At 72.2% G+C, this 55,442-nt stretch carries 53 protein-coding genes and 1 tRNA gene (2 of these 54 running past the window's edge); 27 read left to right on the top strand and 27 right to left on the bottom strand.

Features of this window, described 5'->3' with window-relative positions:
• On the top strand, positions 1-23 hold the final stretch of the coding sequence (locus ACFYT4_RS20855) for a cobalt-precorrin-6A reductase (protein WP_389270792.1). It extends 742 nt beyond the left edge of the window; only the last 23 of its 765 coding nucleotides appear in the window; the start codon falls outside the window, past its left edge; it ends in the stop codon at positions 21-23.
• Here the strand turns inward: ACFYT4_RS20855 and cobF are convergent.
• Positions 1-747 carry the 5' portion of a precorrin-6A synthase (deacetylating) gene (gene cobF, locus ACFYT4_RS20850; RefSeq protein WP_389270789.1) on the bottom strand. Its footprint begins 9 nt before the window's first position, so only the first 747 of its 756 coding nucleotides appear in the window; the start codon lies at positions 745-747; its stop codon lies beyond the left edge, outside the window. The two genes, ACFYT4_RS20855 and cobF, sit on opposite strands and share 32 nt — an antisense overlap.
• Before the next feature lie 71 nt (positions 748-818).
• On the opposite strand from cobF, the gene ACFYT4_RS20845 reads away from it, so the two are divergent.
• From ACFYT4_RS20845 to ACFYT4_RS20835, 3 genes are read left to right on the top strand one after another with little or no spacing between them, the layout of a single operon-like run.
• Positions 819-1,553, top strand: coding sequence for a (Fe-S)-binding protein (locus ACFYT4_RS20845; protein WP_389270787.1), 735 nt, complete (start codon positions 819-821; stop codon positions 1,551-1,553).
• Positions 1,550-2,968: a lactate utilization protein B gene (locus ACFYT4_RS20840; protein WP_389270784.1), complete on the top strand. Its 1,419-nt coding sequence runs from the start codon at positions 1,550-1,552 to the stop codon at positions 2,966-2,968. Before ACFYT4_RS20845 ends, ACFYT4_RS20840 begins: the two co-directional genes overlap by 4 nt.
• The gene (locus ACFYT4_RS20835; RefSeq protein ID WP_389270781.1) at positions 2,965-3,615 is read left to right on the top strand and encodes a lactate utilization protein C; all 651 of its coding nucleotides are present in this window, start codon (positions 2,965-2,967) and stop codon (positions 3,613-3,615) included. The genes ACFYT4_RS20840 and ACFYT4_RS20835 overlap by 4 nt, the downstream gene beginning before the upstream one ends.
• Here the strand turns inward: ACFYT4_RS20835 and ACFYT4_RS20830 are convergent.
• Positions 3,601-4,083 (bottom strand): DUF309 domain-containing protein, encoded by a 483-nt coding sequence (locus tag ACFYT4_RS20830; RefSeq protein ID WP_389270778.1) that lies wholly within the window; start codon positions 4,081-4,083, stop codon positions 3,601-3,603. The two genes, ACFYT4_RS20835 and ACFYT4_RS20830, sit on opposite strands and share 15 nt — an antisense overlap.
• Positions 4,084-4,196: 113 nt before the next feature.
• Here ACFYT4_RS20830 and ACFYT4_RS20825 point away from each other — a divergent pair.
• Positions 4,197-4,273: transfer RNA gene (locus tag ACFYT4_RS20825), tRNA-Pro, on the top strand.
• Positions 4,274-4,735: 462 nt separating this feature from the next.
• On the opposite strand, the gene ACFYT4_RS20820 is transcribed toward ACFYT4_RS20825, so the two are convergent.
• A complete protein-coding gene (locus ACFYT4_RS20820; protein ID WP_389270775.1) occupies positions 4,736-5,431 on the bottom strand; it encodes a TetR/AcrR family transcriptional regulator in 696 nt (231 codons plus the stop codon).
• 197 nt (positions 5,432-5,628) lie between these two features.
• Between ACFYT4_RS20820 and ACFYT4_RS20815 the strand changes: the two genes are divergently transcribed.
• Entirely contained in the window at positions 5,629-6,420 is a 792-nt protein-coding gene (locus ACFYT4_RS20815; RefSeq protein ID WP_389270772.1) for an alpha/beta fold hydrolase, read from the top strand.
• Positions 6,421-6,563: 143 nt separating this feature from the next.
• On the opposite strand, the gene ACFYT4_RS20810 is transcribed toward ACFYT4_RS20815, so the two are convergent.
• The 4 genes from ACFYT4_RS20810 to ACFYT4_RS20795 form a co-directional block, all read right to left on the bottom strand.
• Positions 6,564-7,040, bottom strand: a complete 477-nt coding sequence (locus tag ACFYT4_RS20810) for a nuclear transport factor 2 family protein (protein WP_389270769.1) — start codon at positions 7,038-7,040, stop codon at positions 6,564-6,566.
• Positions 7,041-7,467: 427 nt separating this feature from the next.
• A complete protein-coding gene (locus ACFYT4_RS20805; protein WP_389270767.1) occupies positions 7,468-8,607 on the bottom strand; it encodes a hypothetical protein in 1,140 nt (379 codons plus the stop codon).
• A gap of 85 nt (positions 8,608-8,692) precedes the next feature.
• The gene (locus tag ACFYT4_RS20800) at positions 8,693-12,658 is read right to left on the bottom strand and encodes a hypothetical protein (RefSeq protein ID WP_389270764.1); all 3,966 of its coding nucleotides are present in this window, start codon (positions 12,656-12,658) and stop codon (positions 8,693-8,695) included.
• Between the two features lie 146 nt (positions 12,659-12,804).
• Positions 12,805-15,876: a hypothetical protein gene (locus ACFYT4_RS20795; RefSeq protein ID WP_389270761.1), complete on the bottom strand. Its 3,072-nt coding sequence runs from the start codon at positions 15,874-15,876 to the stop codon at positions 12,805-12,807.
• A 210-nt stretch (positions 15,877-16,086) separates the two neighbouring features.
• Between ACFYT4_RS20795 and ACFYT4_RS20790 the strand changes: the two genes are divergently transcribed.
• Positions 16,087-16,755, top strand: coding sequence for a class I SAM-dependent methyltransferase (locus ACFYT4_RS20790; RefSeq protein WP_389270758.1), 669 nt, complete (start codon positions 16,087-16,089; stop codon positions 16,753-16,755).
• A 310-nt stretch (positions 16,756-17,065) separates the two neighbouring features.
• Here ACFYT4_RS20790 and ACFYT4_RS20785 read toward each other — a convergent pair whose 3' ends face one another.
• From ACFYT4_RS20785 to ACFYT4_RS20740, 10 genes are all read right to left on the bottom strand, one after another.
• Positions 17,066-17,197 (bottom strand): hypothetical protein, encoded by a 132-nt coding sequence (locus ACFYT4_RS20785; RefSeq protein ID WP_389270755.1) that lies wholly within the window; start codon positions 17,195-17,197, stop codon positions 17,066-17,068.
• A 4-nt stretch (positions 17,198-17,201) separates the two neighbouring features.
• Positions 17,202-18,023, bottom strand: coding sequence for a hydrogenase maturation protease (locus ACFYT4_RS20780; RefSeq protein ID WP_389270752.1), 822 nt, complete (start codon positions 18,021-18,023; stop codon positions 17,202-17,204).
• A complete protein-coding gene (locus tag ACFYT4_RS20775) occupies positions 18,020-19,087 on the bottom strand; it encodes a hypothetical protein (protein WP_389270749.1) in 1,068 nt (355 codons plus the stop codon). The genes ACFYT4_RS20780 and ACFYT4_RS20775 overlap by 4 nt, the downstream gene beginning before the upstream one ends.
• Positions 19,084-19,764 (bottom strand): DUF6084 family protein, encoded by a 681-nt coding sequence (locus ACFYT4_RS20770; protein WP_389270746.1) that lies wholly within the window; start codon positions 19,762-19,764, stop codon positions 19,084-19,086. The genes ACFYT4_RS20775 and ACFYT4_RS20770 overlap by 4 nt, the downstream gene beginning before the upstream one ends.
• Positions 19,761-19,967 carry a hypothetical protein gene (locus ACFYT4_RS20765; RefSeq protein ID WP_389270743.1) on the bottom strand — a complete coding sequence of 69 codons (207 nt, stop codon included), beginning with the start codon at positions 19,965-19,967 and terminating at the stop codon, positions 19,761-19,763. Before ACFYT4_RS20765 ends, ACFYT4_RS20770 begins: the two co-directional genes overlap by 4 nt.
• Positions 19,952-20,716 (bottom strand): DUF5947 family protein, encoded by a 765-nt coding sequence (locus tag ACFYT4_RS20760; RefSeq protein WP_389270740.1) that lies wholly within the window; start codon positions 20,714-20,716, stop codon positions 19,952-19,954. Before ACFYT4_RS20760 ends, ACFYT4_RS20765 begins: the two co-directional genes overlap by 16 nt.
• Complete coding sequence (locus tag ACFYT4_RS20755) at positions 20,713-21,273, bottom strand: NifU family protein (RefSeq protein ID WP_389270737.1); 561 nt, start codon at positions 21,271-21,273, stop codon at positions 20,713-20,715. The genes ACFYT4_RS20760 and ACFYT4_RS20755 overlap by 4 nt, the downstream gene beginning before the upstream one ends.
• 10 nt (positions 21,274-21,283) lie before the next feature.
• On the bottom strand, positions 21,284-23,068 hold the full coding sequence (locus ACFYT4_RS20750; protein ID WP_389270734.1) for a nickel-dependent hydrogenase large subunit: 1,785 nt from the start codon (positions 23,066-23,068) through the stop codon (positions 21,284-21,286).
• Between the two features lie 36 nt (positions 23,069-23,104).
• Complete coding sequence (locus ACFYT4_RS20745; RefSeq protein WP_389270731.1) at positions 23,105-24,157, bottom strand: hydrogenase expression protein HypE; 1,053 nt, start codon at positions 24,155-24,157, stop codon at positions 23,105-23,107.
• 83 nt (positions 24,158-24,240) lie between these two features.
• Entirely contained in the window at positions 24,241-25,908 is a 1,668-nt protein-coding gene (locus ACFYT4_RS20740; RefSeq protein ID WP_389270728.1) for an enoyl-CoA hydratase-related protein, read from the bottom strand.
• A 178-nt stretch (positions 25,909-26,086) separates the two neighbouring features.
• Here ACFYT4_RS20740 and hypA point away from each other — a divergent pair, with 178 nt between their 5' ends.
• The 6 genes from hypA to hypE all read left to right on the top strand — a co-directional run bounded on the left by hypA (position 26,087) and on the right by hypE (position 32,175).
• Positions 26,087-26,500, top strand: a complete 414-nt coding sequence (hypA, locus tag ACFYT4_RS20735) for a hydrogenase maturation nickel metallochaperone HypA (protein WP_389270725.1) — start codon at positions 26,087-26,089, stop codon at positions 26,498-26,500.
• Positions 26,484-27,257 (top strand): hydrogenase nickel incorporation protein HypB, encoded by a 774-nt coding sequence (hypB, locus tag ACFYT4_RS20730; RefSeq protein WP_389270722.1) that lies wholly within the window; start codon positions 26,484-26,486, stop codon positions 27,255-27,257. The genes hypA and hypB overlap by 17 nt, the downstream gene beginning before the upstream one ends.
• The gene (gene hypF / locus ACFYT4_RS20725) at positions 27,254-29,692 is read left to right on the top strand and encodes a carbamoyltransferase HypF (protein WP_389270719.1); all 2,439 of its coding nucleotides are present in this window, start codon (positions 27,254-27,256) and stop codon (positions 29,690-29,692) included. Before hypB ends, hypF begins: the two co-directional genes overlap by 4 nt.
• The gene (locus ACFYT4_RS20720; RefSeq protein WP_389270716.1) at positions 29,662-29,958 is read left to right on the top strand and encodes a HypC/HybG/HupF family hydrogenase formation chaperone; all 297 of its coding nucleotides are present in this window, start codon (positions 29,662-29,664) and stop codon (positions 29,956-29,958) included. Before hypF ends, ACFYT4_RS20720 begins: the two co-directional genes overlap by 31 nt.
• Positions 29,955-31,097 (top strand): hydrogenase formation protein HypD, encoded by a 1,143-nt coding sequence (hypD, locus tag ACFYT4_RS20715; RefSeq protein WP_389270713.1) that lies wholly within the window; start codon positions 29,955-29,957, stop codon positions 31,095-31,097. The genes ACFYT4_RS20720 and hypD overlap by 4 nt, the downstream gene beginning before the upstream one ends.
• A gap of 88 nt (positions 31,098-31,185) precedes the next feature.
• On the top strand, positions 31,186-32,175 hold the full coding sequence (gene hypE / locus ACFYT4_RS20710; RefSeq protein WP_389270906.1) for a hydrogenase expression/formation protein HypE: 990 nt from the start codon (positions 31,186-31,188) through the stop codon (positions 32,173-32,175).
• 172 nt (positions 32,176-32,347) lie between these two features.
• Here the strand turns inward: hypE and ACFYT4_RS20705 are convergent, their stop codons facing one another.
• From ACFYT4_RS20705 to ACFYT4_RS20695, 3 genes are all read right to left on the bottom strand, one after another.
• Positions 32,348-32,581, bottom strand: a complete 234-nt coding sequence (locus ACFYT4_RS20705) for a hypothetical protein (protein ID WP_389270710.1) — start codon at positions 32,579-32,581, stop codon at positions 32,348-32,350.
• Between the two features lie 111 nt (positions 32,582-32,692).
• Positions 32,693-34,228, bottom strand: coding sequence for an amino acid permease (locus tag ACFYT4_RS20700; protein ID WP_389270707.1), 1,536 nt, complete (start codon positions 34,226-34,228; stop codon positions 32,693-32,695).
• Between the two features lie 141 nt (positions 34,229-34,369).
• Positions 34,370-35,365, bottom strand: a complete 996-nt coding sequence (locus ACFYT4_RS20695) for a hypothetical protein (RefSeq protein WP_389270704.1) — start codon at positions 35,363-35,365, stop codon at positions 34,370-34,372.
• A 590-nt stretch (positions 35,366-35,955) separates the two neighbouring features.
• On the opposite strand from ACFYT4_RS20695, the gene ACFYT4_RS20690 reads away from it, so the two are divergent.
• From ACFYT4_RS20690 to ACFYT4_RS20665, 6 genes are all read left to right on the top strand, one after another.
• Positions 35,956-37,431: an AlkA N-terminal domain-containing protein gene (locus ACFYT4_RS20690; protein ID WP_389270700.1), complete on the top strand. Its 1,476-nt coding sequence runs from the start codon at positions 35,956-35,958 to the stop codon at positions 37,429-37,431.
• 141 nt (positions 37,432-37,572) lie between these two features.
• A complete protein-coding gene (locus ACFYT4_RS20685) occupies positions 37,573-38,283 on the top strand; it encodes a 2OG-Fe(II) oxygenase (RefSeq protein ID WP_389270697.1) in 711 nt (236 codons plus the stop codon).
• Between the two features lie 112 nt (positions 38,284-38,395).
• Positions 38,396-38,824 (top strand): hypothetical protein, encoded by a 429-nt coding sequence (locus ACFYT4_RS20680; RefSeq protein WP_389270694.1) that lies wholly within the window; start codon positions 38,396-38,398, stop codon positions 38,822-38,824.
• 29 nt (positions 38,825-38,853) lie between these two features.
• Complete coding sequence (locus ACFYT4_RS20675) at positions 38,854-39,057, top strand: helix-turn-helix transcriptional regulator (protein ID WP_389270903.1); 204 nt, start codon at positions 38,854-38,856, stop codon at positions 39,055-39,057.
• Positions 39,054-40,025: an NAD(P)-dependent alcohol dehydrogenase gene (locus tag ACFYT4_RS20670; protein ID WP_389270691.1), complete on the top strand. Its 972-nt coding sequence runs from the start codon at positions 39,054-39,056 to the stop codon at positions 40,023-40,025. The genes ACFYT4_RS20675 and ACFYT4_RS20670 overlap by 4 nt, the downstream gene beginning before the upstream one ends.
• Before the next feature lie 64 nt (positions 40,026-40,089).
• A complete protein-coding gene (locus ACFYT4_RS20665; protein ID WP_389270688.1) occupies positions 40,090-40,311 on the top strand; it encodes a hypothetical protein in 222 nt (73 codons plus the stop codon).
• A 623-nt stretch (positions 40,312-40,934) separates the two neighbouring features.
• Here the strand turns inward: ACFYT4_RS20665 and ACFYT4_RS20660 are convergent.
• Positions 40,935-41,630: a DUF6492 family protein gene (locus tag ACFYT4_RS20660; RefSeq protein WP_389270685.1), complete on the bottom strand. Its 696-nt coding sequence runs from the start codon at positions 41,628-41,630 to the stop codon at positions 40,935-40,937.
• A 63-nt stretch (positions 41,631-41,693) separates the two neighbouring features.
• Here ACFYT4_RS20660 and ACFYT4_RS20655 point away from each other — a divergent pair, with 63 nt between their 5' ends.
• Both ACFYT4_RS20655 and ACFYT4_RS20650 read left to right on the top strand, forming a co-directional pair.
• Positions 41,694-42,458 (top strand): polysaccharide pyruvyl transferase family protein, encoded by a 765-nt coding sequence (locus tag ACFYT4_RS20655; RefSeq protein WP_389270681.1) that lies wholly within the window; start codon positions 41,694-41,696, stop codon positions 42,456-42,458.
• Entirely contained in the window at positions 42,455-43,261 is an 807-nt protein-coding gene (locus tag ACFYT4_RS20650; protein ID WP_389270678.1) for an aspartyl/asparaginyl beta-hydroxylase domain-containing protein, read from the top strand. The genes ACFYT4_RS20655 and ACFYT4_RS20650 overlap by 4 nt, the downstream gene beginning before the upstream one ends.
• Positions 43,262-43,266: 5 nt before the next feature.
• On the opposite strand, the gene ACFYT4_RS20645 is transcribed toward ACFYT4_RS20650, so the two are convergent.
• Positions 43,267-45,426 (bottom strand): sulfotransferase, encoded by a 2,160-nt coding sequence (locus tag ACFYT4_RS20645; RefSeq protein WP_389270675.1) that lies wholly within the window; start codon positions 45,424-45,426, stop codon positions 43,267-43,269.
• Positions 45,427-45,509: 83 nt separating this feature from the next.
• A complete protein-coding gene (locus ACFYT4_RS20640) occupies positions 45,510-46,871 on the bottom strand; it encodes a 2OG-Fe(II) oxygenase (protein WP_389270671.1) in 1,362 nt (453 codons plus the stop codon).
• 64 nt (positions 46,872-46,935) lie between these two features.
• On the opposite strand from ACFYT4_RS20640, the gene ACFYT4_RS20635 reads away from it, so the two are divergent.
• Positions 46,936-47,865, top strand: a complete 930-nt coding sequence (locus ACFYT4_RS20635; protein WP_389270668.1) for a hypothetical protein — start codon at positions 46,936-46,938, stop codon at positions 47,863-47,865.
• On the opposite strand, the gene ACFYT4_RS20630 is transcribed toward ACFYT4_RS20635, so the two are convergent.
• Complete coding sequence (locus ACFYT4_RS20630) at positions 47,816-48,697, bottom strand: hypothetical protein (RefSeq protein WP_389270665.1); 882 nt, start codon at positions 48,695-48,697, stop codon at positions 47,816-47,818. The two genes, ACFYT4_RS20635 and ACFYT4_RS20630, sit on opposite strands and share 50 nt — an antisense overlap.
• A gap of 322 nt (positions 48,698-49,019) precedes the next feature.
• Between ACFYT4_RS20630 and ACFYT4_RS20625 the strand changes: the two genes are divergently transcribed.
• Entirely contained in the window at positions 49,020-49,364 is a 345-nt protein-coding gene (locus ACFYT4_RS20625; RefSeq protein WP_389270662.1) for a DUF3040 domain-containing protein, read from the top strand.
• A 272-nt stretch (positions 49,365-49,636) separates the two neighbouring features.
• Complete coding sequence (locus ACFYT4_RS20620; RefSeq protein ID WP_389270659.1) at positions 49,637-49,873, top strand: DUF5133 domain-containing protein; 237 nt, start codon at positions 49,637-49,639, stop codon at positions 49,871-49,873.
• A gap of 420 nt (positions 49,874-50,293) precedes the next feature.
• Here ACFYT4_RS20620 and ACFYT4_RS20615 read toward each other — a convergent pair whose 3' ends face one another.
• Complete coding sequence (locus tag ACFYT4_RS20615) at positions 50,294-50,776, bottom strand: RrF2 family transcriptional regulator (RefSeq protein ID WP_389270656.1); 483 nt, start codon at positions 50,774-50,776, stop codon at positions 50,294-50,296.
• 149 nt (positions 50,777-50,925) lie between these two features.
• On the opposite strand from ACFYT4_RS20615, the gene ACFYT4_RS20610 reads away from it, so the two are divergent.
• A complete protein-coding gene (locus ACFYT4_RS20610; RefSeq protein ID WP_389270653.1) occupies positions 50,926-51,657 on the top strand; it encodes an SDR family oxidoreductase in 732 nt (243 codons plus the stop codon).
• Between the two features lie 60 nt (positions 51,658-51,717).
• Here ACFYT4_RS20610 and ACFYT4_RS20605 read toward each other — a convergent pair whose 3' ends face one another.
• Complete coding sequence (locus ACFYT4_RS20605; RefSeq protein WP_389270650.1) at positions 51,718-52,500, bottom strand: aminoglycoside adenylyltransferase family protein; 783 nt, start codon at positions 52,498-52,500, stop codon at positions 51,718-51,720.
• 229 nt (positions 52,501-52,729) lie between these two features.
• Entirely contained in the window at positions 52,730-53,650 is a 921-nt protein-coding gene (locus tag ACFYT4_RS20600; protein WP_389270647.1) for a LysR family transcriptional regulator, read from the bottom strand.
• 144 nt (positions 53,651-53,794) lie between these two features.
• Here ACFYT4_RS20600 and ACFYT4_RS20595 point away from each other — a divergent pair, with 144 nt between their 5' ends.
• The gene (locus ACFYT4_RS20595) at positions 53,795-54,331 is read left to right on the top strand and encodes a dihydrofolate reductase family protein (protein WP_389270644.1); all 537 of its coding nucleotides are present in this window, start codon (positions 53,795-53,797) and stop codon (positions 54,329-54,331) included.
• 259 nt (positions 54,332-54,590) lie between these two features.
• A complete protein-coding gene (locus ACFYT4_RS20590; RefSeq protein ID WP_389270642.1) occupies positions 54,591-55,244 on the top strand; it encodes a dihydrofolate reductase family protein in 654 nt (217 codons plus the stop codon).
• The last annotated feature ends 198 nt before the right edge of the window (positions 55,245-55,442 follow it).

The raw sequence follows: 55,442 nt of genomic DNA, 5'->3' as shown, positions 1-55,442 counted from the left end.
CCGCAGCAGATAGGTGTCCATGATCCAGCCCTTGCGGGCCCGTGCCTCGGCGCGCAGCTCCTCGATCCGGTCCGACACCTCCGCCAGCCGGCCCGACACCAGGATCTCGTCCTTCGTGCCGACGTAGGCGCCCCAGTAGATGAACAGCTCCCGGTCCAGATGGCGGGTGAACGCCTGGCGCGCGTCCAGCATCACCACCACGTCGTCCACCTCCCCCGGCCAGCCCTCCGCGAGCCGGCGCCCCGTGGTGATCTGCACCGGGCTCGCCACCCGGTTCAGGCCCGTACGGTGCCGGGCCAGCAGCGCCGAGACACTGCTGATCCCCGGGACCACCTCGTGGTCGAAGGCGACCGAACCCCGCTCCAGGACCTCCTCCAGGACGCCGAGCGTCGAGTCGTACAGCGACGGATCGCCCCAGACCAGAAACGCCCCGCACTCGTCCTCGCCCAGCTCCCGCGCGATGAACTCCTCGTACAGATCGGCGCGGCGGCGGCGCCAGTCGTCGACGGCGGGGGAGTACTCCGGTGCCCGGCGGTCCCGCTCGGGGTCGGCGGCCCGGACCAGACGGTAGGGACGGTCCGTCGCGTGCGCGTCGAGAATGTCCTGCCGCAGCCGGGTCAGATCCGCCTTCTCCTCCCCCTTGTCCAGGATGAAGAACGCGTCCGCCTTGTTCAGCGCCTTGACCGCCTGAAGCGTCAGATGGCCGGGGTCGCCCGCCCCGATGCCGATCACATAGATCTTCCTCACCCGGGGAGTCTCCCGCACCCGTGTCCTCGTGGCGGCTACCGGGGTCCCCGGTGGCCGCCTATCCTCCGGTCATGCGGGTCGCCCTCTTCCTCACCTGCGTCAACGACGCGCTGTTCCCGGCCACGGGCATCGCGACCGTACGGCTCCTGGAACGGCTCGGGGTCGAGGTCGACTTCCCCCCGGAGCAGACCTGCTGCGGACAGCCGCAGTTCACCACCGGTTACCGCCGGGAGGCCCGGCCCCTCGTGCGCCGTACGGCACGCGCCTTCGAGGGGTACGAGTACGTCGTCACCCCCTCCGGATCCTGCGCGGCGATGGTGCGCGGGCACTACCCGGGGTTCGGTGAGACATCGCTGCCGCCGAGGACGTACGAACTGACCGAGTTCCTCGTGGACGTCCTCGGCGTCACCGACGTCGGCGCGTACTTCCCGCACACGGTCACCTACCACCCCTCCTGCCACGGGCTGCGCTCGCTCCGCCTCGGCGACCGGCCCCGCAGACTCCTCGAAGCCGTCAGGGGCCTCGAACTGCGCACCCTCCCCGGAGCCGACGAGTGCTGCGGCTTCGGCGGCACCTTCGCCGTCAAGAACCCCGATGTCTCCGCCGCCATGGGCCGCGACAAGGTCCGCAACGCCGTCGCCACCCGGGCGACCGTGCTCTGCGGCGGTGACAACTCCTGTCTGATGCACCTCGGAGGCATCATCCGCCGCCACCACGAACCCCTGCGCCCGCTGCACATCGCGGAGATCCTGGGCTCCACCGGGGAACACCCCTACCGGGACACCGCCCGGGAGCCCCTCGCATGAGCGTCACCCACCTCGGCATGCCCTCCTTCCCCAGGGCCGCGAAAGACGCCGTCCGGGACACGACCCTGCGCGCCAATCTGCGCCACGCCACCCACACCATCCGCGACAAACGCGCCGGGGCGGTCCGGGAACTGGCGGACTGGGACGAGCTGCGCGAGGCCGGGAAACGCATCAAGGACCAGACCCTCCGCCATCTCGACCGCCACCTCGAACAGCTGGAGCGCTCCGTCACCGCCGCCGGGGGCACCGTGCACTGGGCTGCCGACGCCGACGAGGCCAACCGGATCGTCACCGGCCTGGTCCGGGCCACCGGCGAGCGGGAGGCCGTCAAGGTCAAGTCCATGGCCACCCAGGAGACCGGCCTCAACGAGGCACTGGAGGCCGAGGGGATCGCCGTGTACGAGACCGACCTCGCCGAACTCATCGTGCAGCTCGGCCACGACCGCCCCTCGCACATCCTGGTCCCCGCCATCCACCGCAACCGCGGCGAGATCCGTGACATCTTCGCCCGCGAGATGGGCCGCTGGGGACGCGCGGCCCCGGACGGACTCGGCGACAGCCCCGCCGAACTCGCCGAAGCGGCCCGCCTCCACCTCCGGGAGAAGTTCCTGCGCGCGACGGTCGGCATCTCGGGCGCCAACTTCATGGTCGCCGAGACCGGCACCCTCGTCGTCGTCGAGTCCGAGGGCAACGGCCGGATGTGCCTCACGCTCCCCGAGACCCTGATCTCCGTCGTCGGCATCGAGAAGGTGGTCCCGGCCTGGCGGGACCTGGAGGTCTTCCTCCAGACCCTGCCCCGCTCCTCGACCGCCGAGCGCATGAACCCCTACACCTCGATGTGGACCGGCACCACCGACGCCGACGGCCCCCGCGTCTTCCACCTCGTCCTGCTCGACAACGGCCGCACGGCCGCCCTCGCCGACGACACCGGCCGCCAGGCGCTGCGGTGCATCCGCTGCTCCGCGTGCCTCAACGTGTGCCCGGTGTACGAACGGGCCGGAGGCCATGCGTACGGCTCGGTCTACCCGGGTCCGATCGGCGCGATCCTCACCCCCCAACTGCGCGGCATCGCGAGCGGGATCGACGCGTCCCTGCCGTACGCCTCCACCCTCTGCGGCGCCTGCTACGAGGTGTGCCCGGTCGCCATCGACATCCCCGAGGTCCTCGTCCATCTGCGCGAGCGGGTGGCCGCGCGCGGCGGCCGGGGCCACCGCGCCGAGAAGGCGGCGATCAAGACGGCGGGCCGGCTCCTCCGCCATCCGGCGGTGCTGGCCGCCGGTGAGCGGCTCCTCTCGCGGACCCGCCGGTTCCATCCCGGCCGGCCGCCGGGGACGGGCGCCTGGACCGACAGCCGTGAGCTGCCCGAACCACCCGCCGGGCCCTTCCGCGACTGGTGGAAGAAGAACCGCCCGTGACCGGGCCGGGGGCGGGCACCTCCCGCGACCGCATCCTCGCCCGGATCAGGGCCGCCGTCGACGGCGCGCCCGAGCCGCCGCCCGTGGCACGCGACTACCTCACCGCGCACACACCCGCAGACGACCCCGCCGCCCTCACCGACCTGCTGGAGCACCACCTCACCGACTACCGGGCGAACGTCCACCGGACGACCCCCTCCCAGCTGCCCGCCCTCGTCCGTGACATCCTCGCCCGCCACCGGGCCCGGTCGGTGGCCGTCCCGGGCGGCCTGCCCGCCGCCTGGCTCGGAGCCACCGACGCCGGACAGCGCCGCGACGATCCGCCCCTGACCCCGTACGAACTGGACTCCACCGACGCCGTCGTCACCGGCTGCGCCCTCGCGATCGCCGAGACCGGCACGATCGTCCTGGACGCGGGACCCGGCCAGGGCCGCCGGGCGCTCACCCTCGTCCCCGATCTGCATCTGTGCGTGGTACGGGCACCCGGGCAGATCGTCGCCTCCGTCCCCCGGGCGCTGCCGCTGCTGGACCCCACCCGCCCGCTGACCTGGATCTCGGGCCCGTCGGCGACCAGCGACATCGAACTGAACCGCGTCGAGGGCGTCCACGGCCCGCGCACCCTGGAGGTCGTCCTACTTCAGGGTTAGCCGCGGCGCCTCGGCCCGGGCGTCCACCGCGGAGCCACTCCCGCCTTCGAGCCGCTCCGCGAGATCGCGCGCCCACGCGGTCAGGCCGGACACATCGACGTCGTACGGATCCCCGAACCCGGCTATCCGGTCCGCGCCCCGCACCAGCAGCCGCGCCCCGCCCGCCGCGTTGCCGCGCGCGGCATGGGTGAGACCCACGGCCAGCTGGGCGAGCCCCCGCCACAGATCCCGCTCCGGCTCCGGCCGTGACTTCCAGGCGTCCTCGAACACCTCGTGGGCGTGGAACGGCTTCCCCGTGTCCAGGAGCCGCTGGGCCTCCACCAGCGTCCGCCGCGGGGTCCGCACCACCCCCTCGGGCTGCCGCTCCACCCCCGCCACCCCGTACGGAAGCGGTCTGCCGAGTCCGTCCCGGGGCCGCGCGCTGCGGGCGCGTCCTTCGTCGTCCCGGTCTCTCGATAGCTGTCCCACGCTCCGATTCTCCCCGACGGCCCCCCGCCGCCGCAGCCGGGCTGACCGAGAAGGGCCCCGAGTGCGGTAATGTTTCCCCTGCGCGCCAGGCCCTCACCGGCACAGGCGCGCACCGGGACGTGGCGCAGCTTGGTAGCGCACTTGACTGGGGGTCAAGGGGTCGCAGGTTCAAATCCTGTCGTCCCGACCAGCGTTTTCGCAGGTCGGAGGCGGTATCGGAGAAATCCGGTACCGCCTTTCCGTCGTTCTTGGGGACCAGTTGGGGACCGCGCGGTCCAGCGGCGCCTTCCGGGGACAGTCTGGACGGCGAGGCCGAGGGGCGCGCGGGCGGGGGTGAGGTCGTGGCGGAGCCGAACACGCCAAGCGCTCAAGAAGCCTCTGTGGACGAGATGCGGGCTCGGGCCTGGTCGGCGGTGAGGGTGGTCTGGAGGTTGGATTCGTGGAGGTCGCCGAAGACCTCCCCCGGTCGTCGATGGCGATCGGGTCGGAAGGGTCGACGACGATCTTCCCTGCCAGGCGTTCGTCCCACTGGGCGAGCAACTGCGTGATGACGTCGAACCAAGCGTCGGTGCGTGCCGGCAGTGGTCGAACGTCCAGCCGTCGCGGTCCGACCGAGACGGAAGCACGGGGCACCTCGCGTCCCGGCCGGCGTTCAGGGGCGTTCGGCGGCGGGCCACGCCAGCATGGCGGACCTCGCCACCGCCTCCAGCGTCGCCCGGGAGGCTCCGTCACACGCCTGCTGGTTCATGCCCTGCACGACCGCCGCGTAGAAGGTCGCGAGGGCTTCTGGGTCCGTGTCGGGGGGCAGGCGCCCCCCGTCGACGTCTTCGCGGACGCGGGCCGCCAAGGACGCCTTCGTGGCCTCCCGCAGCTCGCGCAGCCGCGCCTTCACCTCTTGGGAACCGGGGCCGCAGTTGGTCGCCGCCGTGATGATCAGGCAGCCCGGCGGATGGCGCGGGTCCGTGTAGTCCGCCGCCAGATGCTCCAGCAGCGCCGCGATCGCGGTGCGGGCGTCCGGCCCTTCCAGGGGCGCCACGCGGGTGCTCCGATACAGCTCGACCGCCTCGTGGAACAGCCGCTGCTTGTCGCCGAAGGCCGCGTACAGACTGGGCGGGTTTATTCCCATGGCCTTGGTGAGCGAGGCGATGGACGTCGTCTCGTACCCGTACGTCCAGAACTCCTCCAGCGCGATGGCCAGGGCCTTGTCCCGGTCGAAGCCGCGGCGGGTCCGCGGCCCGGCGGCACGCTCGCCGCCCCGCCGGGCCGGGGCGGCGCCCTGTCCGGCGGCGGGGCTCGCATCGCTCCGGCCGCGGTTCCCGGGCCGCTTCTCACTGCTGCTCAGGGTCACCCCGGCAGTCTACTTCCTGCCATAGCGATCGCTACAGACGGTTGATAGGGTCGAGGGCAGATCAAGTTTAGCGATCGCTACAGAAGTGGGGTCGCCGGTCGCACCCGCGGCTCGCGTCAGTCACCGCGCGTCCGCGCCCGCGGGCGTATCGCCCCAGCGCAGAGATCATTGCCACACCCAGTTGAGGAGCCCTCGTCATGACAGATGCAGCGCCCATCACCTACGCCCGCACCGTCAAAGGTTCCGGGCCCGGCCTGGTCGTCGCCCATGGGGCCGGTGGCGGCGTCGAAGCCAACTACGGGCCGATCATGGAAGGACTCGCCGCCCGGCACACCGTCGTCGGCGTCGACTATCCGGGCTCCGGCGACACCCCGGCCGCCGGGACCCCGCTGGACCTCGACGAACTGGGGGATCAGCTCGTCGCGGCGGCGGACGCGGAAGGGCTCGACACATTCGCCCTCTCCGGATACTCCCTCGGCGGGCCGGTGGCGATCCGGCTGGCCGCCAGGCATCCCGAGCGGGTCACCTCCCTCATGCTGAGCGCCACCTTCGCGCACCTGGACACCCGCACCGACCTGGCCATCGCCCTGTGGCGGCGGCTCCTCCTGGCGGGAGATCCCACCCTGGCCGCCCAGTACACGACACTGATGGCCACCGGCGCCCCCGCGCTGAACTCCCTCACACCCGCCCAGGTCGATGCCGCGGTCGCGGAGACGGCGTCCACCATCACCCCCGCCGTCGCACCGCAGGTCGTCCTGGCCCGGAGCATCGACGTGCGCGAGGACCTCGCCGCCCTCACCCTTCCGACCCTCGTCGTCGTCACCACCGCCGATGCGATGGTCCCCCCTGCCCTCCAGCGGCAGCTGGCCGCCGCGATCCCCGGCGCGACGACCGCCGAAATCGCCACCGGCCACATGCCGTTCATGGAGCAGCCCGCGCAGTGGCTGGAGCTGATCACCGACTTCCTCGGGCGTCACTCACGCACCTGACAGCACTGTGTCGGGGGTCCCGGGACTCTCGTGACGCCGGGCATGATCGTGTGCCGAGGCGGGACGGAGGGGCGCGCAGTGAGCTGTGCTGCCTGCGTCGAACCCAGCGCGAGGCCGCTGCCGGCATCCTTCTGCGAGGTCCTTCAGACCTCGATGCGTTCATCGGTGCCGGGATCGGCCTCGATCGTCCAGGTGCCGCCGCTGCGGAAGGTGAGTGCGGTGGCGAAAGTGTCCTCCATGTACTGCATGTAGGTGATCCGGCCGTCGTGGACTCGGGAGACGACTGCGAAGGGGGAGGTGGCGGCCTTCCCCAGTCTCACCGATCGAAGGGTGAACGTGCCGAACACGGCTGCTCCCCTGTCGTCACCGAACTTATCGGTGTACTCGAAGTCCTCAAGGTTCCAGCGACTCATGACGTTGGTGAAGGTGTACACGAAGGCTTGCCGACCCTTGCTGGCGCCGGCCCAGGGCATGATGCGGCGGAGTGGAGGGTTGTCGGAGTTCAGCGATACGTACTCGGCGTCCTCCGCTACGAGCCGATCGGCCGCGTCCGCTACCAGGTCAGGATCGAAGGCCTTGCTCAGGAAGTCCTCTGTGATCTCCAGTGGGCTACGAGGCATCGCGCTGTACCCTTCCGTACGAGCTGCGGCGCATGGTCGTCCAAGCCGCTGTTTCCTCTGGCCAACAACTATTGCCCCGTTCTCAAATAGCGGCAATTCGGGTGGAATCATTGGGCTCGGGTCCGCCTTGGGTGGATTACCGTTCACACATTTCCGCCTCGCTCAGCGCCCTGCCGGGGCGGAGATCCGAGAGGGGCTGCCCCCGCGCCCCGGTGGTCCCGGAACGCGTCGAGCAGGGCCGCGGACTCTTCAGCTCTCGCGATCTGGGGCATGTGACCGGTGCGGGGGAACGGGTGCGGGTCCGGGAGAGGGCCTTGCCGCGTCGGCGAGACGGGCGGGGCGCCGCCCCCTCACATCAGTCGCCCAGGTCACGTGTGTCGCTCACGTCGTGTGATCGGGGGCTCGGCCGGGGGCGGGGGCCGGTCGGTCACAACAGGCCCCCGTGGGCGTGCGAGGCCGCCCAGATCGCGTCGCCCGCGAAGTCCACGTCGTAGCCCAGCAGACCGGTCAGGAGCCGGTCGCAGGTCGCGCGGCCCGCGGTGTCCGTGACCAGGGTGCACCTGACGCGTCCGCCCGCGCTGAAGACGAGCGTGCGCCCCGGGACCGGACGGCCGCTGCCGGTGTCGGTCAAGGTGGCGGTCGCCGAGCCGAGGGAGAGCGGGCCGGCCTTCAGCGTGGTCGGATGCGGGCTCGCCGGGCTCATCCGTACGCTGGCGGCGACCGTGGCGTCGTCCTGCGCGGCGTCCCTGGACCACAGCAGCAGCAGACCGGAGTCGGTCCGGCCCGCCGTATTGCGGCAGTCCGACGCGGGACCGCTGATGTCGCGCGCCGGGTCGGTGACGTACTGGCCCAGCGGAGCGAAGACCGCGTCGGACAGACAGACGTACTGCACGCTGTCGGGGACGGCCCGCGGATCGCCGGCCGCCGCGACCGCGACCGCGAAGGTGGGAGCGCCGGGGTTCGCGTACCTGTCGGCGACGGCCAGGTCGCCCGTACTCCGGAGGAAGGTCTGCTCCGTCGGGCTGACGGGATCGAAGGGGCGGAAAGAGGCCCCCGCGGCGCCGAGTTGGACCACGGGGCCGTCGTCGCCCGCGACGGAGGTGTCCCAGACGTACTCGATCCGGAAGCGCTGTCGCTCCGTGCGGACGTCCGTGACCTTCGTGGTGACGGCGACCCGGGAGTCCGCCGCGGTCGTGCCGCTGATCGCGACCCGCTGCTCCAGGTCGAACGCGCCCGGCACCGACCACCGCGTGACGGACTCTGTGCCGGTCACCCGCACCGAACGCACCAACGGGTCGAGCGACACCTCCTCGGCGTGGGTGATCAGCTGGCCCTGGACGTAGACGGTCCCGGTGCCCACGTCCAGGACCCGCAGATAGCTGGTGCCCGGTGTGCCCTGGCCGTAGAGGACGTCCCGGCCCGCGCCCGCCGGGTTCAGTTCACCGGTCAGCACGGTGAACTCACCGGCGCCCGGGCGCTCCTCTCCGTTGACGTACGCCTGGAAGATGCCGTTGCCGAAGCCGCCGGGCGGCAGTGCGGCGGCGGATGTCCCGCTGATGGTGGTCATGTCTGTCCCTCGGATGGTACGGCGGTGGGGTTTCGGAACTCGGGTCGGTCGCGGTCCGCGCCCGGTCCCGGTGCGGTCGCGGATCTCAGACTTCGACGGCGTCGGCGTACACCAGGCGCGTCCCGGCGGTCGTCAGGACCTCCCGCTCCTCGACCACCAGCCGCATCGGCCGGCTGCCGGGCGCTGCGGGCAGGGTCACGGCCGCACTCCACTGCCCGCCCCCGCCCGGCACCGGTGGCAGCGACGCCCCGGACACGGTCTGCCAGTCCAGCGGGCCCGCCGGCCGCGCCCCGGCGGTCTGCACCAGAACGGTCAGTCTGGCGCCGCGCTCCGGGTCGCCGGAGTACGTCGGGCCGGACACGGTCACCGTCGCCCGCGTCCGCTCCTGTCCACCCAGCACCACCGACAGCGTGCGGTCCGGGTTCAGCTGGGCGAACTGGGCGAGCACGACCGGGGAGATCTCCAGCCCGGACAGCGAGTGCCGCTGGTAGCGGGCGAGGGCGAACCGCAGGAAGGGGCGGTAGGCGCGCTCCGGCGGCATGGTGAGGTCGCAGAACCACAGCCGCCGGTGCTCGTCGTACCCGACCCGGTGCGCCGCCACGGCGACTCTTGGCAGCTCCGGCGCCGCCTCGGACTCGGCGAGCACCAGGCCGCTCGCGGTGCGTACGGCGAGCGGGAACTCGGCGGTGCCGGGCGCAGCCGTGGTCGGCGCGGAGGCGAAGACGGGGTCCTGGCCGCGGAGCGTGACCAAGGGGCGCAGGGCGGGCGGCGGCACCCCGTCCTGCGCGAGGACGACACCGAGGAGTTCGTCCTCGCCGGAGGAGTACCAGGGGCGCCGCAGATAGACCCTGATGCCGTTGCCGTGCCGGGTGCTGGTGAGCTCGGTTCCGGAGCGGGCCCGCTCCCAGCCGAAGGTGGGGACGAGGTACGCCACGTCGGGCGCGGCCGGGCGGGCGGAGGAGCGTACGTTCACCACGATCGGCTGCTGTGCCTCGGAGTTCACCCGGGTCACCGGCCCGTCGACGAAGCCGGCCTCGACGGTGGCGCCGTCGGGGATCGCCGAGCCGGGGCCGGAGCGGCGGACCGTACCGGCGGCGAGGTCCGCGACGTAGTCCGCCTCGCCGAAGACCCGTCCGTCGGCGGGGTCGACCACGGTCAGCGTGCCGGACGCGATGCCGCGGGGCGCGACCGGCACGGGCTCGGTCCCGGTCAGGACGATCCGCTCGGTACGGGTGAAGAACTCGCTGAAGCGGGTGGACGCCACCGCCGTGTAGGTGACCGTGCGGTGCCGGGTGTCGTGGAACTCCTGCCGGGCGTCGAGGCGCAGCCGGTCGCCGTCGGTGTCGTCCGGCGCGGTGGCCAGGGTCGTGACGTGGGCCTGGCCCGCACGCTCGACGGGTGCGGGATCGGCGGGCGCGTCGACCGGCTCCGTCCACGCGGCCCGCAGGTCGACCTTGGCCGTGCTCGCCCGGTCGAGCGAGAGGACGTCCACGATCCGGGCGGAGGTCTCGCCCGGAGTCCGTACGGCGACCGGCTTGCGGAACACCGCCGGGGCCAGAGGCTGTTGAACGGCGTGGGTGAGCCGCAGCGGGCGGGTGGGCGTGAGCTGCCACAGCCGCCCCTGCGCGGCGAGCCGGCGCAGGTCCTCCACCGTGGTGCCCGGCGGCGGTGTCAGCCCGCTGTCGAGGAACCACTGCCAGATGCCCAGCACGTCCAGGTCGTCCTCGTCGATCCGTGACGAACACGCCACGTCGGCGCTGCGGCCGGGCGGCAGCCGCACCGTGAGCACCCGCAGCACCTCGTCGTACTCCGGAGCCCCCGTTCCGTTCTCCAGGCGCAGCCGGAACGGGGAGCGCCGGGGCCAGGAGAGCCGGTCGTCGAAGGCGACCGTGAAGACCTCGCCCGGCGGCAGTCCGGGCAGGCCCTGGAAAGCGGCGCCCCGGGCGAGTACGTCCGGCAGGTAGGGCACCTCCAGCAGATGTCGTTCGAAGTACGGCGTCTCCTCCCAGCCCCCGGGGTCCTCGGTGCCACCGGTGAAGTCGGCCTGCTCGCGCCGGACGATCCCGGAGTACGCGAACCGGTCCATGCCCCCTGGGTTCACCGGGCTGGGCGGCACGTCGTACAGGCCGTGCCGCTCCGCGGTGTGCGGACTGGTCCGCCGCGGCACCACATGGCGTTCGCACGTCCCGGTGGCGGGCGCGTCGCCATGGCCCCGGATCACCAGCAGCGCGATGGACTCGGCCTGGGTACGGGGCGCCGTGGGCAGCAGGACGGGTGATCCGACCGGCTCGAAGCGCAGATGGCGGACGAGGGCGGTGGCGGCGCTGAAGTCGTCCGGGGCGGGGTCGTCCGGGCCCAGGCTGTTGCCCGCGATGTCGACGACGCGGGCGCGGAAGCGGTAGCCGCGCCCGTAGCGCAGCTTGGGCAGGTCCCGGGCGTGGAAGGAGGTGCGCAACCGCACCGGCCCCGTGGGGTCGCTGTCCGGCCCGGTGGTCACCTGTTGCCCGTTCACGGTGCGGGTGATCGTGCCGGGGCGGCTCGCGGTGAGGCTGTAGCCGTCCCAGGCGAAGACCGACTCGTGGAGGTAGACCGTCGGGTCCCCCTCCGCGGCGCTGCTGTGGGCGAGGTGCACGGTCCCCTCGTCCCGGGCGTCGAACCGCAGTTCGCCGCAGTCGTACCTGCCGGAGCGGCTGCACACCGAGTGCCACCGCCGGGACACGTCGTCCCAGACGTCGACGCGGACGCCGTACTCCAACTCCTCGGCGCTGAGAGGCTCCTCGGCGAGCAGGGCCGCCGGCGCCGCGGTCCGTGCGGTCGCCCGGGTCAGCTTGGCGTGCAGGTCTTTGGCGCGTCCGTGGTGGACCACGCCGAGGCTGTCGCCGCGGTGACTGGGCAGCGGGGCCGGTTCCGCTCCGGGCTCGACGGCGATCGGGAGGGCGGCGTCGGACGGTACCGCGGGGGCGCCGGAGAATCCGTCGCTGCGGTCGAGCAGCTTCTGTCCGAAGCCGGAGAGGGCGTCCGCCGTCGCGTCCGCGTCGACCTCCAGGACCTCGTACCGGTCGGAGTCGAGCCGCAGCAGCCCGTCCCGGACCAGGGGCCCGGCGGGCCTGGCCGCGAAGGCGGTCGCGGTCAGGGTGGCGCTGACGGTCGGCAGTACGGCCTCGTACGGCCCCGTGGGGGCGAGCGGCCCCCACTCGACCAGCAGCGAGACGCCCACCGGGTCACCCGCGGTGGGCACCCCGGGGGCGTCGGCGTCCACCGTGAGGTCCACGACCAGTCCGAGCGCCCGCTGCAACGCCGGGTACTGGGCGAGGGCACCGAGCGCGGCGTGGAAGTCGACGCTGTCGGCGTCGGTGAGGGTGGTGACGTGCGCGGCCAGGGAGGCGCCGCCCGGGGCGGGGTTGTCCCCGGGCTTGCGGTCGTGGAACTGCTGGGAGAGAAGGAAGTCCACCTGGGTGGCGCTGAACGGTTCGAACGGGGACTCGGGGTCCTCCAGGAAGCCGCCCAGGAAGTAACCGTCCCTGGCCAGAGCGTCGGCGATCAGGGTGCGCGCCCGGGCCAGGCGCCGGGGCGGGATGGGGATGTCCGTGACGAGGTCCTGCTCCGGCTGCCGTGCCCTCGGTGCCAGGCCCGGCCCCCGGGATGTCATCGCGTTGACGCTCAGGGGGGCGGTGGCGTGGAACGCGGTGGCTGCGGCGTGCTCGGTACGCGCCAGGTTCCGGGCGGTGGTCGGCGGCCAGGAGCGGATGGGCGGCACCGTGGCCGCCGTCAGGGCGGCCGGTTTGGGGACGACGGGAGTGGTGCCGGGAAAGAGCTGCTGCCACAGGTCGAGCCGAGGGGCGGGGCCGAAGGGCTCGGCCGCCACGGCAGGCCCGGACCCGAAGACCAGTCGGTACCGCGGCTGTTGGGAGGGCCACGCGAGCCACTCGGGGTAGCCGGCGAGCGTCGGCGAGGTCCCCGCGAGCCGCGGCGAGACGAGGACGGACAGCTTGAGCCGGCCGTCGTCGCGCCCGGCCGGGACCGGGGTCCAGACGATACGTGAGGCTGCCATGGGGGTCGTCTCCTCGGGCGGAAGGGGCGGGACGCGGAGAGGGGAGCCGGGGCGCCGCCGGGCGCGCCCGACGGCTTCAGCGACAGGAACGGAGCGGGGCGGTCCCTGGGCGGCGCGGGTGACGTCGCGCGGGCGGGCGCGCCGCGTCAGGGCGCGAACGAGGCGCAGTACTGCTCCCAGTCCGTACGGGACATCAGGTCGGCGAACGCCGTGGGCTGCTCGTCGGCGGCGGCGAGGGCCCGTCCGGGGCCCGCGCCACTCAGCCCGCGCACCGACTCGTCGGAGATGCTGCCGTCGAGGTTGTAGAAGAACTCCAGGGCGACGGACTCGTGGAAGAAGAGGATGTCGATGGAGACGGTGAGCCGGGCGTGCGCGGTCACCGCCGACTGGTCGCCCAGCTGCCGGTACTGGAGGTCCGCGTAGAACTCGGCCGTGACGCTGATCAGCCCGAGCACGCTCACCCGCCCGGTCGCCCTGACGTAGCCCCGCAGCACGACCTCGTCCTTGGCGTCCTCGTCGTCCTGATCGGCCCGCTCCAGCTTGAAGTAGATCCCGATCGCGATCCTCGCCAGGCCCGAGGCGATCTCCGCGAAGTCGAAGGCCAGGGTGTACGTGGCCTCGATCGCGCCCTCGATCTTCTCGACGCGGCGCTCGCTCACCTCGACGGTGAGGAAGCCGCCGCCGCCGAAGCCGTAGACCGTGACGTTGAACTTCTCGTCCTCCCGCGCGAACCCGAAGGCGGCACGCACCGGCTTGCGCTGGAAGGGAACGATGACCCCGGCGGTCAGGAAGCAGTTCGTGACCCGGAGCACGGGCCCCATCTTGATGTCGGGCAGCCCGAAGGTGACGCCGACGCGGACCTCCTGGTAGGTGATCTCCTGGTACGTCTTCAGCTTGAGGCCGAGGATGCTGACGCCGTTGAAGGCGTTGGAGATGTACCCCTCCAGGACGCCGACGAAGGAGAGCGGGCCGTAGAACCTGACCGCGCTGACACCCGGTTTGAAGGAGGGGCCGCCGTCGTGGTCGAAGCTGAACTCGAAGTCCTTGAAGACCACGCCGACGAACGGGAACGCGGGGTCCACCAGCTTGAGCTCGAAGAGCGAGATCTTGCCGGTGACCTTGTTGGTGTTGGTGCCCTCGACGTAGCTGACCTCGTTGAGGACTTTCAGGGTCAGCCGGGCCCGGTTGTTGCCGACCACCGCGCGGAACGGCCCGAAGTCGACCAGCGGCGTCGTGAAGTCGATCGTCATCCTGTGGCCGTTCGGCGGCCTGCGCGTGTCCGGGATCCCCGTCTCGGGGTTCTCCGGATAGGTGGTCTCCTTCTTGATCCTCAGCGACTCCTCGGAACCCGCTTCGTTGTCCGGCAGAACGTCGGCCAGGAACGTGGCGCCGAACAACACCGCCCGGTTCAGCTGGTTCTTGAGGTCGAAGTACTCCTTGGGGACGATCTTCCCCTCGTCCTGCAGCCTGTCGACCGACTGCTTGTTGCCGCCCGCGGCGCCGAGGACGCGGGACAGGCCGCCGACCTCGATGTTGGGCATCGCGATGCCGCCGACCGTGGTGCTGTTCAGGACGACCCGTTCCACCGGCTTGTCCTCGCCCGAGGCCAGCGCCTCCAGTGAGTCGCGGACCCGTACGTAGACCTCGCCGGGGTTGCCGGTGAACTCGCTCCGGAGGTACCGCTCGTCATAGCCGAGGAGGACCGGACCGCCGGGCCCGTAGAAGGTGTCCATGGCGGCCAGCCGCGCCTCGGCGGCCAGCATCCGGGGGAAGAACAGCGGACTTCGGGTGTTCGGATCGAGCGGCTCCAGCGGCCCCTGGAGCCCCCAGAACAGCCGCTGGGTGGGGTGGGAAGCGGTGCCCGGCACGGCCTCGGCGCTGTAGGGGAGCTCCTGACCGCCCAGGTCCAGCGCCCGCCTGGGGTCCGGCGCGATGCCGGCGAGCCGGTCGAACCCGCCGTACGCGTCGATCAGCTCGCGCAGCACGGTCCCCGGCTCGGGCGACTGGATCGCCACGTCGAGCGGGACGAAGCCGAGGGAGGCCCTGAAACAGACCTCGCGGCCCGTCGCGGCGGTGGCCCGCATCGCGAACACCACGTCGGTGCCGGTCGCGATGGACTGGATCCAGATGCCCGTGTCCGGCCGGCCGGGGAGCAGCGGCTCCGGGTGCTGCGGCAGGTCGGGCGGGACGGGGTTCTCGACGGCGATCCGGGAGAAGGGGAACGAACGCCCCCCGTACGGCAGCCCGTACGCCCCGGAGTACTCCTTGACCGGTTCGGTGATCCTGACGAACCGCCGCTGTTCGAGGTGGGCGACCCCGGTCGTCTCGTCGAACGTCCGCCTGGTCTCGGTGAACAGCAGCGCCCGGTGACCGTAGGGCACGAGGAATCCGTACTGTTCCAGCACGACCTTGTTGTCCCGGCCCAGCCAGGCGTGGTGCTCCCAGTGCTTGAGGTTGAGCCCGGACGTCTCGCTCGGCTCCCAGCGCCCGTCCAGGTCGAGGGTGGCCCCCGCGGCGCTCAGCGCGAGCAGACCGACGTCCACCGGCGCCGCCTCCTGCTCCGGCGGATTGGTGAGGGTGATCAACTGGCGGTGGTCGAAGCCCTCCGGGTTCAGCGCACCGAAGAGTCTCGCCTCCTGCTCGTCGGCGGGCGCGTCGGAGGCGACCACGCGGACCGTGGGCCGCGACTGCGGGACCGGGCGGCCCGTGGGGCCGCGCAGGGCGAGACGGGTGTGCCACAGCTCGGTACGGCCGTCGTGTTCGACCGGCGTCTCGGCGTGGTCCCACGTCGCGAACCGCTCCGGCGTCAGATGCAGCCAGTCCACCACCAGCAGGTCCGTCTCCAGACCGCCCGGCCGTCCGGCCGCCGGGACTACCCGCATCACCCACTGCCACCACCTCAGCAGCCCGGCCTCGCTGTACGGGATGGTCTTCACCGTCTCCGGCACGACGAAGGCGATCCGGCTCGGCCCCACCGCCCGGGCCGCCGCGGCTCCCGGAACGGGCCTGTTCGGCTCGCCCTCGTAGACCGTCTGCTCGGTCACGTGCTGCGACTCGAAACGGGCTACCACGAAGCACCGCTGCGCGGGGTCGACGCGATGTAACCGCGGGGGGTCCGCAGCGGGATCGGGCCGCAGGTTGTAGAAGTCGAAGTCGATGACCAACATGTCCTGGGGCCGTACGAGCCGTACGCTCGCCGCCGGAGCCGGAGTACTCATGCCGGGACCCTCCGAACTGTCGAGAGGGTCTACATATAGTGGGGCGGGAGCTGCCCGGAGAATCCCCCGAACGGGTTACCGCGGATCGTGTCACCCGGCCGGGACGCACCAGGACTCGACTCCACGCCCCTGCGAGTACAGCCGCGCCGTGATCAACGGCTCAGCGTCATCCGCTGTACCGAACTCGTCACACAGTCCTATCGTTGGCTGATGCGCGCACACCGTATCGACCGCCCGGCCGATCTCGACGTGGTACGCGAGTCCTACGACCGGGTGGCCGACAACTACGCCCACATGGTGGTGACGACGGGAATCGGCGACATCCGCACCCATCCATGGCACAAGGCGTCAATCGACGCCTTCGCCGACACCGTGAGCGGGCTCGGGCCTGTCCTCGACGTCGGCTGCGGACCCGGAACGGTGACCGCCTACCTTGCCGAACGCGGACTCGACGTGTCCGGGGTCGATCTCTCTCCTCGCATGATCGAGAACGCGCGCCGCCTTCATCCGCAATGCCGCTTCAGCGTCGCCTCCGCCACCGACCTCAACCTCGGTGAAGCGTCCCTCGGCGGCGTGCTCGGGTGGTGGTCACTGTTCAACCTCCCCCGTGACGTCCTTCCTCAGGTTCTCGCCCTGTTCGCGCGCGCCCTGAAGCCAGGCGGACACCTCATCACCGCGACACACGTCGGCGACGAGGACGCGGTGCGCACCGAGGCCTACGGAGGTGTACCCGTTCGTTGGACGACACACAAATGGCGGCCGGAACAACTCGTGGACCTGATCGAGCAGGCTGGACTGCGCCCGGTCGCCGAACTCCGGCTCCCCGCGGAGGAGTACAGCGGGCCGGGTCTGGTCGTGATGGCCGAGCAACCCGGCTGAGGATCAGGCGTCCCTGTCCTGTTGATCGGGATGGGCGAGCCATGCGCAGGGGTGGCTCACCCAGGGGCGCCGGGTGTGGCTTTCAGGCGTCTGCCACGGTTGCGGCTTCCTCCGATCAGCACGCCCCCGTGCGACTCGGCGCTGCCCGACAGCGTCGGGTGAGCTCCTCGGGATCGGAGGCGAGGACCATGGCACGGGTTTCGTCCGGCTGGCTCTGGGCACTTGGAGCGGGCCGAGGCCGCGTGCCGTGCAAAGACCCGGGACTCAGCGGAGTCCGCGTGTGGGCCCCCGGGGGCGCCGGCGGGGCCGGTCACATGGTCTCCATCTTGTAGTAGCGCCACGCCCCGGGGAGTTCCTTGACGATCACGGCCGCCATGGCGGCCGTGACGATCCCGGCGGCGATCCGTACCACCCTGGCGGGAATGAAGATGCCGTGTCTCATAACGTCAGCCTTCCTCGATCGAATCTTCACGGTCGTTGAGCAGGTCATCGACGAGGGACGTCAGCAGCGGGACCGCGCGGACGACCGCCTCCCGTACCGGCTCGCTCAGTCCCACCACCACATCCGTCTCGTCCCCGCGCATGCGTACCAGCGGCTCGCACCCCAGCAGCAGGATCCGGGGAAGCGGTCCCTCGGCGAGACCGCGCGCCAGGGCGAGGACCTTCACCGGGTCCATCCCGTGGCCCGCGGGCGCCGTGTCCTCGGCCGGGATGTCGGGTTCCAGGACCGTGAGGGTGCCGGGTGCCTCACCGCGCGGCATCGCGTCCACCAGCACACACGCCGTGTAGCCGTCCAGGAGCCGGTAGGCGAGGTCCATGCCCCGGATGCCGAAGTCCACCACGTCGACCCCGGCGGGCAGCCGCCGGCCGCGCAGTGCCGTGATCAGCTCCGGTCCGAATCCGTCGTCGGCCATGAACATGTTGCCGATGCCCGCGACCAGGACACGGGCGCGCCGGCCGTCGGTGAGCCCCTCCAGGGGCTCCACCTCGTCCGGCGCGAAGAAGAAGCGGTGACCGATCTTCCCGCTGGCGCCCAGGTCGCGCCCCGGGTCGTCGCTGACCAGGACCGCCACATGGATCTGTCCCTCGAAGTCCTCCTCGACGGAGTCGATCTGCGCCTCCCGGCCGGTGAGCGCGAGATCGAGGATGTCGGCCGAGCGGGACGGTTTCAGGCGCACCCGGCTGCCCCGGCGCAGCGGCACACCGTCCACCACGACGACGGACGGGCGCGTCCCGCCGTCCGCGTCCGCGAAGTCCGGGTGCCTCACCGGTCCTCCCCTGTCCGCCGGGCCCCGGCCGCGTCCACCGGGCGGAACTCCCTGATGCCACCGTGGAGGGCGCTCAGGGCGCCCTGGTCCAGCCCGGCGCAGCGGTCCAGGGTCTCGCGCACCAGCGGATCGCAGGCCCGGGCCTCGGCGAGTTCCTCCTCGGGCATGCTCAACACGCCGAGGACGAGGAGCTGGTCGATCTCGGTGCCGTCGAACAGGTCGCCGGGGCTCTCCGGTGCCACGGCGGGGAAGTCGTAGAGGGTGATGGGAGAGGCCAGCACGGTGGAGGACGTACGGCCCTGGCCCTCGGCGCCCGCGAGCACGGGCCACACACCACCGTGGGCGCACGCGCCGGATGCTTCACTGAGGTGGTCCGGCGGGTCGACGGGCGAGACGAAGCGGCCGTCGTCGCCGTGCAGGATCAGATGGGCCGAGGCGAAGGCGTACGAGGACGCACGCTCCCGGGAGTTGCGGTCCTCCCGGTCGGGGACCGGGCAGGGGGTGGTGTTGCGGGCGGTGACCGTCAGCCGGTGTGCGCCGGGGCCGACGGGAGTGCAGGTGACACCGAGGACACCCGTCAGCCCGTACCAGCTGCGCACGACACGGCCGGCCCGGCGGCCGGAGGCGTCCAGGACGTCCTCGCGGACGCTTCCGGCCGGGACGCGCACCGGTACCGAGCCGCCGTCGCCCGGGACGGTCACCCGCAGCAGCACCTCCCGCTCGGCCGCCTCCTGCCAGGCCGTGTACCGCTCGCCGTCCACGACGAGGCCGTCGACGGCCTCCGGGCCCCGGGGGCCCTCGCGCTCGACGGTCCGGTCGACGACATGAAGGAACCGGAGCCGTACGGTGACGGTTCCCGGGGGGCCGGTGTGCTCGTACAGGACCTGTGTGGAGGTCTCGCAGCGCTCGCCCAGCTCCTGCGCGCAGGGGCCTTCCGGGAAGACACCGCCGAAGGTCCACCGTTTGGTGTTCTTGACGGCCGAGGGCCGGTAGGGCCACAGCACATAGCCCTCGTACAGGCAGGTGCGGGCGATGGTGTCCACAGAGGCCGGAATGTTCGTCATGGTGCTCCGGATCGGTCGATCAGATCGGTGACCGCTGCCTCGGGGCCCGGCAGCACGTGCCGGACGCGGTGGGCGTCGAGCCGGTCGTAGGTCTCCCGTGTCAGCCGCAGCCACGGGGCGTCGCCGTAGTAGCGCTCGACGAGGTCCTGCCAGAGGCCGGCGGGCAGGGTGCCGTCGCACTCCGCCGACCAGGGGACACGTGCCGTGAGCAGGGGGCCCGCGGCGCGTCCCGGGCGGTAGAACAGGGTGCCGGTGAAGAGGAAGGCGAGAGGTACCGGCTCGTCCCCCACGGCCCGCAGATACCGGGTGACGGCGAGTTCGGTGTCGATTCCGCAGCCCACGGTCAGCGGAAGGCGCGCGGTGGCCTCGACCCGCGGGACCTGAACCGTGATCTGCGTCCAGGCCAGCGGGCGCATGGACCGCGCCCACTCCCCGGGGACCCCGAAGATCTCGGCCAGGGCGCGATGGGCACGGGGCGGATACGCGCGCCGCGTCACATCGATGCGGATGTCCACGGTGAGTGAGGCCGCGGACACGGCCGGGCCGCCGAGCCGCTCGACGTCGAGGTCGAAGCGGAGGGTGGGGACGGCGGCGAACTGCTCCGGGCGGGGACCGCTGACGGCGAAGCCCAGTTCGGGTACGTCCGTGTGCGCGGTCCCCGCGACGGGGGCGGTCATGCGGGGGAGAGGTTGGGCATGTCGCGCATGACCGGGTCGCGGTGGCGGGGGTTGATCCCCGTCGACCGGCGGGCGGTGGAGGTGTCGTCGCCCCGATGGCCCCGCTGCCGACTGCCGTGCCCCCGGTCGTTGCCCCGGTGGACTCCCTTGACGTGTGCGGGCTTGTCGGGGGTCACATCCGGCTTGCCTACGGTGATACCCATGACGCCTCCTTGGGCTCGGGTGCGGGTGCGGGTGCGGAGTCGGTGGCGAGCGCGCCGAAGAACCCGTCGACCCGCCGCCATACCTCGGGGCCGCCGTTCAGACCCTTCCAGTGTGCGCGCACCAGGGCCGCGAGGCGGTAGCAGTCGTCGACCGGGACCAGCCAGTAGCGGTGCGGGGTGTGCACCCGGTCGACCAGCAGCGCCGACACGTCGGGGCGCAGGGTCCGCAGCGCCGGCAGGCACTCGGTGACCCTGGCCCAGCTGTCGGGGGTGACACCCGAGCGCATGAGTCCGAGCGGGCTCGGGTAGGCGGCGGTCACCCCGCCGGACGTGCCGCTCGTGGTGAAGAAGGCGAGATCGACCGGCACCGCGAGGCCGGCCCACACGGGTTCGGGGAGGCCCGGGCCGGTCAGGGGGGTGCGGTCCGCGGGGACGAGACGGAAGCGGTGGCCCGTGTCGTCGTCCGTCTGCTCGAACAGCAGGGAACACGCCCGGCACGCACACATGACCGCGGCCGTGTCGGCCGTCAGCAGATGCCGGTGACCGGCCTCCACCGGCGCCGAGCACAGATCGCAGCGCTCGCGGCCGTCGCCTTCGCCGCCCCGCGGGACGTGCCCCTGAGCCGTGGCCATCGGGGCGTTCCGCAGCCGGCCGGCGGCGAGGGCGCGCAGTCGGCCGGCGGCGAAGGGAGCGCCGTTCACGATCCCTTCCCGGGTGCCCGTCGCGCGCCCGCGGGGTGTGCCGGTCATCCGCTTCTCCCACAGGAGGGGGAGACCGCCCGGAAGAGCGAGTCCACCGGGATGACCGTCTGGGGCGCCGCGGCGGGGGCGGTCTCCACGTCGACGCGTTCGATCTCCGGCGCCCGGCCGGTGAGGGCGTCGTGCACGAGCGTCTCCGGCGACTCGGACGAGGAGCAGCCGCATCCCGCCTTCGCGGTGAGCCGTACGAGCGCCACGGTTCCCTCGACGGCCAGGAGTTCCGCGCCGGAGATTCCGGCGCGCTCCAGTCCGGGGCGTGCCGCGTCCAGCGCCGCCGCCGCGCGTTCCGTGACCGGGTCGGGGTGCAGGTCGTGCACCAGGAGCAGATGGCCGACCAGATCGTCGTCGGCCAGCCGGCGCAGCATGCCCGTGTCGTCCGCGGCATGGCCCACCACCCGGGCCAGGCACTGCCCGTACAGCTCCACCACGGCGCCCACGGCGCCTTCGGCCAGTGCCGCCGCCGTACTGTCGGGGAGGTTCTCCAGGCCCGCCAGCATCTCCTCGGACCTCAGCACGGCCCGCCGGGCCTCCTCGTCGTCCCAGGGCATCGCCGCCTCCTCAGGCCAGGGAGCCGAAGGTCGGCGAGTGGGACCGGTTGAGGGTGCGGCCCTCGCCGAGGTACATGTGGACACCGCAGGGCAGGCACGGGTCGAAGCTGCGTACCGTGCGCATGATGTCGATGCCCTTGAAGTCGTCCGGCCCGTTCTCCTCGAAGATCGGGCAGCCCTGTACGGCGTCCTCGTACGGTCCCGGCGTCCCGTACATGTCGCGGGGGCTGGCGTTCCAGGGCGTCGGCGGGTACGGGTGGTAGTTGGCGATCTTCTTGTCGCGGATGACGAGATGGTGGGACAGGACCCCGCGTACGGCCTCGTGGAACCCGGCGCCGATGGCCTCGTCGGGAACGGTGAAGTCCTGGAACACCTTGGTGCGTCCCGCGCGGACCTCGGCGAGGGCCTTGTCGACGAAGTGCAGGGCCATGCCCGCCGCGTAGGCGACGAAGTACATGCGGGCGCGGTTGCGTTCGATGGTGTTGGGGAAGGGGGGCGGCTTCCACTCCAGCCGGACCTCGGGGCTGGAGGGGGTCTTCGGCAGGTCGATCTCGACGCTGTGGCCGGTGGAACGGACGTACGGGGTGTGGACCTTGCCCGCCAGCGCGGTGGCCCACAGCCGGGCGATGGGGCCGCCGCCGGTGTCGAGCGCCAGATGGTCGCCGGTGCGCTTGTCGACCCAGCGCGGGCTCATGACCCAGCTGTAGTTGCCGCCGTCGAGGTCCCGCTTCTGCGGTGCGGGCAGGGTGGTCTGGTTCCAGGGGTGGCGCTTGTCGACGGGGTTGCCCAGGGGGTCCTTGTCGACGAAGGTCTCCTCGTTCGTCCAGTCCTCGTAGTACGAGCTGCCGAGCAGGATGCGCATACCGAGGTTGATGTCGACGAGATCGGTGGTGATCAGTTCGTTGTCCACGACGATGCCGGGGGTGACGAACATGGCGTTGCCCCAGGTGTTCATCGTCCGGTAGTCGTAGTCGACCACCTCGGGGTCCTGGAACGAACCCCAGCAGCCCAGCAGGGTGCGGCGCCGGCCGACCTCCTCGTAACCGGGCAGGGCCTCGTAGAAGAAGTCGAAGACGTCGTCGTTCATGGCGACGGCCCGCTTCACGAAGTCCAGACAGCGGGTGAGACGCACCAGATAGTCGGTGAAGACCTGCGGGGTGGCGACGGTGCCGACACCGCCCGGGTAGAGCGTGGAGGGGTGGACGTGCCTGCCCTCCATCAGACAGATCATCTCCCGGGTGAGCCGGCTCATCACCAGCGCTTCCTTGTACGTGGCTCCCTCGAAGGGGTTGTACGAGCGCATGATGTCGCCGATGGTCCGCAGGCCGTGCCGGTCCCCGCGCGGGGCGGGAGTGCGCTCGGCGCGTTCCCACACACCGGGGTTGGTCTCCTTGACCATGCGTTCGCAGTAGTCGACGAAGACCATGTTGTCCTGGAAGATGGTGTGATCGAACATGTACTCGGCGGCCTCGCCGAGGTTGATGATCCAGTCGGCGAGCGGCGGGGGCTTCACCCCGTAGGCCATGTTCTGGGCGTAGACCGAGCAGGTGGCGTGGTTGTCCCCGCAGATCCCGCAGATGCGGCTGGTGATGAAGTGGGCGTCCCGGGGGTCCTTGCCCTTCATGAACACGCTGTAGCCGCGGAAGATGGACGAGGTGCTGCGGCACTCCACGACCTCTCGGCGCTGGAAGTCGATCTTCGTGTAGATGCCGAGGTTGCCGACGATACGGGTGATGGGGTCGAACGCGACCTCGGTCAGGTCGCGCTGCTCGGGTGGGACGGTCTCGCTCGACAAGGGAGGATTCCTTTCGCCGGATCGGCGCCGGGGGGTTCAGGTGCGGGGCCAGCGCGGGGCGTAGCCCGAGGTCAGCTCCGGCCGCCGGTGGCGCCACTTGGGTTCGCGGTTCGCCGCGCGGTTGGTGATCGACCGGAGGGACCTGATGAGTGGTCCGTACGTGGAGCCGAGGACGGCCGAAGAGATGCTGCCGCCCGGCGGCTCGTCCATGAAGGGCATGAACTTGTCCGGAAAGCCGGGCATCGTGCAGCCGATGCAGATGCCGCCGACGTTGGGGCAGCCGCCCACTCCGTCCATCCAGCCGCGTTTGGTGACATTGCAGTTGACCACGGGCCCCCAGCAGCCGATCTTCACCTGGCACTTGGGGGAGTTGTAGTCCTTGGCGAAATCGCCCTGCTCGTAGTACGCGGCGCGGTCGCACCCCTCGTGGACGGTCTTGCCGAACAGCCAGGTCGGGCGCAGCTGCTCGTCGAGCGGCAGCGGCGGCGCCATCCCGGCTGCCTGGTACAGCAGCCAGGTGACCGTCTCCATGAAGTTGTCCGGCTGGACCGGGCAGCCCGGCACATTGATGATCGGCATCCCCCCGGCGGACCGGAAGTCCCAGCCGAGATAGTCCGCGAGGCCCATGGAGCCGGTGGGGTTGCCCGCCATGGCGTGGATGCCGCCGAACGTGGCACAGGTGCCGACGGCGATAACCGCGAACGCCTTGGGCGCCAGCCGGTCGATCCACTCGTTGAAGGTGATCGGTTCGCCGGTGTTCGGGTCGTTGCCCATCGCGGCCCAGTAGCCGTCGCCGTTGATGCGCTCGTTGGGGATCGAGCCCTCGACGACGAGGACGTAGGTGCCGAGTTCGTCACGGGCCGCCTGGTGGAAGGCGCGCATGAAGTCGTCGCCCGTCTCGTAGGCGAGGACCTTGTTGTGCAGGACGACCCTGGGCAGCCCCGGGATGGCTCCCAGGACGACGTCCTCGATGCTCGGCAGGGAGGCGGCCGTGACCGAGACCGTGTCTCCGTCACAGCTCATGCCCTCGGAGGTCCACAGGATGTGCACCTCTTCGACGGCGCCGGGTGCCTCGGCTTCGGTGCTCATGGCGCGTTCCTTCCTGGCGGAGGCGGTGTCAGAAGATTTGCACGTGGAAACGATCCACGCCATTCGGACACGGCCGGGGGGCCTCAGACGGCGGGCCGGGGCAGCTTGCGCACGAACGCCGACCTCAGGGCGTGGTACGAGGCCCCGGGGTCGAAGAACGTCCGCCGCATCCGCTCCAGTTCCGCCTCCCGGTACGCGGACAGCGGCCGTGTCTGCTCATCGCTCTCCCGCCGGGCCTTCTTGCGGCCCAGCGCCGTTCGCAGCCGGGCCGAGGAGGCCAGCGCCTGCGCCGATCGAGTGGTTTCGGCTGCGAAGTCACCCGTCTCGCACTCCAGCACCCGGTCCACCAGGCCCAGCCGCAGCGCCGCCGCCGCCCCCACCGGCTGGGCGTCGTCCATCAGGTGCCGCGCGGTCGCCTCTCCCACCCGCCGCGGCAGGGTGTACGTCCAGTACTCGGAGCCGTACAGGCCCATCAGCCGGTAGTGCGGATTGAGCACCGTGCCCGAGCGGCACCACACCTCGTCCGCGGCCAGCGCGAGCATCGCGCCTCCGGCCGCTGCGTTGCCCGCGAGCGCCGCCACGACCAGCCGGTCGGTCGTCGTGAGGACGGCTTCGACCAGGTCGTCGATGGCGTTGATGCACTCCCAGGACTCGACGGCGGGACTCCCGGCGGCCTCGATCGCCCCGAGGTGGATCCCGTTCGAGAAGAAGTCCCTGGCCCCGCCGAGCACCAGCACCTGGGTCGGCCGGGTCAGCGCGAACCGGTAGGCCGACAGCAGCCGCCGGCACTGCGCGGTGGTCATGGCACCACCGGGGAAGGAGAACCGCAGGAAACCCGCGGCGCCGCCCTCCGTGTAGCGGATGTCGGTCCAGGTACGCGGCCCGGCCCCCGCCATGAGGGGTTCCGGCACCTCGGGCACATGCGCCGGCAGCCGCCCGCCCAGGGCCTGGACGGCCGGCAGCTTGAAGGTGGGCGGGCCGCCCGCCGCCCGGCGCGGTCGCAGCTCCGGAATCCACACCGCTCCGTCCGTCGTCGCCCGGCAGATCGCGCCCTGCCGGGTGGCGAGCACCTCCCCGGGGCGGCCCGTCAGCCCGTCCTCGGGATGCCCCCCGCACAGGAACATCTCCGTGCCCAGAAGCGTGTCGAGCACGCCCGGCTGGGAGTCGGCCGCCCGCAGCCTGCGTACCACCCGGGCCGTCGAGTCGGCCGTCCAGTCGATACGCCGTTCCTCCTGGCCGAGACGCGGACGCATCGCGGCCAGGTGCCGGGGAGGGTGCGGGACGAAGCCGCCGGAGCCGAAGCGGTCGACGGCCGACAGCACCGCGCGCACGGCGGCGTCGGAGATCTCGCCCCGGTAGACGTCGCTCTTTCCCGTGCCCGGCAGGACACAGGAGGACGACGCCCACACCGGCCCCGCGTCCAGTTCCTCGACCGCCTGGAGGACCGTCACACCCCACCGGGTCCGGCCCTCCTGGATCGCCCGGTCGAGGGAGGCGGGACCCCGGTCGCCGGGTGGCCCGGGATGCACGATCAGACATGTGTGGCGGGACCACACGGAGTGCGGAATGGCGCTGGTGAGCATGGGGGCGACGACAAGATCGGGGGTGTGCCGGTCCACCGCCTCGGCCGTCACTCCACCGCCCCGCGCGGGGACCACCTCCACGGCGACCGCGTGCCCGCGCTCCCGCAGCTCGCACTGGATCCGCTGGGTGAGGCTGTTGAAGGCGCTGGAGACCAGCAGCACACGCATGATGACTCCCTTGGGTCCCGGGTTAAACGGGCGCGGGGGCGTCCGGACGGACCGAGACTGGCGGTCCGGCGGGCCCGGAACCTGCTGGACGCGCCGGTGTTGGGCCGATGGATGGAAATGCGGGGCGGGCCGGTCCGCCGTCGCCGCCGTCGCGCCCCGGGCTGTCACTCTGGGGCCCGTGCACGAACTGTCGATCGCGTCCGCGGCCGTGGAGAAGGCGGAGCGGACGGCCCGGGACCACGGTGCCACGGCCGTCGAGGCCGTGGTCCTGCGAATCGGGGAACTCGCCGGGGTCGTCCCGGACGCGCTGAGGTTCTCGTTCGGACTCGTCACCGAGGGCACCCTGCTCGACGGCGCCGAGCTGATCGTCGAGGAAGTCCGCGCGCGTGCCTGGTGCGAGAGCTGCGAGGACGCCTTCGGTGTCGGTTCGCCGCCCGCTCTGCTGTGCCCGCGATGCGGGCGCGCGGCCGAGCGGGTCCTCAGCGGCCGGGAGCTGGAGCTCGTCGCCGTAAGCCTTCCGGACAGCCCGGTATGTCCGGCCGAGCCCGGGGAGCCGGGCACCGAGAGGACGACCGATGTGCCGCAGTGTTGATGTACGCCAGGCGGTCCTGGCCAAGAACGACTCCCTCGCCTCGGACCTGAGGGCCGATCTGTCGCGGCGGGGAACCGTGGCCGTCAATCTGATGTCGAGCCCGGGCAGCGGAAAGACGGCACTGCTGGAGGCCGTCCTGCGCACGGCCGTCGGCCGTGGCATCCCGGTGGCCGCGCTCACGGCCGACCTCGCCACCGAGAACGACGCCCGCAGGCTCGCCCGTTCGGGTGCCCCGGCCAGACAGGTGCTCACCGGAGGTCTGTGCCATCTCGAAGCGGCCCAGGTACGCGCGCATGTCGACGACTGGCTGCCGGACGGTGTGCGCCTGCTCTGCATCGAGAACGTGGGCAACCTCGTCTGCCCGGCCTCCTACGATCTCGGGGAGACGCTCAGGATCGCCCTGATGTCGGTGACCGAGGGCGAGGACAAGCCGGTCAAGTACCCCACCGCGTTCGGGCAGGCCCATCTCGTCGTGCTGACCAAGACGGATCTGACCGGGGCGGCGGGGTTCGACGAGGACACGTTCCGCCGTCATGTCGCCGAGGTCAACCCGGGGGTGGAGGTGCTCCCCACCAGCGCCCGTACCGGCCTGGGGGTCGACGCCCTCGTCGACCGGATGCAGGCCGCGCTCGACGGTGCCGTACCGCACCGGCCGCTGCTGGCCGACGGGCATCTGAGCGTGCACGCTCACTCCCACTCCTTGGAACACCCCCATCAGGACCGCCCCCACGAGGCTCCCGCCTCCCGCATGGCATGACGCCGGACACCGGCCCGCGCGGCCCGGCCCCGGGAGCGGTGCGCCGCCGTATCACCGTCCAGGGCACCGTCCAGGGCGTGGGGTTTCGGCCCTTCGTCCACCGGGCCGCCGAGGAGCTCGGACTGACCGGCTTCGTCCGCAACGGCCCGGGCGGGGTGGTCGTCGAGGCGGAAGGCCCCCCGGCGGGCATCGACGCCTTCTGCTTCCGTCTGGCACACCATCCGCCTCCGCTCGCCCGCATCGGTGAACTCACCTGGGAGCCCGTGGCCGCGAGGGGCGGCGCCGGATTCCTCATCGTGGCGTCCCAGGCCACCGGTCAGGGGCCGGAGCGTACCGCCCTGCCGCCGGACACGGCCACCTGCGCGGAGTGCCTGGCCGAACTGACGGCACCTCAGGACCGGCGCCACCGCCACCCGTTCATCACCTGCACCCACTGCGGCCCGAGATTCACGATCGCGACCGGGCTGCCCTACGACCGCGACACCACCACCATGGGCGTGTTCCCCATGTGCCCCGCCTGCCGCACGGAGTACGAGGATCCCCGGGACCGGCGCTTCCACGCCCAGCCGGTCGCCTGCCGGGACTGCGGCCCCCGGCTCCGGCTGAACCACCCCGTGGGGCGCGGGCACTCCACGGCACACGGCGACGACGCCGTGACCCGGGCCCGCGCGCTGCTGGCCGGCGGAGCGATCCTGGCGGTCAAGGGCCTGGGCGGGTACCACCTGGTGTGTGCCGCCGAGGACGACGCCGCCGTACGCACCCTGCGCTCACGCAAGGAGCGCGGAGGCAAACCCTTCGCCGTCATGTGCCGCGACCTCGCGACCGCCGAGGGCATCGCGCGGCTCGGGGAACCGGAACGCGCCGTGCTCGCCGGCCCCCGGCGCCCCGTCGTCCTGCTGCCCCCGAAACCCGGCGGCCCGCTCGCCGCCGGTGTCTGCCCCGGGAGTCCGCACGTCGGGCTGATGCTGCCGTACACACCCCTGCACCATCTCCTCCTCGGCCTCGACCAGGACCCCGCCGGTCCCCGGATCCTCGTCATGACCAGCGGCAACCGCTCCGGTGAGCCGATCGTGACCGACGACGCCCGGGCGCGCGGGACCCTGGCCGGCATTGCGGACGCCTGGCTCTGGTACGACCGGGAGATCGCCGTCGGCTGCGACGACTCGGTCGTCCGCGTCCGCCGGGACGGGACCACCATGGTGCTGCGCAGATCGCGCGGCTACACGCCCGACCCCCTGCCGCTTCCCGTCCCGGTGCCGCGCGTGCTCTCCTTCGGCGGGGATCTGAAGAACACCCGGTGCGCGGCCGCCGGGCGCGAGGCGTGGTTCACCCCCCACATCGGGGACCTGGCCGATCTCGCCACCGAACGCGCCGCCGACCGTGCCGAGACGCGGATGGCACGCCTGACCGGGGTGACCCCGGAGATCCTCGCGGCCGATCTGCACCCCGGCTACCGCTCCACGAGACACGCCGCCCGCCGCGCCTCGGACGACGGCCTGCCCGTGCACCTCGTCCAGCACCACCACGCACACGTCGCCTCCCTGATGGCTCAGCACGGCCTGGACGGCACCCGGCCCGTCATCGGCGTCGCGTTCGACGGCACCGGCTACGGCACGGACGGGGCGATCTGGGGCGGGGAGGTGCTTCTCGCGGACTACCACCGCTTCGAACGAGCCGCCCACCTCGCCTACGTCCCCCTTCCCGGCGGCGACGCCGGGGTGGCGAACCCCTGCCGGATGGCCCTCGCGCATCTGCGCCACGCCGGCCTGCCCTGGAGCGCCGGCCTGCCCTGCACCGCGGCGTGCTCACCCGGGGAACTGCGCAACCTGGGCCGCCAGTTGGAGCGGGGGCTGGCCTGCGTCCCCACGTCCAGCATGGGACGCCTCTTCGACGCCGTCTCCTCGCTTGCCGGTATCCGCCACCGCGCCGGATACGAGGCCCAGGCAGCGCTGGAGCTGGAGGCGGCGGCCGGGCCCGCCCGCGAGGCCGGCCGGGAGGAACCGTACTCCTTCCGGCTGCCGGCCCCCGGCGGCCGGGCCGTGCCGACCATGGATCCGGCACCGGTCCTGGCCGCGATCGTCCGAGATCTGGGCCGGGGCGTCCCGGTTCCGCTGATCGCCGCACGGTTCCACGCCGGGGTCGCGCTCGCCGTGGCGGAGGTCTGCCGCCGCGTCCGGCTGCGGACCGGTACCCACACCGTCGGCCTGACCGGCGGGGTGTTCGCCAACGACCTGCTGGAGTCCCACTGCACGGAACTGCTGGAGGCCGACGGCTTCACCGTGCTGCGCCACCACGAGGTACCGCCCGGCGACGGGGGACTCGCCCTGGGCCAGCTGGCCGTCGCGGCGATGCGGCACCTCGCCGGCGAAGAGCCCGCACCATCCGCGGAAGAACGGAGAACACCGTGTGCCTCGCAGTGCCCGGAAAAATCGTAGGGGTCCAGGAGTACGAGGGCAGACGCATGGGGGACGTCGACTTCGGCGGCGTCGTGAAGCAGGTCTGCCTCTCGTACGTACCGGAGGCGGGGACCGGCGACTATGTGATCGTCCACGTGGGCTTCGCCCTGCGCCGGCTCGACGAGGAGTCCGCCCTGGCGTCCCTGCGGCTCTTCGAAGAACTCGGCCTGCTGGAGGAGGAGTTCGGCGACCCGTGGAGCAGAGCGGCCGACGAGGCCGGTGCCACCCAGGAGAAGCGGACATGAAGTACATCGACGAGTTCAACGACCCCGCCCTCGCGCGCAGACTCCTCGACGAGATCCACGCTGTGGCGGTCACCGGCCCCTGGGCCCTGATGGAGGTGTGCGGGGGCCAGACCCACTCCATCATCCGCCACGGCATCGACCAGCTCCTGCCGGACACCGTCGAACTCATCCACGGCCCGGGCTGCCCCGTCTGCGTCACACCGCTGGAGATGATCGACAGGGCCCTGGAGATCGCCTCCCGCCCCGGGGTGATCTTCTGCTCCTTCGGCGACATGCTCCGGGTACCCGGCACCGGCCGGGACCTCTTCCAGGTCCGCGGCTCCGGCGGTGACGTCCGGGTGGTGTACTCCCCGATGGACGCCCTCGAACTCGCCAGGCGCCATCCGGACCGTCAGGTCGTCTTCTTCGGCATCGGATTCGAGACCACCGCCCCCGCCAACGCGATGACCGTCCACGAGGCCCGCCGCCTGGGCGTCGGCAACTTCAGCCTTCTGGTCTCGCACGTCCGCGTCCCCCCGGCCGTGGAGGCGGTCATGGAGTCGCCCGACTGCCGGGTGCAGGGCTTCCTCGCGGCCGGGCACGTGTGCAGCGTGATGGGCACGGCGGAGTACCCCCGCCTCGCCGAGCGCTACCGCGTCCCCATCGTCGTCACCGGATTCGAGCCGCTGGACATCCTCGAAGGCATCCGCCGCACGGTGCTCCAGCTCGAACGCGGCGAACACCGCGTGGAGAACGCCTACGAGCGCGCCGTCCACGCCGACGGCAACCCCGCCGCACTCCGCATGATCGACGAGGTCTTCGAGGTCACGGACCGGGCCTGGCGGGGGATCGGCGTGATCCCGGACAGCGGCTGGCGGCTGTCACCCGCGTACCGCGCCTTCGACGCGGAGCTCCGCTTCGACGTGACCGGTGTACGCACCGCCGAACCGGCGGCCTGCCGCAGCGGCGAGGTGCTCCAGGGGCTGATCAAGCCCCGCGAGTGCGAGGTGTTCGGCACCGAATGCACCCCCCGTACCCCGCTGGGGGCCACGATGGTCTCCAGCGAGGGTGCCTGCGCCGCCTACTACCTCTACCGCCGCCTGGAGGCTGGCGACAGCGGGCGGCCCGCGACCTCAGGAGAGGCGATCACCGTTGTCTGACACCGGCACCACCACCCGTACGGCCCCCGCCGCCGACCCCGCGGCCTGGTCGTGTCCCGCGCCCCTGCGGGACCACCCCAGGATCGTCATGGGGCACGGCGGCGGCGGGGCGCTCTCCGCCGAACTGATCCGCCACCTCTTCGTCCCCGCCTATGGGAACGACACCCTGGAGGCGTACGGCGACAGCGCCGTCCTGCCGCTCGCCGGAGCGCGCGTCGCCTTCTCCACCGACTCCTACGTGGTGCGGCCGCTGTTCTTCCCCGGCGGCAGCATCGGCGACCTGGCCGTCAACGGCACGGTCAACGACCTCGCCATGAGCGGTGCCCGGCCGGCCCATCTCTCCTGCGCGTTCATCCTCGAAGAGGGGGTGGAACTGGAGGTCGTGGCCGAGGTGGCCCGGGCGGTGGGAGCCGCGGCGGCCGCCGCCGGCGTACAGATCGTGACGGGCGACACCAAGGTGGTGGAGGCGGGCCACGGCGACGGGGTCTACGTCACCACCTCGGGGCTCGGTCTCGTCCCGGCCGGCGTGGACATCGGGCCGCAGCGGGCCCGCCCTGGCGATGTGGTCATCGTCAGCGGGCCCATCGGCATGCACGGGATCGCGATCATGAGTGTGCGGGAGGGCCTGGAGTTCGGGGTCGACGTCGTCAGCGACACCGCGCCGCTCCACGGTCTCGTGGCGGCCATGCTGGCCGTCACCGAGGACGTGCACGTCCTGCGTGATCCCACCCGGGGCGGCCTCGGGACCGCGCTCCACGAAATCGCCTCGGCGTCCGGGACCGGCATCGTGATCCGCGAACGGGCGCTCCCGGTTCCCGAACCCGTCGCCAACGCCTGTGGATTCCTCGGCCTGGACCCGCTGTATGTGGCCAACGAGGGCCGCCTGGTGGCTCTTGTCGCGCGGGAGGACGCGGATGCCGTCCTCGCGGCGATGCGAGAGCACCCGCGGGGCGTCGGCTCCGTGGTGATCGGGGAGTGCGTGGCCGAGCACCCGGGCATGGTCGTCGCGCGGACCGGCCTCGGCGGCACCCGGATCGTCGACCTTCCCCTCGGGGAGCAACTGCCCCGTATCTGCTGAGAGGCGGGCGGGGACCGGGACAGGGTTCCCGGCGACGGGAGGTCCCGGTGTCCCTCGCGGGCGACACCGGGCCCGGTGCGGCCTGCTGCCGGGAGGCGCAGAGCACCCGCCCCCGCTCGGGCTTCCCCGCTCGGGTATCCCGGCTGCCGTCCCCTCGGCTCGCGCCGCACGCTCACGTCCCCCGGTGCTCCTCGCTCACCACCGGTTGCAGCCTGGCCACCAGCCGGAAGAACCCGGCCTCGTTGCCCGCCATGCCCAGCGCGTCCAGGGCCCGGTCCGCCTCCGCGATCGGCGCGGTCAGCAGCGGCGGTGTCAGCAGGGGGCGGCGGTCGTCGTCCAGGACGGCCCGGGTGGCGCTGAGCAGCCGGACGTACGCCTGCGCCGCCGCGAGTTCGAGATCGGTCATATCGGCTTCCCCCTCGGTGAGGTGTCGGACCGTCAAGCATCTCGCGCACCACTGACAATCCACCGGAAACGGCCCCGCGGACGCGTTCCCGCGACCGGGGACGGGCACCCGTCAGACGATCTGGTCGGTGAGTTCCGCCTGCTCACGAGCGGAGCCGTACGCCTGGGGCGTGCCGTACGAACGGCGCGCCGCGAACCACCAGACGGTCGCCGCCGTCAGCACCGCGACCAGCGCGACGGAGGCGTAGTTCATGGTGTCCACGGTCACCGGGCTGGACTGCGGCAGCAGAAACAGGACCGTCACGACGGCCACCCAGATCACCGCGATCCAGCCGATCGGCCTGCTCCAGCGGCCCAGATTCCACGGTCCCGGCCGGAAGCGGTCCCCGGCGCGCAGCTTCAGATAGACGGGGATCGCGTACGCGGGGGTGATCCCGATGACGTTGATCGCGGTCACCGCGCCGTACGCGGTCGTGGAGTACAGCGACGGTACGGCGAGCAGTCCGGCGCAGCCGACCGACAGCCACACGGCGGGCACCGGGGTCTGCGTCCTGCGGCTGACCCTGCGCCACAGGGGGGAGCCCGGCAGCGCGTTGTCGCGGCTGAACGCGAAGACCATCCGGCTGGCCGCCGCGACCTCCGCGTTGCCGCAGAACAGCTGCGCCACGATGACCACCAGCAGCAGGGCCGTCGCCCCGCCCGTGCCGAGCGCGTCGAGGAGGATCTGCGCGGGCGGCACCCCCGTGGGGGTCGCCTCGGTGCCGGCGTAGTCCTGGATGGCGAAGGTCAGCCCCGCGAGCAGGGCGAATCCGGCGATCCAGGAGACCCAGATGGCGCGGACGATGCCACGGGCGGCGGAGACGGACGCGTTGGACGTCTCCTCCGACAGATGCGCGGAGGCGTCGTAGCCGCAGAACGTGTACTGGGCGAGCAGCAGACCGATCGCGGCGACATACAGGGGGTTCTCCCAGCCGGTGCCGTTCACGAACTCGGTGAAGACGAACTCGGGGGACTGGTGGCTGTCCGGGACGACGGCGAGCGTGCCGACGATCAGCGCCACACCGCCGAGGTGCCACCACACACTGATCGAGTTCAGCACACCGACCAGCTTCACTCCGAAGAGGTTCAGGGCCGCGTGCAGCAGCAGAATGCCGGCGAAGATGAGCATCGTATGGCCGGGCGTGGGCTCGAAGCCCCACCGGAGGTGGAGGAACGCGCCGGTGAACAGGGCCGCTCCGTAGTCGATCCCGGCGATCGCCCCCAGCAGGCCCAGCAGATTGAGCCAGCCCGTGTACCAGCCCCACCGGCGCCCGCCGAGCCGGTCCGCCATGTAGTACAGCGCGCCCGAGGTCGGATACGCGCTGGTCACCTCGGCCAGCGCCATCCCGACGCACATGACGAACAGCCCGACCCCCAGCCAGCCCCACAGCATCACCACCGGGCCGCCGGTGACCATGCCGAAGCCGTACAGCGTCATGCACCCGGACAGGACGGAGATGACGGAGAAGCTGATGGCGAAGTTGCCGAAGCCTCCCATCCGGCGGGCCAGCACGGGTTGATAGCCGAGTTCGCGCAGTCTCTCCTCCTCGTCGAGGACCGGCTCCGGCCCGGGCTCCGGGTCCGGCCGGCTGCGTGGGGACAGGGACATGAGGACGCCTCCCGGGAACGGTGGACGGGTGAAGGGCGGGTGCTGCGGGTCGCGGTGGTGGTGGGGGGTGGGGGCTCGGGCGGGGTGACGGCGGCCGGGACCGGGGTTCGGGCGGGGGCGGCGGCAGCCGTGCGGGGGCGGTCAGTAACCGGCGTCCCGCGCGGCGGTGTAGCACCGGCCCCGGGCACGGAGGAAGACCTCCTCCGCCGTCCCAGGATCGCCGGGACTCCGGGAGCGGTACTGCCACGGCGGAGGGGTGTAGTACGGCCCCAGCACGGCGAACACCCGGGTCGCCTCGATGAACCGGCCCGCCCCCCACAGAGCGTGGGCCAGATGGTTGAGGTCCAGCAGCGAGGCCTCGTCCCCGGTCAGGTGGTCGAACCAGCCCTCCAGCGCGAGCTGTGCCTCCCGGCCGGCCTCCCCGGTCACCCAGTGCAGGTCGAGTGCCCGCTCATGGCCCTTGTCGCGGCGGTAGCGCTCCACCCGGACGTACAGCGGCAGCGCCAGCAGCGCCGATCCCGCGGGCGCGGCGGACGCGGCCCACTGGGCGAAGTTGACCGCCTCCGACAGATGACCGCCGGACTTGCGCCCGTACACGAACTGGAGCATCCGGTGGTACGCCTCACGGTTGTACGGGTCGCGCTTGTGGGCCTCCGCCAGCAGACCCCACGGCCCCGGGAACAGCATCGGGCCGGGCGGAACCTGCCGGTGCTCCTCCAGCCGCTGCTTCACATCGAGCTGCGCCAGGGCCAGCAGGCATATCCAGGGCACCGGGTCGTCGGGTCCGTGCCCGGCCGCGACCCGGCACGCCTCCCACGCCTCGTGCCACAGCTCCTGCGTACGCCGGTGGTCGTCGCGGTGCGCCCGCAGCGCGCGCTCGACCGCGACCCGGCACTGCATGACGATCGCGGAGAGCGAGTCCGGCTCCTCGGCACGCCAGGCCTTCACCGTGTCCGAGCCCGCGGCGACGGCTCCGAGTACCTGGGTCCGCCGGGTCCACCCGTCCCAGCCGTCGGTGGAGTCCAGCAGATTCCGCATCGACAGCCAGCGGCCCGCACGTAAATCCTGCATGGCGGTGCGCAGTTCACCGTCGTGGCCCGCGGGGTGGTAGACCGGGCGGAACTGATCCTGGGCCATCAGCCGGCCGCCGCCCCCGGGGGCCCGGGCCGGCGCGCGTGTCTGAAAGTGGTCGTCATGGGGCCTCTTGGGATGGAGGGGCTGATGGTGCGGATGGTGCAGGTGGAAGCCCTGTTCCACTCATGGTCGCGCGCCGATCCTACTCAACCGGACCCTTGCGAAAAGAAGTTGACATGACGTGAACAGACTCCGTCACCGACCGCCGCGGGGCCCGCCCGGGGCGCTGTGCCACCGACGGCCGCGCCGGTCGTCGGTGCCGGTCGGCCGGTCGCCGGGCCGACCGGTGCGTTCGCCGTGGTCCGCGGCTGTGGAGCCACGGGTGTCCCGCCCGGCTTCCCCGGTGCCGTCCGTCTCCAGGGCCGTCCGCGCCCGGTGCCGTCCCTCTCCCGGGACCGGAGGGTGACCGGCCGGTCGGACGAGCCCGTCCCGGCGCCTCACACGGCACGACCGGTCCGCGCTCCGCCCGCCGCCCGCTCTCCCGTGCCCGCGGGCGCGTCTCCCGGCAGCCCTCCGGCAGCCCTCCTCTCCCGCCCAACGCCCTGTCCGATTTCCGCCAGCACCGCCCGCCCGAGCGTGTCCATACTGGCCGCATGACGATCCAGGACAGCAGATACGAGGCGGTGACCAGCCGAGACGCCCGATTCGACGGTGTCTTCTTCTTCGCCGTGGCGACGACCGGTATCTACTGCCGGCCCAGCTGCCCCGCGATCACGCCCAAGCGCGAGAACGTCCGGTTCTACCGGACCGCTGCCGCCGCCCAGGGGGCCGGGTTCCGCGCCTGCCGCCGCTGCCGGCCCGACGCCGTGCCCGGCTCGGCCGAGTGGAACGCCCGCGCCGATGTCGTGGGCCGGGCCATGCGGCTGATCGGCGACGGGATCGTGGACCGGGAGGGCGTCGCGGGACTCGCCGCCCGGCTCGGCTACAGCGCACGCCAGGTACAGCGCCAGCTCAACGCGGAGCTCGGCGCGGGCCCCATCGCCCTCGCCCGCGCCCAGCGCGGCCACACCGCGCGCGTACTGCTCCAGACGACGACCCTCCAGGCCGCGGAGATCGCCTTCGCCGCGGGGTTCGCCAGCGTGCGGCAGTTCAACGACACCATGCGTGCCATCTACGCGGCCACCCCCAGCGAGCTGCGCGCCTCCCGCCCCGGCCGCGCCTCCCGCCCGGTCCGCGTCGCGCCGGAGAGGGGTCGCGCGGGAGTACCCTTGCGGCTCGCGCACCGCGGCCCCTACGCCACGGCGGAGATCTTCGACCACCTCGTCGAGCGCGCCCTCACCGGCGTCGAGGAGATCACCGGCGAGCCCGGCTCCCGGATCTACCGCCGCACCCTGCGGCTGCCCGGCGGACCCGCGGTGGCCGAGGCCGTCGAACGGCGGGGAGCGGCGGACGGCTGGCTGGAGTGCCGGCTCCACCTGACGGACCTGCGGGATCTGACCACGGCCACCCAGCGGATGCGCCGGCTGTTCGACCTGGACGCCGACCCCCGCGCCGTGGCCGAACGCCTCGGCGCCGACCCGGCGCTCGCCCCGCTCGTCGCCGCCCGCCCGGGGCTGCGCGCGCCGGGCGCCGCCGACCCGCAGGAACTGGCCGTACGCGCCGTGCTCGGCGGCCGGGAGTCCCTGGCGCGGGGACGTGCGCTCGGCGCCGCGCTGATCGCCGCCCACGGTGAACCCCTGAGCGAGCCCAGCGGCGGCCTCACCCATCTCTTCCCCGGTGCGGACGCCCTCGCCGACGCCCCCCTGACCGGGTTGGGGCTGCCGCGTGACCGCCGGGACACCCTGCGCACTCTTGCCACCGCCCTCGCCGACGGCACCCTTCACCTCGACCCCGGAGCCGACCGCGAAGAGGCCGAACGCGGACTGCTCGCGCTCCGCGGCATCGGCCCCCTGACCGCCGGTTACATCCGTATGCGGGCCCTCGGTGACCCCGATGTCCGGCTCACCGGGGACCCCGCCGTCCAGGACGGCATGCGCCGGGCGGGCGCGACCGGGGCCGGCGCCGAGAACTGGCGGCCCTGGAGTTCGTACGCCATGCACCACTTCCGGGCCGTCAGCCAGCGCCCGTGACCCACCGGGCAGGGCCGCCGCCCGCCCGCCGACTCGGCCGTGAACGACCGGCCCCGGCCGTCCACGACCCTCGCGGCCGTGAACCTCCCCGGCCGTGAACGACGTCGTCTGCCGTGAACCACCATCTCCCGGGAACACATCATGACTCTGAAGACCGGACCCCTGCCCGACATCGACTGGACGGCCCTCGCCGAGGAGATCGACGCGCACGGCTGCGCCCCTACACCGCGGATCCTCAGCCCCGCCGAGTGCCGCTCGATCGCCGCGCTGTACGACGAGACCGAACGCTTCCGGTCCACCGTCGACATGGCCCGCCACCGTTTCGGCTCCGGCGAGTACCGCTACTTCGCGGAGCCCCTGCCGGACGTCGTACGCCGACTGCGGGCCGCCTTCTACCCCCGGCTGCTCCCGATCGCCCGTGTCTGGGCCGAGCGTCTGGGCCGGCCGGCGCCCTGGCCCGACGATCTCGACGAATGGCTGGAGATCTGCCACCGGGCGGGCCAGACCAGGTCCGCGCAGATTCTGCTGCGCTACGGTCCGGGGGACTGGAACGCCCTGCACCGGGACCTCTTCGGCGACGCGGTCTTCCCGCTCCAGGTCGTCATCGGTCTGGAGCGGCCCGGAAGCGACTACACGGGCGGGGAGTTCCTGCTGGTCGAGCAGCGTCCTCGGGCCCAGTCGCGCGGCACCGCGACCGCCCTCCGGCAGGGACACGGCCTCGTCTTCACCACCCGGGACCGCCCGGTCCGCTCCGCGCGAGGCTGGTCGGCCTCTCCCGTACGCCACGGGGTGAGCACCGTGCGGTCGGGGCGGCGGCACACCCTCGGCCTGGTCTTCCACGACGCCTCCTGACCCCGGACCTGACCCCGCACCTGCCCCTGGGTTCCGGCCCGTCCCTGTCCCCGACTGGAGGGACATGTAAAGAATCTTTGACGTGATGTCTGCTCTGCTTTACATTCGGAGTATGGCATCCGAAGAGAAGAGCGCATGGATCACGGGAGTGCTCGCGCTGGTGACCTACGCGGGCTACCTCGTCGCCGTGCTCGGGCGGGCGGGCGACACCCCGCTCGCGGAAGTGCCCTATGTGGCGGCGCTGTTGTGGGCCGTGGGCATCTCGATCGCCGCGTCGGTCGTCCTGCACGTGCTCGCCGCCGCGCTCCGGCCGCGGGAGGCGCACGGCAAGGACCAGCGCGATCGGGAGATCAACCGGTACGGCGAGTACATCGGCCAGTCGTTCGTCGTCATCGGGGGAGTGGCGGCGCTCGGCCTGGCGATGGCCGAACGTGACCACTTCTGGATCGCCAACGCGGTCTACCTGGCGTTCGTGCTGTCGGCGACGGTCGGCTCGGTCGCCAAGATCGTCGCGTACCGATGGGGCTTCCAGGCGTGGTGAGATCCAGGTCCACCAAGGTCACGAACGCCATCCGGGCCCTCCGGTTCACCCATGGGGAGATGACCCAGGCGGAACTGGCGGAGCGCATCGGCGTGTCGCGCCAGACCGTCATCGCCATCGAACAGGGGCGCTACTCGCCCTCGCTGGAGATGGCCTTCCAGATCGCCCGGGTGTTCGAGGTCCCGCTCGACACCGTTTTCCAGTACCCGGACAGTGAGGGAGCGCCATCATGAGGGCAGTGGTGAGCGAGACGTACCGATCCCCGGACGATCTGGAGCTGAAGGAGATCGACAGGCCTGCCGCCGGTGCGGACGACGTACTCGTACGTGTACGGGCCGCCGGACTCGACCAAGGCGTCTGGCACCTCGTCACGGGCCTGCCCTACCTCGTGCGTGTCGTGGGGTTCGGGCTGCGCAGGCCCCGGGTCCGGGTGCCGGGAGCGGACGTGGCCGGGACGGTGGAGGCGGTCGGGGACCGGGTGACGCGGTTCCGGCCCGGTGACGAGGTGTTCGGTACCTGCGAGGGCTCCTACGCCGAGTACGCCCGCGCGCACCAGGACCGCCTCGCGCCCAAGCCGGCGAACCTCACCTTCGAGGAGGCCGCCGCCGTCCCCACCTCCGCGTTCGCCGCGCTCCAGGGGCTGCGCGCGGGCGGCCCCCCGCGGCCCGGCCGGAAGGTGCTGGTCATCGGCGCGGGCGGCGGCGTGGGGACCTTCGCGGTCCAGTTGGCCAAGGAGTCCGGGGCGCGGGTCACCGGTGTGTGCAGCACCGGAAAGGCGGACCTGGTGCGTGCGGTCGGCGCCGACGAGGTCATCGACCACACCCGCGAGGACTGCACGGCCGGTCCGGTCCGCTACGACCTGATCCTCGACATCGCGGGCGGCCGTCCCCTGGGGCGCCTGCGGAAGGTGCTCACACCCCGGGGGAGCCTGGTCGTCATCGGCTCCGAGGAGGGCGGACGGTGGTTCGGGGGCGTGGACCGCACGCTCCGGGCGGTGTTGCTGTCGCCGTTCGTCGGCCAGCGGCTGAGGATGCTGGTCTCCACGCCCGACCAGGGGGATCTGCGGATCCTGGGGCGGCTGATCGAGGCCGGAAAGCTCACCCCGGCCGTCGACCGTACCTATCCGCTGGCAGAGGTCTCCGAGGCCATCCGGTATCTGTCCGCGGGCAGTGCCCGGGGCAAGGTCGTCATCACGGTCTGAGGCGCGAGGGGATCGCCGCGTCGGCCGAACGGCCGAACGGCGGCTATAGGCATAAGATCCGGCCATGGCTGAAATTGAACTCACCGATGAGCTGGTGGCGCTTGAACGCGCGGCGCTGAAGGCGCGCGAGGAGGCCATGGCCGGGACGTACTCGACCGAGACCTGGAGGCCCTGGCTGGCGGCCTCCATCGCCGCCCAGGCGGCGATCACCGAACACGCCCGGCAGACCGGCCAGAACCGCGTCGAGGTGGAGATGGCGGTGAAGCAGGCGGCCCGCGCGACCTGAGCGAGGCGGGCCGCGGCACCGGCCGCGCCGGTCCGCCGAGCGGCGTGCAGCCCGCCCGCGCCGGTTCACGGCACCGCGAGCGCCGAGCGGCCGGGAACCGCCGAACCGCCCGCCCAAGCCGGTAGCCGCCGCACCGGTGAACCGGCGAGCGCGGGCGGCTCGGACGCAGGTATCGGCCTCCTGCGCCAGCGCGGTCGGCCGGGTCGCGTCCACCCGCACCGTGCACCTGTAACAGCGCAGCGCCTCGGCGCCGAACAGTCCCCCCGCCTGCGTGCCGGTCACGGTCCGGTACGGAAACTCCTGGCTTTCGCACCGATACGAGCCACACGCTCATACACCATCCGCCCCGCGAGAGTCCTTACGTCACATCCGTCACGTGGGAAGGCCGACATCATCACCGGCTCGCGTTGCCGGGCCCGGGTTCGGCGGCGCGTATGGTCAACGGGTTGAAGCTCCTGTGTACCTGGCTGTTCCGCAGCGCCGCGGAGTCCGAGGGCGGCGAGACCGTCGATGTCCTGTTCGAGTCCGTGGCGGCCATGCGCGTGCTGTGGCCGACGCCGTAGCGCCAGAGCCTGAAGTGCCGCGCGCTGGTGAAGCGGGCCGACCCGCGCTCCTCGACGTCGTCACTCATCCGTACAGGGTTTCACCCCCCATCGGCAGCCCGAGACGATCAGGTCGAGTTCCCGCCGCAGAGTGGCGTCGATACCGCCCCTGCTCCAGTACCAGCCGCACAGCCGGGGAACCTCCGGGCCACCGGCGTCGTACCAGGTGAACGACGCGTGGTGGGCCGTATGGGCATGGGCGCCCAGGACATTGAACTCGGAGAAGCCGCGGGGCGGACACCGGGTCACATACCGGTCGAGTGACGTCCCGTGGAGCTCCCGGGACAGCGCCCGGACCTCCGGATACAGCCGGCGGGGAAAGGTGAAGGGCGGCTGCTGCATAAAGTCGAACGCGACCGGCCGCCGGAGGAAGCGCTCGGTCGGAGCGAGCCACGGCCGGTGCCTCCCGAGGCCGGCGACCGGTCGCCGGACCACCCAGGGGCGGCCGTCGGCGAGGAGATCGGCGGGGGAGACGGGACGGGTGAAGACGACGTCCGAGTCCACATGGCAGATCAGCTCGGCGCCGGTGAACTCGTCCGCGTACAGCTTGGTCACCTGCTGCCCCAGATAGTCGTCACGATAGTCGGGGCAGACCTCCAGGCGCACGTCGTCGCCGACTGCCCGGCGTACCACGGCCGATCCGGTACGCGGAGTGACGACGACCACCTCGGAGAAGCCCCGGCACCACGTCCGGATGGCGGCCAGCGCATAGCGCAACCAGGCGACATCGCCGTGGAAGGTACGGATGAGGATGGCCGTACGGTCGCTACAGTGGGTGACATGGTCGAGGCTGTGCCCGCCTTCTGGTGCCGGGCCCCCAGTCAGGGAAACGTCGGAGACAGACTCACTCCGTGGCTGATCCGGCGGATCCGCGGCGCCCCGGCCCGCTGGACGGCACCGCACGCGCCCGGCCTCAAACACTTCGTCACCGGCAGTGTCGTCTCCCTGGCCGGGCAGGGCGCCGTCGTGTGGGGTTCCGGTGTGATGAACGCCGGTGAGGGCGTCGACCCCCGGGCCGAACTGGCTGCCGTCCGCGGCCCCCTCACCAGGGAGGCGGCGCTGCGCTCGGGAGCGGCCTGCCCCCCGGTCTACGGCGACCCGGCGCTGCTGGTGCCGAGGTTCCTTCCGCGCGCCGGCCGCCGCAGGGGCAGGATCCCGGCGGTCGTACCGCACTTCGCCGACAAGGCCCGCGCCACACTGGGTACTCCGGACGGCTGGCAGCTCGTCGATGTGCAGCAGCCCGTGGAGGACGTCGTCGACGGGCTCGTCCGCGCGCCCCTCGTCGCCTCGTCGAGCCTGCACGGCATCATCCTCAGCCATGCCTACGGGACGCCCGCGGTGTGGATCAGCTACCGGGATCTGCCCAGCGGTGACGGGACCAAGTTCCACGACTACTTCCTCTCGGTGGGGGTGCCGGTTCCGCCGCCCATCGCCGTCGGCCCGACCGGCGCCGGGCTGGACGCGACGGCACTCCGGGACTTCGCGACCCTCCCGGGACGGCTTCCCGATCTCGATCTGCTCCTGGACAGGTGCCCGTTCCGGTGACCGCCCGGGAGCGGGAGCTGCTGCGGGTGCTCCACGGGATCCGGGACGCGAACTACCACCGCCCGGGCATCCGCTGTCTGCGGCTGTTCTCCGCCGACCCCCCGACGCTCGACGCCCTGCTGACCGAGGTCACCCGGCTGCGGGCCCGGCAGCGTCCGTCGCTCCCCGGCGCCCCGGGCCATGTGACGGCATGGGCCGGGCCCCGCGGCCGGGTCGAGCAGTTCAGCCTCCTCAACGCCTCCGGACGCACCGACGACTTCTCCCGCGACCACGACCTGTCCTGCGCGGGCAAACGCTTCCACCACGGCGTACGCCACCCCGCGCTGGCCGCGCTCGCCGGATCCCTGCCGCATCTGGTCAACTTCCGCGTCAATGTGCTCGGTCCGGGCGCCACGCTCGCGCCGCACGAGGAGCACAGCGTCGTACGCTCGCGCACCGGCACCGTGGGGATCCGGGCCCGCTTCCATCTGCCGCTGGTCACCCGGCCGGGGGCGACGCTGCTCCTCGACGGGGATGTCCACCATCTGCGGGCCGGCACGGTGTACCTCGTCAACCACGGCTGTGTGCACGCGGCCGAGAACGGCGGCACGGCCGAACGGATCCACCTCGTGTGGGACATGCTGCTGACGGCCGAGGCGGCCGAGGCGATGTTCGGGCGGGGACCCGCGCCGGCGGGCTTCACCCGCATCCGGGAGCGGGCCGTTCCGCCCGAGGCCACGCGCCCGGTGACCCGCTGGGAGCGCATCGCCCCGCACGTCCACGAGGCCGGCGCCCGGGACATCGGCTTTCTGACGGCTCAGTAGCCGGCTCAGTACAGCGTCCTCGGGAACTCCGCCGGGACGTAGTGGAACAGCAGGGAGGTGTGGGTGCTTCCGCCGGGGAGCGGCGGGCGCCCGTGCGGTACGGCGGTGCCGCGGAAGAACACGGCCTCACCGGGCCGCTGGACGACCGGGACGGTCCCGCGGGCGGTGTCGAGACTCAGCGGCCAGCCGCCCTCGATCCCGGGACCCGACTCCCCGAGCAGCAGCGAGACCGTGAACTCGCACTGCTCACGGTCGACATGGCGGTCGAGGACGGCTCCGCCGCGGTAGGCGGAGACATAGGAGTACGAGGGGCGCACCGGCCGTCCGGTGATGCGGCTCACCAGAGCGCGGAACTGATGGTGGAAGAAGCGTGACAGGGACTCGTTGTGCCAGCCGTAACGGCCCGTCACCTGGGAGTCCCCGAGCGGCCAGGAACCGGTCTCGATGAGCTGCTCGTAGTAGTCGAGCAGCGCTTTGCGGTGAAGGGGGGACACCATGCGGGCGATCCGGCACACCTCCGTGCACGCGAAGTCCTCGGCGGCCTTGGCCAGCGCCGCCTCGGCCCGGGCCGCCCGCCGGGCGCGCTCACCGGCCGTGCTCAGGGCACCCGCCCCGGCGAGCGCCGCCCGCAGCCGGGCGGGGAACTCCGGAGGAAGGGGGCGCCCGGGGGTGAGCGAACGCAGGGGCCGGTAGTCCTCGGGGCGGACCCAGTACGGCGCGAGCGCGCCGGTGCCGGGGTCCTCGGTCCACAGGATCGGGCGGTCGGGCAGGAACCGGTCCCGGAACCGGGCGCGCCGCACCAGCGGGAGGGGGATGGTGATCCCGGTCTGGAGCACCACGGCCGGATCGAGGGTGACGTCCCCGGTGCCGGTGCCGGTGCCGGTGTCTGTGTCTGTGTCTGTGTCTGTGTCTGTGTCTGTGTCTGTGTCTGTGTCTGTGGCCGTGCCGGTTTTGGCATCGCTTTTGGTTCCGGTTCCGGAAGTGTCATCTTCAGGGCTGCCGGTACCGAGAGTGCCGGTCACGGCGGTTCCGCCTCCGGGCTCCGCATCGGCGGCCGCCTCGTCGAGCCAGCAGGCGAAGGCGGGGGCCCGGCGGGAGTCCTGTGCGGTGCGGGCGTGTGTGGGGGGCATCGCGGTGCGTCCGTTCCTGAGGCGCTGCTGGGTCTGGGTCACGGCGTCGAGCGCCGACGGGTCGAAGCCGGTTGTACGCCGCCACTTGCCGGGCCGCGGCGGGCTGATCGTGGTCGCCGACAGCGGCAGCTCCCTGGCGTGCGCGGCGGCGGGCAGTCCGAGCGCCGCCTCCAGCCGCAGCAGAGTCCTCCCCGGCGCACCGCGCAGTTCGGCGTGGTCGACATCCACCCAGACCACCTCCGGCCGTTCGGACCGGGCGTCCAGGGCCGCCTCCACGGCCGCGGCCCACTGACGGGCCGCGATGCTCGACAGGTCTCCGCCGGCCCAGCGCCGCCATCCCGGGGGCAGCAGCAGATGCCAGGCCCGCCGGGGCCAGCCGGGCAGATCCGGAATGTTGACGAACCCCGGGCGTGCCCATGCGGCCACCATGCTCGCGACCGTGTCGCGGGCGTCCCGGTGGAGGTGGACCACGGTGGCGTCCGGGAACAGCCGCAGCAGAAAGGGAAGCCGAAGGGAGTTCTCCGGGGTCTTCTCCAGCAGCCTCGGCGGCGGTGCCCCGGGGCCGCCGTGTTCCGTCCACGCCCGGCCTCGCGCATCGCGCAGCCCGGCGAGGAAGCCGGCGTACACCGCCCCGCCGTGCCGCTCGGCGTGCTCCGCGCCCAGCGCGTGCGAGGCGTACCCGCATGCCGCCGGATGCAGCCCGGGCACCCCTTCGATCACTCCCTCGCTCTCCCCGCCGACCGTCCACAGCGCGGGATGCCGGGCCAGGGCGTCGAACAGCGCGGTACCGCCCGAGCGCGGCGGCCCGACGATGATCACCGGCGCCGCCGGCACGGCCGCCGGAACGGCGCGTACCGGTCCCGTCGTCACCGCACCCAGCCGGCTCAGCGCGGTGTCCTCGCAGGCGGGGAAGGCCCTCGCCGCCTGCTCCGAGGCGAAGAGATACCGGGCCCGTACGCCATGGGCGTCCGCCGTCACCGCGCGGGCGAGCAGCTCATCGGCCATGGGGAAGGGCGCGTGATGCGTGGCACGCACCGCCTGCCTCACGAGGCCCGCGGGGAGCGCCACACGCCCGACGACGGCCCAGGCCGCGGTCTGCCGCCCGTCCCGCCCGCCGTTCACTGCCGGTGGATCCAGCCGGTGACGCTGAAGCGGCTGTCGCCGAACGCCTTGCTCGGCACCCGGATCGGCAGCACCTCGTGGTCGTGGCGGCTGGGGAAGAACACCGCCAGGTTCGCGCGCGGCACGATGGTCTGGCTGCGGTCCGTGGGGACGATCCGCCCGTCCTCCACGACGGTCTCGAAGACCCGCAGTTCACCGCCGGAGAAGCGGCGCGGTTCGGCGGAGAAGAAGTAGACGAACGACAGCTCACGGGTGTCGCCGCCGTCCGTGTCCCGGTGCATGCCGAAGTAGTCGCGGTCACCGTTCGCGGTCACCTGCAGTTCGATACGGCCCAGGGGGAACACCGGATGGTTCAGACGGGCCCGCACCTCCTGGAGCTGCTCCCGGATACGGTCCGCGAAGAGTGACTCGAAGCGGCCGAGCCCGTCGAGGACGAGACTGCTGCGGACCCGCTCGTCCACCACCGGGGTGTCCGTGCCACGCCGCTGCACCGAGGCCGCCGCGAACTCCGGCTCCCGGCCGCGGACGTACTCCAGCAGCTCGTCCCGCTCCGCCTCGGTGAGGAACTCCCGTACCCCCTGGGCGACTTCCGCGAGTACGTCCCGCTCGAACCGCCCGGTGCCCGTCGGCACACTGGCCGGTTTGTTGTAGTGGCCGCCGCGCACCATCCGGGCGATCTCGGAGGGCACGGAGACCCGGTCCACCGCCCACTCCGCGCGGGAGCCGAGGTAGATCGCGCTGTGAAAGGCGGCGTTGAGCTCGAAGACGCCGTCGTCGATGTTGCCCGCGAGGACATCGATCGTGTCGGTCTCCGCCAGCCCGAGGCTCGCCAGCAGCTCGCCCGCCGGCGCCCGGTAGGTGAGATAGCGCGCCGCCTCGGTGAGGAAGACGTCCTCCGTACGCTCGAATCCGACGCGGCGCAGCACCAGGTCCGCCAGCCGTGAGCCCTCGGCGAGGAGATAGTGCACCTCCGCGTTGGGGTCGACGGCCAGGGTCTCCAGCGCCTCCTTGTACAGCGCCGAACACAGCCCCACATTGGTGAGGTCCTCGTCCGCGACATGCACGGGACTCAGCCCCCAGCAGCCGTCGGAGACCAGATGGGTCTGGAGCACACCGATGATGTTCCGCGCGCCCAGCCCCCACGGCGGCCACGGCCTGTCCCGCACCGCAGCGAAGATCTGCGAGTCGCCGTCGGAGAACTGCGGCAGCACGACCTCCTCCATCAGATGGGCCGCGTGCGCCCGCCGGAAGAAGCTGTGCAGGGCCGCCTTCGCGGTGTCGCTCAGCTCGTCGAAGATCTCGATCCGCGTGCCGCCGTTGCCTTCCGTGAAGAAGTCACGTCTGATGGGCTGGGTCATGGGCTCTCCTGTGATGTCACTGTGCCGGGCCTCGGGCGCCGTGGCGGTCTTCGGGTGAAGGGCGATGGGTGTGGACCTCGCCGCGGGCGCGCCCTTTCTGCGGGTGACCGGGCCGGGCGGCGGCGTCCTGCCGTGGGTACTCGTACGGGCACCGGTCGTCACCCACTCCCAGCACACCCGTCTGTCCGAACTGGCCGGTGAGGGCTGCCGGTTCGCCGGTGCGACCAGTCACCAGGGCTTCCCCGGGGCGGGGTACCGCGACGAACGCGACTACGGGCTGCTGTGCGAGGCGTGGCTGCACTGCTTCCGCCGTCCGGACCGGTTTCTGCCGACCGCCGGCCCCCGCGCCCTGGTGAGCGAGTCCGACTTCACCGATCCCCTGCGGGTGAACCCCGCCCTGGCGGCCGTACCCCCACCGGAACTCGTCGCCGACGTCGTGCACGTCTCCGGCCGCGAGCCCTGGCGGCAGCGGGCGAAGAACTGGCCGCTCGCGGCCCGCTGTCTGAGCCGGCTGGCCCGCGAGACGGGACTGAGGATCCTGGTCGTCGACGCACCGCCCGGCGCCGCGGAGATCCCCGGTGTACGGGTCACCGGCCCGCTGCCGTGGCGGCTGCTGCTCGACGTGGTCGCCGGTGCGCGCGCCCTGTTCGTCCCCGCCGTCGAGGACGCGTCGCCGAGAGTGCTCGCCGAGGCGCTCTGCCTCGATGTGCCGGTCGTCGTCAACCGGGCCATCCTCGGCGGCTGGCACTACGTCAATTCCTTCACCGGCGTCTTCTTCGACGGGGAGGAGGACGCCGTGGCGGCCGTGGAACGGGTACTGGCCTCCGGCCGGCGGCCGAGGGCCTGGTTCACGGCGCACCACGGGCCCGTGCGGGCGGGTGCCCGGGTGCTGGGGCTGCTGCGCACCCTGGACGCCGCCCTGCCCGATCTCACCCATGTGCTGCTCACCGCCGACCGGGGTTCGCCGAGACGGTCCGTGTCGGCGACACATTGAGGACCAGCCGCGGCCCGCCCCGCATGGGCGAGCGGTGGATCCAGGTGTCGCTCACGGGGTGCGGCGACCAGTGGCGCGTCACGTCGATGTGCCGGAAGTAGACGGTCGCGTCGTCCGGTACGCGGTGGATCGGGGCACCCGGCCGCAGGAACGAGGGGTTCTCGTCCATGGCGAGCAGCTCGCCGAGCGCCGCCGCCGTGGCGGGGTCCGTGCCCGTGTCCGCCGGATCCACGGTGTCCGCCGCGTTTGCGGGGTACGCCGAGGTGTCCGATGTGTCTGTTTCTGTGGCCGCGTCGGCGTCCGGGCGGCACAGGTCGGCCGCCTGCCGCGACAGCCGCTCACGCCGGCTCAGATAGGCGTAGAAGTCGGCCATCCCCAGCACATCGCCCGACGCCACGTACTCGGTCGTCGGACCGTTGTAGACCCGTACGGCCCCGACCGTGGGGGAGTCCGGCGGCACCGTGTCCACATGGAAGCCGCACCGGCGGGTGGGAGCCTCCGTGAACACACGTACCAGCACGGGTCCGTTGCCCGCACCCACCCGGACCCGGCCGACGATCCCCGCCATGTCCTCCAGGAGCGGGCGGGCCACCGCCGGGGGCGCCCCGGCCAGCGCCGACCGGGCCCACGCGGTGAAGTCGCCGAGGGCGGCAGCCGTCAGAGTCGTACGGGGAACGACCAGCCGGCCCGTGACCACCAGGCGGGCCAGCTCGTCGAGCCACGGCGGCCGTTCGCCGGGCCCATCGACGAGCGCGCTCACCGAGGGGTCGGCGAACGGTGTCAGGTCGCCCGCCGCCGCGCGCAGCACACCGGAGGCCGACGGCGCGCTCATGTCGCCGTCCCCCGCGGCACACGGCCTGCGGGGAGCGGGGCTTGGTCCGGGGGGATGGGGGTCACGGACCGCAACGTAGCCAGCCGGAGTGCGGGTTCCCGCCCGACAGGCGCCGGGCCGCCCCGCGAGAACCCGTTCAGCTCAGGTTGCCGCACCCGTGCGGAGTCCTGGTGGCCCATCCACCGGCCCGGCCGCTCGGAGCCGGTGCCTCGGGCGCGCACCCGCGCCCCCGGACGGCGGCCACGGGCCGTGCGTCAGGGTCCTTTCCGGCACGAGTGGGCGGCCGCGTGGGGGCGTCGTATTCTGGTGTCAGGTGAGAGCCATGTCGCGAACAGTTCCTCTGAACGCCCGGGAAAGGCGCGCTCTGGACGGCATCGAGGCCGGACTGAGCCGGGACGCGTCGCTGCGCCGCAGGCTGCGCCTGATCGGCCTCCGCGCCCGGGCCCAGCGGCTCGGCCGGGCCCCGGCGCTCCGCCCCGGCCCGCATCTGCTCGTACTCCTTCCGGTCAGCCTGTTTCTCCTGGTGGCCGGGATCACCACCTCCGCCGCCGGTTTCATCTGGGCGTTCGCCGGGTGCTGGCTCCTGACCGGCATCACGCTGCTCCGCCTGCTGAGCCGGACCCTGCGCGGGCCGGACCGGCGGTTCCCGCCGCGACCCTTCGTCTGACGACCTCACGGCCGGTGCCCGTCCGGTGCTCTCCGGCGGGTGAGAAGACGGTCCGGCCCGGGGGCACTTCATCCCGTGCCGACCGTGCGGGCCGTCCCGCCCGGTGGACCTTTCCGACCGTGTCGACGGGCACGACCGGCGGACGCGGTGGACCGTGCCGCAGGACAACGGATAGGCAACGGCACGCGTGATGCGCGGCAGCGCGGGCAGACGGAGAGGCGAGGCCCACTCGGGCCGGGCGTGCCCGCTCCCGGCCTTCCTCCCGTCGTTGCATGATCGGAGATTCCCTGGTGAACACCCATCCGGCGGTCTTACGGAATCAGCTCACCACCTATGAGTCCCTGCGGGGCGAGGCCACCGGGGACGTCGTGCCTCTCCATGTCCGGCGGCAGCTGCAGGACATCGCGTACGCCCTGTGCGTGTCCACCGGTGCCCGCGACATCGAGGCCGCGCTCGCCGTGGCCCGGCGCGAGCTGGACGACGACCGCGATCCGCTCACGATGGCCTGAGCGACGGCGCGTACCTCCGCCGAGCCGGACGGACGGTCGCGGGCGCGCTTCGACCGTGGCCCCCACGGGGATCGGGGGAGCACGCCCGGCCCCGGTGACCGGCACCGGGCCGTGGAGTCGACCGTACGGTGCGGAGCTGTGGAGCCCCCGTCCCCGTACCGGCCCCCCAGCGGTCCCGGCCGCGACCGATGCGTACCGAGGCATCTCGACGGCTCTCCGGTACCCAGGGACGGGGCCCGCGGTGCTGCCCGTGGGAGGCGGAGGCCGCCGCGGGAGACGTGCACGACGCGCCGGCGGCATCGGGCGGCCGGCGGCCTGGGGCCGACGTCCGTACCACCGGTTCGCGGTCGCCCGGACGACGCAGACCCGGGCGGCCGGGAGGGGACCCGGGAGCGCTGACTCGTGGTCGCGCCGGTGTGTTCAGTCGTCCTGGGCGGTCAGCCAGGCCCGGATGCCGTTCAGCACCTGTGGCCCCGGGCCGGCGTCGATGTCACGGGTCAGATCGGCGATCGTGACCGCCGCGAGGACCTCGCGCCAGGCGGTTTCGGCCGCGGCCATGGCGCGGGCGATCGTGCAGGGCAGGGTGCAGGCGGAGGCGGGGGCCGCGACCGGGCCGCGTTGGCGCACCTCCGTGCACACGAACGCCGGTCCCGTGCCGGCGACCGCCTCGACGACGTCGAGCACGGTGATGGTCCCGGGGTCCCGTGTGAGGGCGTAGCCGCCGGACTTCCCCTGGGTGGAGCGGACGAGGCCGGCGCGGGAGAGCGCCTGGAGCTGCTTGGCGAGATAGCTGCCGGAGACGTCGTGCAACTCGGCCAGCCGCGCCGCGGGAACAGGTTGACTGCTGGTGGTGAGTACGACGCAACAGTGCAGCGCCCACTCGACGCCCCCGGGGATCCTCATTTTGTCACCTTATCCGGACCGGTTTCATCCGTACCCTTTCCCGGATAAAGATTATCCGAGTAAGATCCCGGACAGTAAAGGTCCGAGTTCAAGGGGCGCTTGTGTGCCGGGGCGACCCGGTGGTGCGGCGCGCAGACGAGAGGTGGGACATGAAGGTCGCTGTGATGGGCGGAACCGGGCGGGTCGGCTCACAGGTCGTGGAGATCCTGAAGGCCGCAGGGCACGAAGCGGTGCCGCACGCGAGGTCCACGGGCGTCGATCTCTTCACCGGCGAAGGGCTGCCCCGGGCGGTGGCGGGCGCCGAGGCCGTCGTCGACGTGACCTCGTCGCCCACCATCGACGACGCGTCGGTGGACTACTTCGGGACGACCATGGGGAACCTCGTCGCGGCCGCGAGCGAGGCCGGCGTCCGGCACGCCGTCGTCCTGTCCATCGTCGGCGTGGACCTGGTGCCCGGCTTCGCCTTCTACCGGGCCAGGGTCCACCAGGAGAACACCCTCAAGTCCGGCCCGGTCCCCTACTCCATCGTCCGCGCCACCCAGTTCTTCGAGTTCGTCGACGACATCATGTCCTGGACCACCGACGGCGACACCGTGCGGCTGCCCGCCACCCGGATCCAGCCCATCGCCGTCGCCGATGTCGCCCGGGCCGTCGCCGACGTCGCCGTCGGCGCCCCCCTGAACGGCATCCGCGACATCGCGGGCCCCGACGTCTTCCGTCTGGACGAGCTGGGCAGGATCACCCTCGCCGCCCGTGGCGACAGCCGGACCGTCACCACCTCCACCGCGGGCCTGTTCGCCACCATGCCGGACGGGGCCATCATCGCCAAGGAGGGTGCGCAGATCGCCCCCACGCACTACCGCGACTGGCTCACCGCCTGACGGCCGGATCCCCCGGACCGGCGTCGCGTCACCGCCCCGGGCTCACCGGACAGTGACCGCCTACCGGTGTGTACGGGGTCCGGGGGCGCCCTCGGCCAGATGCCCGATCTCGCCCACGACGAACTCCGCGTGGCGGCCCGCATCCGCCAGCAGACCGTCCCAGCTCTCCTCGTCCTCGCCGAGGTAGACGGCTCGCGCGTGGGCGAGTACGGGACGGTGCGCGGCGGGAAGCCGTTCCAGCGCCCAGTCGGCGGCCGCGTCCTTGGACACCAGTGCCCCGGTGGCGAGGGTCGTCCAGATCCGGGCGAGCGTCAGCAGGACATTGCGCGTATCGGTCTCCAGCTCCGCGAGCAGCTCCGGAACACCGGCGACGATCGCGCGCAGGAGGTCCTCGTGGGGGACGGGCGCCAGGATCTCTCCCGGCGGAGGCCCGGTCAGCGGTGCGTCGGCGCTCAGCACCATGGTGATCAGAGGGGCGAGATCGGGGCTCGGCGCAGGTGACGGTGTCCCACCGCTCTCGTACGCGTCACGCAGCCACTCCCCGTACTGGAACTCGCAGTTCGGCGGATACCTCCACGGGCTGACCTCGGACTGCACGACGATCGTCAGCTCGACGGGACGGGCGGGCCCGCGCCGGGCCCTCTCGCCGGAGAACTCCATCAGCTCCTCGACCAGCGCCCGCCGCTCCCGTACCGTCGTACGCCGCCGCACGACGGCGAACACATCGATATCGCTGTGCGGTCTCAGCCCGCCGGACACGGCGGACCCGTGCAGATACATTCCGACGACGTCCGTGCCGAGCACCTCGCGAACCACGTGAACAACGTCTTCGGTCTGCGTCACTGCGGGTGTCCCTTCCCCTGGGGATACGGCTGTGGTGCGAGGGCGGACGAGCCCTCCGGCGGGGATCGTAGGCAGCGGCGGGGTCCGGACCCCACACCTTTTGCGGCGCCGGGCTGCCGGGCGGCGCGAACCCCGGGGCTCCGACGGCTCCCGCACGCCGGGAACGGGCACGGGCGCCCACCCGGCTGACGGTTGAGGGCAGGCGCCCCGGCGCAGGGTGCCCGGAGCCTCAGTTCGCCCGTCGGCGGAGAGCGGGTGTCCGTCGCGCGGCGACTTCGCGGACGATCCGGCCGAAGGCGTGGATCCGCGGATGGTCGCGGGCGGTGGGCCACAGGATCCCGTAGTCGACGGTCGGGGCGTCGCGGAAGGGCACGTAGACGATGCCGGGGTGCTGGTAGTGGTGGGCGGCGCGGGCGCAGGTGGGCGAGACCCCCCGGCCCGCGGCGACCTGAGGCAGCACCTCCTGCCAGTACGTGAGCGTGAGCCCCTTCGGGATGGGCCTGCCGGAGGGGGTGAGACGCGGGTAGTGGTGATCGAGCCAGTAGTCGGGGATCGTTCCGCCGATGGTGATGACGGTGGTGTCCGCGAGGTCCTCGACGCCGACCGAGTCCTGACGGGCCAGCGGATGCCCGGCGGGGACGAGCAGGGCCCGGGGCTCGTAGTAGATGACGGGTCCCCGAGTGATGTCGGGCTCGTCGATGGGCAGTTCGGTGATCTGCAGGTCGACCTCCCCGCCGCGCATGGGCCCCAGGGGGTCGGACAGCTGTATCTCCCGGATGTGGACGGTCGCGTCGGGGTGGCGTACGCGGAACAGGTCGGCGGCCTTGACCAGGAGGTCGCCGCACCACGGCGCCGAGTAGCCCACCCGCACGGCACCGCTGATGCTTCTGCCGGTCGCGACGGCCCGTTCGATACCGGCCTTGATCTGGTCGTAGGCGGGTCTCAGATCGTCGTGGAACTGCCGTCCCAGAGGGGTGAGCCGGACCGGACGGCTGGTCCGTTCGAACAGCGGCGCCCCGATGCGGCGCTCCAGCTGCTTGATCGTCTGGCTGATCCTGCCGGTGGTCACATGAAGCCGCTCCGCCGTACGGCCGAAGTGGAGTTCCTGGGCCAGGGTCATGAACGCCTCGAACTCGTGCCGGTCGAGCAACAGGGTCTCCCAGAGTTGAGTGGGGCTAAACGGATCTTGCGTGATCGCGGCTTGTACGGCGGCATTCCGCCTTGCAGGCTGGTTCTACGCGCCACGGGCCGACGACACCCGGAGGCCGGCACCGCGTATCGAAGGAGGAAGCCGATGAGCAAAGTGGTCGCACTGGTCCACACCTCGATGGACGGGGTCATGGCGCGGCCTGCGTGGACCACTCCCATCCGCAACGACGAACACGCCAAGTACCGGCACGGGCAGCTCCTCTCCAGCCGGGCACTGTTGCTGGGCCGGCACACCTATGACGGACTGTCGAAGGCGTGGCCCACGATGGAGGACGGGGAGATCATGAACAGCATCCCCAAGTACGTCGCCTCCACGACCCTCCGGCATGCCGAGTGGAACGCCTCCGTGATCAAGGGGGATGTCGCCGAAGAGGTGGCCAAACTGAAGGGCGAGCCCGGCCAGGACCTCCTCGTCTACGGCAGCGGCACCCTCGTCACCTATCTGATCAGGCACGACCTCGTCGACGAACTCAAGCTCTTCGTCCAGCCCGTTGTCGTGGGCAGCGGAAAGCGTCTGTTCCCCGACGGCGTCGACACCACGACATGGACGCTCGCCGGCATCGCCGCGTTCAGTACCGGGACCGTCGTCCTCGACTACCGGCCGGCCGGTACGGCCGCCTGACCACACACCACACACGGCACTCGGCGGGGATCCGTGACCGCGGCGTGCCCGTCGCGGGCGATCGGTCCGACGGCGGCATCGCGGGTGGCCCGCGGGAGTGCTCGTCACGCCGTTCCGGGGTGGGTGCGGATGGCATGGAATCAGGCTACCCGCCCACGGAACGAACCGTCCTATGCCGGTATTTCCCCACTGCGGGCCGTACCGGCGACACATCGATACGAGACGTCTCGTTCGATTCCACCGAGAGGTACGGAGAATCATGGAAATCAGCGTCAACACCTTCATCAGCCTCGACGGCGTCATGCAGGGCCCGGGCGGGGTCGAGGAGGACCGGAGCAATGGGTTCGAGCGCGGGGGCTGGCTCGTTCCCCACAGCGGTGACGGCCAGCTCGACCCGGTCGGCGGCTGGTTCCGCAAGGCCGACGCGTTCCTGCTGGGGCGAACCACCTTCGAGATGATGCGCATGTACTGGTCCCAGGTGACCGAGCCCGACAACATCGTGGCCACGGCCCTCAACACCTGGCAGAAGTACGTCGTCAGCGACACCCTCTCCGACACCGACGCGGCCTGGGGCAAGACCACGGTGCTGCGCGGCGACGTCATCGAGCAGGTGCGCCGGCTCAAGGACCAGCCGGGCGGTGAGCTGCAGGTGCACGGCAGCTGGCGGCTGGCGCGCACACTGCACGATGCCGGGCTCGTCGACACCTACCGGCTGCTCCAGGTGCCCGTCGTCGTCGGTGACGGCAAGCGCCTGTTCGCGGACGGGGCCGTACCGGCGACGTACCGGATCACCGAGTCGGAGGTGCTGGACGGGGGCGCGGGCGTGGTCTCGCTCACCCTGCGCCAGGCCGGGTTCGGCACCACCGGCACCGGTGAGTTCACGGTGGAGGACGGCAACGAGGCCGTCGTGTAGGCACGCCCGGGACGACGTCGGCACGCCCGCCGGCTTGCCCCGGCGGGCACGATCGAGGTACTCACCCGGCTCATCCGGCCGCGTCGACGCCCGTGGCGCGCGCGGGCGGTGGCCGATGAGGTGAGGCGCTGCCGACCCCGGTGGTGGACGCCGTGCACGTCCGGGCCGCAGGTGTTCCCTGCGGCCCGGACGTGCACG

The organism is Streptomyces sp. NPDC004609, from assembly GCF_042873655.1.
Taxonomy (GTDB): Bacteria; Actinomycetota; Actinomycetes; order Streptomycetales; family Streptomycetaceae; genus Streptomyces.
The sequence above is the reverse complement of the archived record's forward strand: the minus strand, read 5'-3'. Positions and strand labels throughout refer to the sequence as shown.

Excerpts from the sequence above, each read along its gene's own strand:
- ACFYT4_RS20845 (WP_389270787.1), top strand. The coding sequence starts at position 819 with ATGCGGGTCGCCCTCTTCCTCACCTGCGTCAACGACGCGCTGTTCCCG.
- ACFYT4_RS20840 (WP_389270784.1), top strand. The coding sequence starts at position 1,550 with ATGAGCGTCACCCACCTCGGCATGCCCTCCTTCCCCAGGGCCGCGAAA.
- ACFYT4_RS20815 (WP_389270772.1), top strand. The coding sequence starts at position 5,629 with ATGACAGATGCAGCGCCCATCACCTACGCCCGCACCGTCAAAGGTTCC.
- ACFYT4_RS20810 (WP_389270769.1), bottom strand. The coding sequence starts at position 7,040 with ATGCCTCGTAGCCCACTGGAGATCACAGAGGACTTCCTGAGCAAGGCC.
- ACFYT4_RS20805 (WP_389270767.1), bottom strand. The coding sequence starts at position 8,607 with ATGACCACCATCAGCGGGACATCCGCCGCCGCACTGCCGCCCGGCGGC.
- ACFYT4_RS20800 (WP_389270764.1), bottom strand. The coding sequence starts at position 12,658 with ATGGCAGCCTCACGTATCGTCTGGACCCCGGTCCCGGCCGGGCGCGAC.
- ACFYT4_RS20795 (WP_389270761.1), bottom strand. The coding sequence starts at position 15,876 with ATGAGTACTCCGGCTCCGGCGGCGAGCGTACGGCTCGTACGGCCCCAG.
- ACFYT4_RS20790 (WP_389270758.1), top strand. The coding sequence starts at position 16,087 with ATGCGCGCACACCGTATCGACCGCCCGGCCGATCTCGACGTGGTACGC.
- ACFYT4_RS20785 (WP_389270755.1), bottom strand. The coding sequence starts at position 17,197 with ATGAGACACGGCATCTTCATTCCCGCCAGGGTGGTACGGATCGCCGCC.
- ACFYT4_RS20775 (WP_389270749.1), bottom strand. The coding sequence starts at position 19,087 with ATGACGAACATTCCGGCCTCTGTGGACACCATCGCCCGCACCTGCCTG.
- ACFYT4_RS20770 (WP_389270746.1), bottom strand. The coding sequence starts at position 19,764 with ATGACCGCCCCCGTCGCGGGGACCGCGCACACGGACGTACCCGAACTG.
- ACFYT4_RS20765 (WP_389270743.1), bottom strand. The coding sequence starts at position 19,967 with ATGGGTATCACCGTAGGCAAGCCGGATGTGACCCCCGACAAGCCCGCA.
- ACFYT4_RS20760 (WP_389270740.1), bottom strand. The coding sequence starts at position 20,716 with ATGACCGGCACACCCCGCGGGCGCGCGACGGGCACCCGGGAAGGGATC.
- ACFYT4_RS20755 (WP_389270737.1), bottom strand. The coding sequence starts at position 21,273 with ATGCCCTGGGACGACGAGGAGGCCCGGCGGGCCGTGCTGAGGTCCGAG.
- ACFYT4_RS20745 (WP_389270731.1), bottom strand. The coding sequence starts at position 24,157 with ATGAGCACCGAAGCCGAGGCACCCGGCGCCGTCGAAGAGGTGCACATC.
- ACFYT4_RS20740 (WP_389270728.1), bottom strand. The coding sequence starts at position 25,908 with ATGCGTGTGCTGCTGGTCTCCAGCGCCTTCAACAGCCTCACCCAGCGG.
- hypB (WP_389270722.1), top strand. The coding sequence starts at position 26,484 with ATGTGCCGCAGTGTTGATGTACGCCAGGCGGTCCTGGCCAAGAACGAC.
- hypF (WP_389270719.1), top strand. The coding sequence starts at position 27,254 with ATGACGCCGGACACCGGCCCGCGCGGCCCGGCCCCGGGAGCGGTGCGC.
- hypD (WP_389270713.1), top strand. The coding sequence starts at position 29,955 with ATGAAGTACATCGACGAGTTCAACGACCCCGCCCTCGCGCGCAGACTC.
- hypE (WP_389270906.1), top strand. The coding sequence starts at position 31,186 with ATGGGGCACGGCGGCGGCGGGGCGCTCTCCGCCGAACTGATCCGCCAC.
- ACFYT4_RS20705 (WP_389270710.1), bottom strand. The coding sequence starts at position 32,581 with ATGACCGATCTCGAACTCGCGGCGGCGCAGGCGTACGTCCGGCTGCTC.
- ACFYT4_RS20700 (WP_389270707.1), bottom strand. The coding sequence starts at position 34,228 with ATGTCCCTGTCCCCACGCAGCCGGCCGGACCCGGAGCCCGGGCCGGAG.
- ACFYT4_RS20695 (WP_389270704.1), bottom strand. The coding sequence starts at position 35,365 with ATGGCCCAGGATCAGTTCCGCCCGGTCTACCACCCCGCGGGCCACGAC.
- ACFYT4_RS20690 (WP_389270700.1), top strand. The coding sequence starts at position 35,956 with ATGACGATCCAGGACAGCAGATACGAGGCGGTGACCAGCCGAGACGCC.
- ACFYT4_RS20685 (WP_389270697.1), top strand. The coding sequence starts at position 37,573 with ATGACTCTGAAGACCGGACCCCTGCCCGACATCGACTGGACGGCCCTC.
- ACFYT4_RS20680 (WP_389270694.1), top strand. The coding sequence starts at position 38,396 with ATGGCATCCGAAGAGAAGAGCGCATGGATCACGGGAGTGCTCGCGCTG.
- ACFYT4_RS20670 (WP_389270691.1), top strand. The coding sequence starts at position 39,054 with ATGAGGGCAGTGGTGAGCGAGACGTACCGATCCCCGGACGATCTGGAG.
- ACFYT4_RS20665 (WP_389270688.1), top strand. The coding sequence starts at position 40,090 with ATGGCTGAAATTGAACTCACCGATGAGCTGGTGGCGCTTGAACGCGCG.
- ACFYT4_RS20655 (WP_389270681.1), top strand. The coding sequence starts at position 41,694 with ATGGTCGAGGCTGTGCCCGCCTTCTGGTGCCGGGCCCCCAGTCAGGGA.
- ACFYT4_RS20640 (WP_389270671.1), bottom strand. The coding sequence starts at position 46,871 with ATGACCCAGCCCATCAGACGTGACTTCTTCACGGAAGGCAACGGCGGC.
- ACFYT4_RS20635 (WP_389270668.1), top strand. The coding sequence starts at position 46,936 with ATGGGTGTGGACCTCGCCGCGGGCGCGCCCTTTCTGCGGGTGACCGGG.
- ACFYT4_RS20630 (WP_389270665.1), bottom strand. The coding sequence starts at position 48,697 with ATGAGCGCGCCGTCGGCCTCCGGTGTGCTGCGCGCGGCGGCGGGCGAC.
- ACFYT4_RS20625 (WP_389270662.1), top strand. The coding sequence starts at position 49,020 with ATGTCGCGAACAGTTCCTCTGAACGCCCGGGAAAGGCGCGCTCTGGAC.
- ACFYT4_RS20620 (WP_389270659.1), top strand. The coding sequence starts at position 49,637 with ATGATCGGAGATTCCCTGGTGAACACCCATCCGGCGGTCTTACGGAAT.
- ACFYT4_RS20615 (WP_389270656.1), bottom strand. The coding sequence starts at position 50,776 with ATGAGGATCCCCGGGGGCGTCGAGTGGGCGCTGCACTGTTGCGTCGTA.
- ACFYT4_RS20610 (WP_389270653.1), top strand. The coding sequence starts at position 50,926 with ATGAAGGTCGCTGTGATGGGCGGAACCGGGCGGGTCGGCTCACAGGTC.
- ACFYT4_RS20595 (WP_389270644.1), top strand. The coding sequence starts at position 53,795 with ATGAGCAAAGTGGTCGCACTGGTCCACACCTCGATGGACGGGGTCATG.
- ACFYT4_RS20590 (WP_389270642.1), top strand. The coding sequence starts at position 54,591 with ATGGAAATCAGCGTCAACACCTTCATCAGCCTCGACGGCGTCATGCAG.